Raw genomic sequence first — 56,187 nt, 5'->3', positions numbered from 1 at the left:
CCGATCGCCAGGTGGCCGGGCATGCGCTCCAGCACATCCTGATCGAACACCTGGCTCACCAGGCCCATGTCCTTGTGCAGACGCACCTGCTGGTCGTCATCGAACACGGCGATCCCCGCCGACTCCTGACCCCTGTGCTGCAGGGCATAGAGGCCGAAGTAGGTGAGGTTGGCCACCTGCTGACCGGGAGCCAGCACGGCGTACACACCGCAGGCCTCTTCGGGCTTGTCAGAGCGCTCGTCGGGGGACGCGATGGACGGGGCGGGCTCCGGATGCTTCACCGCCACAAGCCCACAGTCACAGATGTCGTGGTCGCATTCTGCACGACCACACCGCTCAACTGGTGGGGGGCAGATCCACACCCATGCGGCGGGGAATGGCCTGCTCGAACTGCTGCGCCAGGGCGCTGATCGGCAGCTCCAGCAGGAGCTGGCCTGCCTGCCTGATCTGCAGCTGAGGCCTGGCGTCGACCGTTCCAAGCTGTTGGGCGGGCAGGTGCTCACCAGCCTGGACAAGCGCCTGCTGCCAGGCTCCGGAGCGGCTGGACGGCACCCCCACCAGCACGCGGGCGCCGCCCTCGGCGAAGAGCAGCCGATCGATGCGGTCGCCGCTGGCAGGCAGCTCCAGCCCAGCACCGAGGTCGGAGGCGATGCAGCTCTCGGCCAGCGCCACCGCCAGGCCGCCATCGCTGAGGTCGTGGGCGGCCGTCACCAGTTGGGCAGCGATCGCCTGGCGCAGGAAGGCCTGCACCAGCTGCTCAAGGGGCAGATCCACCAGGGGCGGACGGCCGGTGATCTGGCCGTGGATCGTGGCCAGGTAGCTGCTGCCCGCCAGCCCGAAGCGCTCGTCGGCTCCCCCGCCACGCTCCTGCTGCCCGATCGGCAGGCCCAGCAGCCAGATGGCATCGCCGGGCTGGCGCCAGCCCAGGCCACAGATCCGGCTGAGGTCATGCACCAGGCCCACCATGCCCACCACGGGCGTGGGGTGGATGGGCTGCATGCGGCCGTCAGGGAGCCTGGTCTCGTTGTAGAGCGACACGTTGCCGCCGGTGACGGGCGTATCGAGGGCGCGGCAGGCCTCCGAGAGGCCGCGGCAGGCCATGGCCAGCTGCCAGTAGCCCGTGGCGGTGTCGGGGGAGGGGAAGTTGAGGTTGTCGGTGATGGCCAGGGGCTCGGCGCCCACGCAGCTGAGGTTGCGGGCGGCTTCGGCCACGGCTGCCATGGCACCGCGCTCGGGGTCGAGGGCCACCCAGCGGTTGGGGCAGTCCACCACGGCCGCCACGCCGCGGCTGGCCCGCTGCATGGCCCCCTGCCCCTGCTGGGGCCGCAGACGCACCACCGCCGCATCGGCGGCTCCAGGGGTGACCACCGTGTTGGCCTGCACCTGGTGGTCGTACTGGCGGTACACCCAGCGCTTGGAAGCGATGGTGGGGTCATCGAGCAGGGCCAGCAGCACCGCGTTCCAGCTCAGGCGGGTGGCTGCGTTGGGGCCGGCGGCAGGCGTGATGCCGGCGGCGCTGGCCTCGGGCAGCTGGTCCTCGCTCCAGCGCCAGTGGGTCTGGATCGGCTCAGGGGGTTCGGCCAGCAGGTCGTGCTGGTTGATCGGCGTGTCCTCCGCCAGGGCGCTGGCGGGCACCTCGGCGGCCACCCGGCCGTGCTGCAGCACCCGCACCACGTTCTCCTGCAGCACCCGGCCCACCACCGCCGCCTGCAGCCCCCAGCGGGTGAAGCGGGCCATCAGCGCCTGCTCGCGCTCGGGCTTCACCACGAACAGCATGCGCTCCTGGGATTCGCTGAGCAGAAACTCGTAGGCGCTCATGCCGCTCTCGCGGGCCGGCACGCGATCGAGATCGAGCTCGATGCCCAGGCCCCCCTTGGCCGCCATCTCCGAGCAGCTGCAGGTGAGGCCGGCGGCGCCCATGTCCTGGGCGGCCACCACATCCCCGCTCTGAAAGGCCTCCAGGCAGGCCTCGATCAACCCCTTCTCCAGGAAGGGATCGCCCACCTGCACGGCCGGGCGGTCGTCGAGGGAGGCCTCGGTGAGCTCGGCTGAGGCGAAGCTGGCGCCGCCCATGCCGTCGCGGCCGGTGGTGCTGCCCACGTAGACCACCGGGTAGCCCACCCCCTCAGCGCCGGAGCAGACGATCTCGTCGGTTTCCATCAGCCCCAGGGCCATGGCGTTCACCAGCGGGTTGCCGGAGTAGCTGGGGTCGAAGGCCACCTCGCCGCCCACGGTGGGCACGCCCACGCAGTTGCCGTAGTGGGCGATGCCGGCCACCACGCCCTCCATCAGGCCCACGTTGCGCTCGTCCTCGAGGGGCCCGAAGCGCAGGGCGTTGAGCAGGGCGATCGGCCGGGCGCCCATGGTGAAGATGTCGCGCAGGATGCCGCCCACACCGGTGGCGGCCCCCTGGAACGGCTCCACGGCCGAGGGGTGGTTGTGGCTCTCGATCTTGAAGGCCAGGCGCTGACCCTCGCCCAGGTCCACCACGCCGGCGTTCTCACCCGGGCCCACCAGGATGCGGGGGCCGCTGGTGGGGAAGCCCTGCAGCAGCGGCCGCGAGTTGCGGTAGCAGCAGTGCTCCGACCACATCACGCCGAACATGCCCAGCTCGGCGCGGTTGGGGGCGCGGCCGAGGCGGCGGCAGATCTCCTCGTAGTCGGCCTGGCTGAGGTTCTCCTTGCGCAGGGCCTCGGCGAGGGGGAAGTCGGGAGCCGCGTCGTGGAGGGCAGCAACCACAGCCAGAGAGGATCAGGGACTGCCAGTGTGGCTGAGCGGCTGGGGACGCCCCGGATCAGCCCCAGGGATCCTCTTGCTGGTCATCCTCGGCATCCCTTGGTGCAGGCGGGCGGCGCCGGGAAGACCGTGGCAGCGGCGGTCCGTCCTGCTCCTCCTCCATGGCCTCGCTGGGCTCCTCCTGCCAGGGCTCTTCCCAGGGCTCCAGGGGCTCTTCGGCGGGCTCGTCCTGGAACTCGAGCGGCTGCCGCCATGAAGACTCCATGGCCGGGTCCCAGTCGGCGTCCCAGTCGGGATCCCAGTCAGCGGCGCGTCGGAGATCCGGCGACTCCGGCTCTTCACCACGGGGCCCCTCCCGCTGAGATGCCTCCCAGGGAGGGCCATCCCAGGGGGGCTCCTCCAGCCAGCCCTCCACCCGCTGTTCGACGCGATCGCCCACCTGCTGGAACTGGTCGCGCAGGCGGGTGGTTTCCTCCTGCATCTGATCCCGCCAGCGCCTGGAGCGCCGCAGAAACTGCTGGCGCACGCTGGCCCTCGCCAGGGGCAGATCATCGAGACCCTCCAGGGCCGTGAACACCTGGCCGGGCTGCTGGTCCACGATCCGCTCCGGGCTGAGGCGCCAGCGGCTGCTGCCCGGCAGCCGCGGATCACTGCGGCTCACCAAATAGTGGAGGATCCGGCCGCTGGCCAGCTCGATGGCGGCATCGGCCAGGGTGCCGATCGGCTCACGCCTGGCATCCAGCAGGGAGGCATCGATCAGGGTGGGCAGCCGCTCCAGGGTCTCCTGGTCGGTCTCGGCGGGTTCCCCCTTCACCAACACCTCCAGCTCCAGCAGCCCCCTCAGCTGGTCGAGACGCCAGACCAGGCGGCGAGGGCCGAAGGCGGACGGACGGCTGACCCAACCCAGCACCCGGTGCACCGGCGGGTGCATCCACACCATCACGCCGGCGCCCCGCTCCAAACCCTCCTGGCAGCGCACCCGGCGCCGCAGCAGATCACTGAGCAGAAGCTGATCGGGGAGCCCCACGCTGCTCAGCTGCGGATCTGCACCGGCATCACCAGGTAGGTGAAGTCCGAAGCCTCGCGGGGCCGTAGCACCGCCGGGGTGGTGGGGGCGTTGCAGTGCAGGTCCACCTGATCGGAGCCAATCGCCTTGAGACCCTCCAGCAGGTAGCGCACGTTGAAGGCAATCTGCAGCCCCTCGCCCTCGATCGTGGCCGGCAAGGACTCCGAGCCCCGGCCCACGTCCTGGGCATCGGCCTGCACCTGCAGCGTGCCGCTGGTGGGATCGGCGCTGATCTTCACCACGTTGTTGTGCGGGTCGGCCAGCACGGCCACCCGCTCCAGGGCGGCGATCAGGGCGCGGCGATCGGTGCCGATGCGTCGCGTGAACGCCTCGGGGATCAACTGGGGGTAGTTGGGGTACGTGCCGTCGAGGCTGCGGCTGGTGAGCACCTGGTCAGCCCAGAGGAACACCACCTGGCCGTGCTCGCAGAACAGGCTGAGCGGATCCTGGGAGTGGCGGCTGGAGAGCAGACGCTCCAGCTCGCGCAGGGAGCGGGAGGGCACGGTGACCGCGAAGGGCTCACCGATGGCGGCGTGGGCCAGGCGCAGCACCGACAGCCGGTGACCATCCGTGGCAGCGCACTCCAGGCCCTGAGCATCGAGCCGCAGGTGCACGCCGGTGAGCATCTGCTTGGCCTCATCGCCACTGCTGGCGAACAGGGTGGCCCTGAGTCCCTGAGCCAGGGCCTCGGCCTCCAGGCGCAGCGGCTCGCCGCTCTGCACCAGTGGCAGGTCGGGGAAGTCATCGGCGGGCATGCCGCGCATCTGATAGGTGCCCGAGAGGCTGATCAGATCCACCAGATCGGCCTGGTCAGGGCAGGTGATCGTGATCGGGCCATCGGCCGAAAGGCGCGAGACGATCTCGGCGAACAGCCTGGCCGGCAGGGTGATGGCGCCGCTCGTTTCCACCTCGGCCGCCATGCTGGTCTGAATGCCGAGGCTGAGGTCGTAGCCGGTGAGGCTGAGGCGGCCGGTGCCGGCGTCTGCGGTGAGCAGCACGTTGGCCAGCACGGGATGGGTCGGCCGCGTAGCGACGGCGCGACTGACCAGCTGAAGGCTGCCGCTGAGTTCTGTCTGGGAGCAGACCAGCTTCATGGCGATGCGGTGCCGTGCCGGAGGACGGTCTGACGGGAGGCTCCACGGTTCCACAGCGCGGCTGATTGCGCAACGGCGGTGATCCGGCGTTGGTCTGTCGTCTTCTTTCAAAAGATCAGATCATTAGAAGAAAGAGCAACCCGTCGCCGTAGAGGCTGTGGAAACGGCGGAAAACCTTCTGATCAGCTTGCAACAGCTGCAGAGTCGCGCTCTCAGCAGGGAGGAGAACCAAGGTGGCCCTGCGGAACAGATCGGCTTTTCCACACTTTCCCGGACCTGGGGAAATCGACGCTCACGCGCCGCTGATTCCAGACCCCAGCCCATCCCCCTGGAACGGCAGGTATTCCGCTGGCTTTCCGCAGTCACTTTTCCGAATGGCTGCGGGTTGCGTCCTGTTGGCAGACCATCAAAAAACCCCCGCTGAGCAGGGGCTGAAGGGGGCCCCGCGGGGCACTCTTCGACAGCGGCCCTCAGAAGCCCATCACTTCGGCCACCTTCGCCGTATCGGCCTCCAGGCCCGTGTGGAAGGGGGCATCGTTGTTCTCGATCGCCGTGGCCGGATCCTTGAGGCCGTTGCCCGTGAGCACGCACACCACGGTGGCTCCCGCCGGCACCTCGTCGCGGCGCTTGAGCAGACCGGCCACCGAGGCGGCGCTGGCGGGCTCACAGAACACGCCCTCTTCGCTGCCCAGCAGTTTGTAGGCCTCGATGATCTCGGCGTCGGTGACGGCCATGAAGCCGCCACCGCTCTCCGCTTCCACCCGCAGGGCCTTGTCGCGGTTCACCGGATTGCCGATGCGGATCGCCGTGGCGATGGTGTCGGGCTGCTCCACCGTGTGGCCGAGCACCAACGGCGCCGATCCTGCGGCCTGAAAGCCGAGCATGCGCGGCAGCTTGCTGCTCAGGCCGGCTTGCCGATACTCGTTGAAGCCCATCCAGTAGGCGGTGATGTTGCCCGCATTGCCCACGGGGATGCACAGCCAGTCGGGGGCTTCGCCCAGGGCATCCACCACCTCGAAGGCGGCTGTCTTCTGGCCCTGCAACCGGTAGGGGTTGACCGAATTGACCAGGGTCACCGGGTACTGGTTGGCCACGTCCTGCACGATCGCCAGGGCCCGGTCGAAATTGCCCTGGATGGCGATCACCTGGGCGCCGTAGAGCAGGGCCTGGGCCAGCTTTCCCTGGGCCACGTAGCCATCGGGGATCAGCACGAAGGCGCGCATGCCGCCACGGCGCGCATAGGCCGCGGCGGCCGCCGAGGTGTTGCCGGTGCTGGCACAGATCACGGCCTCAGAGCCCGCCTCCTTCGCCTTGGAGATGGCCATCGTCATGCCCCGGTCCTTGAAGGAGCCGGTGGGGTTGAGGCCGTCGTATTTGAGAAACACGCGCACGCCCCGTCCGATGCGGCTGGCCAGGGCCTGGCTTGGAATCAGGGGGGTGGCCCCCTCCCGCAGGGTGATCACCGGTGTGGCGTCGCTCACCGGTAACCAGGAGCGATAGGCCTCGATCAGCCCTGGCCAGTCCTGCATCGACCGGCGGCCGGAGCCAGGCCCCCAGCCCAGGCGACGCAGCGATTGGAGCAGGGGCAAGGGGGCAGGGGGTGGCTGGGCTGAATCTACGGCTCAGATGTGGGTGCCGGAGCGCTGCCTTCGGCGGCTGGGGCGTTGTTGCGCAGGCCGTCCAGGGGGGATTCGGAGAAGAAGCGCACCAGGTCGGCGATCGAGCTGGCCTTCTCCATCACGGCCAGCAGGGCAGGAATGTCCACCTGCAGCTCCTGGGTGGGATAGGCCTCCAGGAAGGAGAGGGCGGAGATCGAGCCATTGCCGTTCACCAGCCCCAGAATCAGGGCGGACCGCAGCGCAGGAATGCCCTGGTTAGGGGCGCTCAGGGGGAACACCACCTGGGCCAGGCGCTCCAGCAGGGCCTCTCCGATGCGGGTGTTGAGCAGCCGGCTCACCAGGGTGATCGGCAGCGGCAGCGACTGGTTCAGCAGGGTCGCCACCTCTTCAGGGTTCTGGTTGCTGAAGCGCAGCACGTCGGCGAGCAGGCCCCTGGCCTCTCCGGTGCTGGCCAGGTGCTGCAGGTCGGCCACCGGCAGGGAGCGACGGAAGGCGCCACTCACAAAGACGATGTTCTCAGCCGCCAGCAGGGCTGGGGAAGACAGGCTCAGGCTCAGGCCCAACAGGGCACCCAGAAGCCTTTGGCGAAGTGCTCTTGATGGCATGGCGCCAGCCTAGGAGTCAGGGCAACTGCAGTCAGCTCAGGCCATTCGCAGGGGAGCGGTCTGGCGCTTGGCGCGGCCTGGCGGACCGGGAGGCACCAGCACGTCGCGCACCAGATGCACCAGGCCTCGCTCGGCCAGGCCCCGGGCCACATCCAGCCCCATGCGTCGCAGCTCCGGTTCGCCCAGCACCCTGGGCAGCCGTTTCAGCAGCAGCTGGGGTTCGAAGCCGGGAACCGATTGCAGGATCCCGGCCAGCTGGCGCACCGGCTCGATGTCGAGCAGAGGTTCATCGGCTGTCGAGCGGGGCCGCTCTCGCACTCCGGGGGGTTGAAACCGGGGGGGCAGCCGCTGGCCCAGTCGCAGGGTGGCCTGCCAGGCCAGACCATCGACGCGCTGCACCACGGCATCCACCAGTTGCTGGCGCAGCAGGCCCCCATGGGGGGAGAACAGAAAGTCGAGCACCTGGTCGATCAGGCCGTCGAGATCGAGGCTGGCTCCCCGCGAGGCGCTGGCGATGAGATTGTCGAGCCGTTGCCAGCGGAAGATCTCGCCATCGAAGAGCATCTCCTTGAGGCTGCTGCGCAGCTGGGGATCGGGATCCTCCATCAGCCGCCGGGCGAAATAGGGGTAGGCGGCACCGAGGATTTTGAAGTCAGGGTCCACACTCAGGGCGATGCCTTCAAGGGTGACCAGCGAGCGGATGATCAGGGCGTAGTAGGGAGGAACCCGGAACGGGAACTTGTACATCACCCCGGAGAGATCGTCGGTGACGGCCTTGAAGTCCATACGGCTGACTCCCATCTCAATCGCCTGGCCGAACACGCCCTCAAAGGCGGGCACAATGGGCTCGAGATTGACATCCTCAGCCAGAAAACCAAGGCTGACAAAATCCTTAGAAAGCTTGCCGAAGTTTCGATTCACAAGATGCACTACCGCCTGAATCAGGCCGGTTCGAGCTTCCCGGCTCACCGAGCTCATCATGCCGAAATCCAGGTAGGCGAGGCGCCCATCTGCCAGGGCCAACAGGTTGCCAGGATGGGGATCGGCGTGGAAGAAACCATGCTCCAACAGTTGCTGCAGGCTGCAGTTCACGCCCACCTCCACCATGTCATCGGGATCCATGCCGATGCTGCGCACTGCCTCCAGGTTGGTGAGTTTCACGCCGTCGATCCACTCCATCGTGAGCACCCTGCGGCTGGTGGCCTCGTGGTAGATGCGCGGTACGGCGATGCGAGGGTTGTGGCGATGCAGTTCAGCGAAACGCTCGGCGTTCTGGGCTTCGTTGCAGTAGTCCATCTCCTCAAACACCCGCTGGCCCAGCTCATCGATCAAGGCCACCAGATCGCTGCGAATCAGACCCACATTGCGGTTGATCCAAGCGGCGATGTTGCGCACGATGTACAGATCGAGCGTGATCTGCTCCCGCAGCCCAGGACGCTGCACTTTCACGGCCACGCGTTCACCGCTGTGCAGGGTGCCACGGTGCACCTGGCCAAGGGACGCCGCCGAGATCGGCTCCCGTTCCAGCTGGGCATAGATGGTCTGCACTGGAGCGCCGAGGTCTTCCTCGATGCAGGCCATGGCCAGGGCCGAGTCAAAGCCGGGCAGCTGATCCTGGAGCTGGGCCAGCTCCTCGAGCAGCAGCGGCGGCACGATGTCGGGGCGGGTGGAGAGGGCCTGGCCGGCCTTGATGAAGGCCGGCCCCAGGGAGGCGATCAGGTCGGCGGCTTCACTGGCCCGAGAGCGGGCCACCTCTTGGTTCCTCAGCCGTCCCAGCAGCCAGTCGATCCCTACTCCGCTCAGGAACAGACCGATGGGCACAAGCGTCTGCAGCAGGCGCCGGATCAGCCGCTGGGGATGGCCGGCATAGATGCGGCTGATCGTGGCCGGGTCGTAGGTGAGCAGCCCGGCGGCCTCAATGAAGTCACTGAGCTCGCCGGTGGATGCCGCCAGGCCGGCCTGGCCCGGATCCGGGCCGGCCTGAGCCGCCTGGCGGATGGCCGCTGCCGCCTGTTCGATGGCGGTGGGGGGTGGGGTGACCTCCGGGGCAGGGCTGACCTCCGGGGCAGGGCCCGGTGGATCCGGCCGCACGCTCACCGGCTCGGGAGGCCCTTGCACCGTGTCCGGGCGACTGCTCACCATGGCCGCCGACTGCCGCGAATTCTGTCCCCCTTCTAAAGCACTGAACCAGCCGCTACGGTCGGGGCCTTCACTGGGTGCCGGTTCTTCGGTGCCATTCACGGAGGCTGCGTGCTCACGGCCCTGCGCCTGGAGAACATCGCCCTGATTGAGCACCTCGAGCTCGGCTTCAGCTCCGGCCTCACCGTGCTCACCGGTGAGACCGGCGCCGGCAAGTCGATCCTGCTCGATGCCCTCGATGCCCTGCTCGGGGGGGCTCCTGGTGGCTCGGCCTCCCGCCTGCTGCGCTCCGGCAGCTCCCGGGCCCGCATCGAGGCCTGTTTTTCACTCTCGCCTCCCCTGGAGCTCTGGCTGGCGGCCCAGGAGCTGGAGGAGGCCGACGAGAGCGAGATCGTGCTGGCCCGGGAATGGCGCTGGAGCGAGGGGCGGCTCAGCAGCCGCCACCGGCTCAATGGTGTGGCCATCAACCGCTCCCAGCTGCAGGAGCTGCGCCCCCTGCTGCTCGATCTCACCGTTCAGGGCCAGACGCAGCAGCTGGCCCGTCCTGGCCAGCAACGGCGCTGGCTGGACCGTTTCGGCGGCCCGAGCCTGCAGCAGGCGCTGGTGCTGGCGACCACAGCCTGGCGTGACTGGAAGCAGGACCTCGCCGCCCTGGAGCAGGCGCGGCAGGCCGCCGAGCAGTTGCAGCTGCAGCGGGCGGGCCAGGAGGCGTGCCTGGCCGAGCTGGAGGCGGCCGGCCTCGAGGATCCGGCCGAGCGCCAGAGCCTGGAGAGGGAGCAGGACCGACTGGCCCATGGGGTGCGCTTGCAGGAGGGCGTGATGACCCTGCTGGGCCGTCTGCTGGAGGGGGCTGAGGGCGCCCCCTCCGTGCTGGATCACCTGGCGGCCTGTGAGCCGGAGTGGCAGGCGATGGAGCAGTGCGATGGCTCTCTCGCCGAGCTGCGCGGCCGGGCGGCGGAGCTGCTGCTGCTCACCCAGGAGCTGGTGCGTGACCTCGACCGCTATGGCGGTTTGCTGGAGAGCGATCCGGGCAGCCTGGCCACCCTCCAGAGCCGCATCCACGCGCTCAAGAGCCTCGAACGCCGCCATGGGCAGGACCTGGAGGGATTGATCGCCCTGCGCGATCGCCTGGGCGAACTGCTCTCCCCCTCGGGCCAGGGCAGCTCCCTGGAGGTGTTGGAGGCCCGGGAGCTGGAGGCGCGCCGCCGCCGCGATGCCGCCCAGCGGGTGCTGAGCGAGGAACGGCGCCGGGCTGCGGCCAGCCTCGATGGCGAGATGCTCGAGGCCCTGCGGCCGATGGGGCTGGCCAACGTGCGCTTCAGCGCGGCGATTGAGGCCGCCGAACCCGGTGAGGCCGGTGCCGACCGCGTGCAGTTTCTGTTCTCTGCCAACCCGGGCCAGCCTCTGGCACCCCTGGCGGAGGTGGCTTCCGGGGGGGAGATGAGCCGGTTTCTGCTGGCGCTCAAAACCTGCCTGGCGGCGGCCGATGCCCACGTCACCCTGCTGTTCGATGAGATCGACAGCGGCGTCAGCGGCCGGGTCAGCGGTGCCATGGCCTCCCTGCTGCGGCGCCTGGCCCGCCAGCGGCAGGTGTTCTGCGTCACCCACCAACCGCTGGTGGCAGCGGCTGCGGACCACCACTTCCAGGTGTCCAAGGAGGTGGTGGCCGGCATGACCCACACCCGGGTGTCCCCACTGCGGGACACCCAGGCTCGGCAGGTGGAACTGGCAGAACTGGCGGGCGGGGACGGTGGTGAGGCCCGCAGCTACGCGGCGAGCCTGCTGCAGCAGGGGGGTGCCGAGCAGCGCCGGGGTGATGGCTGAGGGCCCGCGCCGGTCTCTGGAAATTCTTTACATTTGTGCTTTGCCTCCTGGCCCCATGTCCTGGACCGCCACTGACATCCCGGACCAGTCGGGTCGCGTTGCCCTGGTGACCGGTGCCAGCAGTGGCCTTGGCCTCGAGACCGCCCGCGCTCTGGTGGCCAGGGGGGCCCTCGTGGTGCTCGGCTGCCGCTCCGCGGCCCGGGCCGAGCGCGCCCGCCAGGAGCTGCTGCCCGCGGTGGCCGAGGGCGGCGCTGTGGATGTGCTTGCCCTCGACCTCGCCGATCTGCGCGCCGTGGACGCCGCCGCCCAACAGCTGGGCGAGCGCTATGGACGCCTGGATCTGCTCATCAACAACGCCGGCGTGATGGGCCTGCCCCGGACCCTCAGCCGCGATGGTTTCGAGCTCCAGTTCGGCACCAACCACCTGGGCCACTTCGCCCTCACCCAGAGGCTGTTGCCGCTGATGCACGCCCAGCGCGACGCCCGCGTGGTCACCGTCACCTCGGGCGCCCAGTACTTCGGTCGCATCGCCTTCGACGACCTGCAGGGCGAGCAGCGCTACGACCGCTGGCAGGCCTATGGCCAGAGCAAGCTCGCCAATGTGATGTTTGCCCTCGAGCTGCAGCAGCGGCTTGAGGCCGAGGCCTCCGGCGTGATCTCCCTGGCGGCCCACCCCGGCGTGGCCCGCACCAACCTGCAGCCCGCCTCGGTGGCGGCCAGTGGCTCGCGCCTCGAACCGCTCGCCTACCGGCTGATGGGCCCCCTGTTCCAGAGTGCGGCCATGGGCGCCCTTCCCCAGCTCTATGCCGCCACGGCGGCCGACGCCAGCCCTGGCGGCCACTACGGCCCCGACCAGTGGGGCGGCATGCGGGGTTGGCCCACGGCGGTGCGGGTGGCCCCGGCGGCCCTCGACGCCAGCCAGCGGCAGCGGCTGTGGCAGCGCAGCGAGGAGCTGGTGGCGGAGGTGATGCAGCGCAGTCCCGCCGTGGCCGTCAGCTGAGGCGGAGCTCCCCCATGGCACGTCTCGATCTGCTGGCCCCGGCCCTGGCGGCGTTGAGCGTGTTGCTGCTGGCCGGCTGCGGCCACGATGCCCGCCAGGCCCTCAGCCTCCAGGGTCGCTATCAGAGCCTGCGCCTGATGCAGTTTGCCGACGTGGCCGACATCACCCCTGCCCAGGTGCAGGAGTGGCGCGCTGCAGGACGCCCTCTGGTGCTGGTGGATGTACGCGAACCGAGGGAGCGCCAGGTGTCGACCCTGCCCGGCGCCATCAGCCAGGAGCAGTTCGAGGCCGACCCGCAGCGCCACCGCTCCAGCCTGGTGGTGCCCTATTGCACGATCGGGCTGCGCAGTGGTCTGTACGGCCAGCAGCTGCAGCAGCAGGGCTTCCAGGTGCGCAACCTGGCCGGCAGTGCCCTGGCCTGGGCCCACGCCGAGCTGCTGTTCGAGCATCAGGGCCAGCCGACCCGGCGTCTGCACGTTTACAGCCCCGACTGGAACATGCTGCCCCGGGGCTATGAAGCGGTGGCTGACCGCTGAGGCTGCCACGGTGGCAGCGAGGGCGCCGCTTCTAGAATCCGACGTTCTCCAGGCTGCCGCATGCCCCGTGCCAAGAGTGCCGCTACGGCCACCAAGGTGAACGAGAAGGCCGCACTCCAGGCCCTGCAGGGCGGCAGCCTCGAGGATGTGATCCGGGTGAGGGGCGCCCGCCAGCACAACCTCCGCAACGTCGACCTCACCATCCCGCGCAACCGCCTGGTGGTGTTCACCGGGGTGAGCGGCAGCGGCAAGAGCTCCCTGGCCTTCGACACGATCTTCGCCGAGGGCCAGCGCCGCTACGTGGAGAGCCTCTCCGCCTACGCCCGCCAGTTCCTGGGCCAGGTGGACAAGCCCGATGTGGATGCCATCGAGGGCCTGTCACCGGCGATCTCGATCGACCAGAAATCCACCAGCCACAACCCCCGCTCCACGGTGGGCACGGTCACGGAGATCCAGGACTACCTGCGCCTGCTCTACGGCCGCGCCGGCGAACCCCACTGCCCGGAGTGCGACCGCTCGATCCGGCCCCAGTCGATCGACGAGATGGTGGATCAGATCCTGGCGCTGCCCGAGGGCACCCGCTACCAGCTGCTGGCGCCGGTGGTGCGGGGCAAGAAGGGCACCCACGTGAAGTTGCTGGGGGGCCTGGTGGCCGAGGGCTTTGCCCGGGTGCGCATCAACGGCGAAGTGCGCGAGCTGGCCGACAACATCGAGCTCGACAAGAACCACGCCCATCACATCGAAGTGGTGGTGGATCGCCTGGTGGCCCGCGAGGGCATCGAGGAGCGGCTCAACGACTCCCTGCGCACGGCCCTCAAGCGCGGCGATGGCCTGGCCCTGGTGGAGGTGGTGCCCAAGACCGGCGAAGAGCTGCCTGATGGGGTGGAGAGGGAACGGCTCTACTCGGAGAACTTCGCCTGCCCGGTGCACGGCGCCGTGATGGAGGAGCTCTCACCGCGGCTGTTCTCCTTCAACAGTCCCTACGGCGCCTGTGTCGACTGCCACGGCATCGGCCATCTGCGCACGTTCACGGCCCAGCGGGTGATTCCCGATCCCTCCCTGCCGGTGTATGCCGCGGTGGCCCCCTGGGCTGAAAAGGACAACGCCTATTACTTCTCCCTGCTCTACTCCGTGGGGGAGGCCTTTGGCTTCGAGATCAAGACCCCCTGGAACCAGCTCAGCGAGGAGCAGCAGACGGTGCTGCTGCACGGCTCAAAAGAGCCGATCGCCATCCAGGCGGACAGCCGCTACCGCAAGGCCCAGGCCTATGAGCGGCCGTTCGAGGGGATCCTGCCGATCCTGGAGCGCCAGCTGCGGGACGCCAGCGGTGAGGCGGTGCGCCAGAAGCTGGAGAAATTCCTGGAGCTGGTGCCCTGCGCCAGTTGCCATGGTCTGCGGCTGAAGCCCGAGGCCCTGGCGGTGAGGGTGGGTCCGTTCCGGATCCATGAGCTCACCAGCAGCAGCGTGGGGGAGAGCCTGCGCCGCATCGAGCAGCTGATGGGCGTTGGCGAGAGCGAGGGGGCGGAGCCGCTGCTCAGTCCGCGGCAGATCCAGATCGGTGACCTGGTGCTGCGGGAGATCCGCATGCGGCTGAAGTTCCTGCTCGATGTGGGGCTCGACTACCTCAGCCTCGATCGCCCGGCCATGACCCTCTCGGGGGGCGAGGCCCAGAGGATTCGCCTCGCCACCCAGATCGGTGCCGGTCTCACCGGTGTGCTCTACGTGCTGGATGAGCCGAGTATCGGCCTGCACCAGCGGGACAACGACCGCCTGCTGGCCACCCTGCTGAAGCTGCGCGACCTCGGCAACACCCTGATCGTGGTGGAGCACGACGAGGACACGATCCGTGCCGCTGACCACCTCGTGGACATCGGCCCCGGCGCCGGGGTTCACGGCGGCAGGATCGTGGCGGAAGGCCAGCTCCAGGACCTGCTGGAGGCTCCCGATTCCCTCACCGGGGCCTATCTCAGTGGGCGCCGCGCGATTCCCACACCTGCCGAGCGCCGCCAGGGGGGCTCCCGCCGCATCGCTCTGGTGGGCTGCGAGCGCAACAACCTCGATGGTTTTTCCGTGGATGTGCCCCTGGGCCGGCTGGTGTGCGTCACCGGCGTGAGTGGCAGCGGCAAGAGCACCCTGGTGAACGAGCTGTTGCACCCCGCCCTGGAGCACAAGCTGGGCCTCAAGGTGCCCTTCCCCGCCGGCCTGGCCGAGTTGCGGGGCATCAAGGCGATCGACAAGGTGATCGTGATCGACCAGAGCCCGATCGGCCGCACCCCCCGCTCCAACCCGGCCACGTACACGGGCGCCTTCGATCCGATCCGCCAGGTCTTCGCCGCCACGGTGGAGGCCAAGGCCCGGGGCTATCAGGTGGGTCAGTTCAGCTTCAACGTCAAGGGTGGCCGCTGCGAGGCCTGCAGCGGCCAGGGGGTGAACGTGATCGAGATGAACTTCCTGCCCGATGTCTATGTGCAGTGCGACGTGTGCAAGGGCGCCCGCTACAACCGCGAGACCCTGCAGGTGACCTACAAGGGCCACACCATCGCTGAGGTGCTGCAGATGACGGTGGAGCAGGCCGCCGAGGTGTTCAGTGCCATTCCCCAGGCCGCCGATCGGCTGCGCACCCTGGTGGATGTGGGCCTGGGCTACGTGAAGCTGGGCCAGCCGGCCCCCACCCTGTCCGGGGGCGAGGCCCAGCGGGTGAAGCTGGCCACCGAGCTCTCGCGGCGGGCCACCGGCAAGACCCTCTATCTGATCGACGAGCCCACCACGGGCCTCAGCTTCTACGACGTGCACAAGCTGATGGAGGTGATGCAGCGGCTGGTGGACAAGGGCAACTCGATCCTGGTGATCGAGCACAACCTCGATGTGATCCGCTGCGCCGACTGGGTGATCGACCTCGGCCCCGAAGGCGGCGACCGGGGCGGCTCCATCGTGGTCTGCGGCACCCCGGAGGAGGTGGCGGAGCACCCCACCAGCCATACCGGGCAGTACCTGCGCCATGTGCTGGCCCAGCATCCGGCCGAGGCGAGTGCGGCATGTGCCGGGGCCGCCTGAGTCAGCCCCGCCCCAGCCAGGCCAGCCGCCACCGCCAGATCTGTGGTGAGGACAGGCAGTTCACCCCACAGCTAGTGGTCTCCCCTAGGCTGCAGGGGACGTCCGGTCGAGTGGATCAGCCATGCGTGCTCTGGTCCGGTCCCTGGCCGACAGCCTGATTCTCGATGCCCAGGCGGAGCTGCAACCGGCCCCCTGGGTGTACACCGCAGCGATCCGCTCCTCCGCCGATCTGGTGGCCTCGCTCAGCGGCATTGCCTGCCTGGCCCGTGATCTCGGTTTCAGCAGGGATCCTGAAACGCTCTACGCCGACGACGGCCGCAGCGCCAGCTACCACGTGGACCACGCCCAGCTGGCGATCACCCTGGCGGTGACCTGCCATCCCCGTCGCCAGACGGTGGCCCTTGCCCTCAGCGGCCTCAGCCGCGACGACACCTATGCCTGCTTCCAGCAGGTGGAAGCGACCCTGTTCGGCGGCTGCTGAGCTGGGCCGATCCGGCCATCGCCCTCAGGTCAGAATCGGTACGGATCCCGCCTCCTGACCACACTCAGGGTTCCCCCCACCCCACGATGTCGCGCCGTTTTCTGCCAGCTCTGGCCGCCCTCCCCCTGCTGCTCGGGGCAGCCCCCGCCCGGGCCATCGACGAGGTGGTGCTGCAGCTGCCCGTGATCGACTTCGGCTTCACGGTGCGGCTGAGCGAACTCGAGAATCCGGCGCGCTTCTGGGCCGGCACCAGCGATCTGGCCGAGCTGAACCGCGCCTCCAACGGGGCGGTGGGCCGGCAGCTGCGGGCCATCTTCGACACGCCGCTGCCGCTGCAGACCCGCGACGTGGTGAGCCAGGCCGCCGGATCACCGCTGCTTCAGCAGGCGTTGCTGGCAGCCTCGGCCCTCGGTCAGGTGGACGGACTGCCGCTCGACGCCTCCGGGCAGGAGCTCACCGACGTGCTGAATCGGGCCACCAGCGACGGCCAGATCACGCTCTACACATTGCTCCGGGCCATCCCGGGCGAGTCGGTCACCGTGGATCTCCCCGGCGCCGTCGCCAGTCTGCAGCGACTGACCCTGCAGCAGAGCCAGGCCCGGGCGCTGGTCGCCAGGGTTCCCCCAGCCACCGTGGCGCCGGTACGCAGCAACCCTGGATCCCGCCCGGTACGGCGCAGCCTGCGCACCATGGCCGCTGCGCACCGTGACACGCCGCTGGAGGTAGTGATCGTGGAGCCCACCACGGGGGCCAATGGCCGAGTGGTGGTGATCTCCCATGGCCTCTGGGACAGCCCGGAGGCCTTCAATGGCTGGGCCGTCCACCTCGCCAGCCATGGCTACACCGTGGCCCTGCCGGTACACCCCGGCAGCGACGCCACGCAGCAGAAGGCGATGCTCTCGGGCCAGACTCCCCCTCCGGGTCCAGAAGAGCTACGGCTGCGGCCCCTGGATGTGTCTGCGGTGATCGATGGCATGAAGGCCTCCAGGGTGGTGGTGCTGGGCCATTCCTGGGGGGCCACCACGGCCCTTCAGCTCGCCGGAGCTCAGCCCAGTTCCAGGTTGCTGTTGGAGCGCTGTGCCGACCTTGGCGATCCGGAGCGCAACATCAGCTGGGTGTTGCAGTGCAGCTTTCTCACCTCCGCCGACCAGGCGAGCCTCGCCGATCCGCGGGTGATCGCTGTGATGGCGGTGAGCGCCCCTTCCAGCCTGCTCTTTGACTATGGCGCCGGGGCCCGGATGCAGGCCAGGGCCCTGATGGTGACCGGCAGCCGTGACTGGGTGGTGCCGCCGGATCCGGAAGCGCTGGAGCTGGTCCCCCCAGTCCTGCGCTTCGGCCATCAGCTCGTGGTGGCCGACGGCGGCGATCACTTCAACCTCAGGGCGGAGGCTGGCGGCAACGGTGGCCCGCTGCGCGGCCTGGTGCTGGCCTGGAGCGAAGCTGCCTTTGCGGCCGGGCCTGCTGCCAAACCTGCGCTTGAGGCGCCGCCCCTGCTCGGCCCTGCAGGCTGGGGCAATGCCGACATCCCCCTGGTCCAGATGCCAGCCCCCTGAGGCAGATCTCCCTGGCGCCTACAGGGTGGAGTCGTCTTGCGTGCGCTGCTCACCGCCGCTGCCCTGGCCTGACAGGGCCTGGGAGGGGAGATCGTCAACCGGGGCCGGATAGTGCAGGTTGCTGTCGGGCATCCAGTAGCTCAGGTCGTTGTGCCAGAACAGCCGACCCGGCACCTGGGCAGAGGTCAGGCGTGGGGTGGAGGCCATGGCGGACACCAGCTGACCGATCTCGATCAGGGAGAGGTCGGTCTGGATGTCATCGCCGGCGATCTGCACCAGTTCCGGCACCCGGGAAAAACCACTCGGTTGAACCAACTTGCGAAACACCTCGGCGAGCACCAGCTTCTGCCGCTCCATCCGGCCCAGGTCACCCAGCTCATCGTTCCGATAGCGCAGGAAGCCCTCCAGGCTCTCGCCCCTGAGCAGCTGGGGGCCGGGGTAGAGGTCGATGTAGAGCCCTTGGGCGTTGTCGATGTAGTACATCCGATTGGGCACATCCACCTCGATGCCGCCAAGGGCCTCTGCCAGACGTTCCACGGCCCTCAGGTTCACCCGCAGGTAGCGCTCCACCGGGCGATCAAGCAGCCGCCCCAGCTCCTGTTTGGTGGTGTCGATGCCACCGAAGGCGAAGAGAGCATTGGCCTTGACCACCCCCAGGTCCTGGGACTCCACGAAGGTGTCGCGAGGCACCTGGGTCAGCTGGGTGCTGCCATCCTTCACCTGAAGGATGAACATCACATCGGTGTTGTCGGCCACCCGGTCGGTGCCCAGCACCAACACCTGCCGCTGGCCATTGGCAAACGGGTTCACGATTGTGGCCAGCTGCTGCTTCGGAGCGTTCAGCCAGGGGGCAAGGGCCTGGCTCAGCAGACCCGGCAGCGGACCGGCCATGGCCACCCCACAGGCGAGACCCAGACCGAAGGGAATCAGCGGCAGCCTGCGGCGGCGGCCAGGGGAACCCTCCACCGGCATGGCCCCGCCGCGACGCTGCTGACCCAGCACTGTGACCTGGCCGCCCTGAGGGGTGCCGCCCTGAGGGGTGCCGCTCTGGGGCGGTGGGCTCTGGGCCGCCGAAGCGCTCCGGGAGCCCTTGCCCCGCTCGCGTCGGAGGGGAGTCCAGCGGCCTGGTTCCCTGGGTTCGCGGTGGGGAGGAACCGGTTGGGCCTGGCTCATGGCGCTCCTGTCGGGCGCACCATAAGGGCCAGAAGCCCTTTGCACCAGGGTCAGCCGGCCACAACGTTCACCTGGCTGGCGGCCCGGTCCGCGCGTAGGCGGGCCGCCTCCACACTGCTGCCACGGGCCAGGGCCACCCCCATGCGGCGATGGGGGCGCGCCGTGGGCTTGCCGAACAGCAGCACCTGGGTGCCTGGCTCCGCCAGGGCTTCCGCCACTCCGGTGTAGGCCACGGTTTCCAGCTCCCGGTCGGCCAGGATCACCCGGCTGGCGGCGGGCCCCAGGCCCTCGATGGCCGGGATCGGCAGCCCCAGCACGGCGCGCAGGTGCAGTTCGAATTCACTCAGGTTCTGCCCCATCAGGGTCACCAGGCCGGTGTCGTGGGGGCGGGGGGACAGCTCGGAGAAGACCACCTCCAGCTCCCCGTCGCCGTTCGCGCCCGGCCGGCGGCAGAGAAAGAACTCCACCCCGAACAGCCCCGCTCCCCCCAGGTTGTCGGTGACCCGCTGGGCCATGGCCGTCGCCTGGGCCAGGGCGCCCGGGCCGATGGCCGCCGGTTGCCAGCTGCACTGGTAGTCGCCCCGTTCCTGGATGTGGCCGATCGGGGGACAGAACAGGGTGGGACCCTGCCACTGCTTCACGGTGAGCAGGGTGATCTCCAGCTCGAAGTGGAGAAACTCCTCCACGATCACCCGGCTGCCCGTGCCGCGGGCGCCCGCCTGGGCGGCGTCCCATGCCGCCGCGATCTGCTGCGGCTGCCGCACCACGCTCTGCCCCTTGCCGGAGGAGCTCATCACCGGCTTCACCACCACCGGCCAGCCGAGCGGCTCGGCCGCGGCGGCCAGCTCCTCGGCACTCTCGGCGTAGGCGAAGCGGGCTGTGCGCAGCCCCAGCTGCGTGGCGGCCAGATCGCGGATCCGGTCACGGTTCATGGTCACGGCCGTGGCCCTGGCCGTGGGAATCACGGTGATGCCCTCGGCCTCCAGCTCCGCCAGGGCGTCCACCGCCAGGGCCTCGATTTCCGGGATCACCAGATCGGGCCGGTGGGCACGCACCACCCGGCGCAGGGCATCGGCGTCAGTCATCGCCACCACCTCGGCGTGGTCCGCCACCTGCATCGCCGGGGCCCCGGGGTAGCGGTCCACCGCCACCACGCGGCAGCCCAGGCGCTGGGCCGCGATCGCCACCTCCTTGCCCAGTTCACCGCTGCCGAGCAGCAGCACCGTGCGGGGGAAAGGGCTGGTCATGATCCTGAGTCGTGGGCTGGTGCCGATCCTCCCTTACCCGCCTGCCACTCCCCGCCTGCTAAGAGAGAGCACCAACTGCGGCAGGGAGCCATGGGCAGCCTGATCGGGTTCAGCACGGCGGCCGACACGGCTGATGGTCTGGTGTTCGGCTGGGACATCACCACCTTCCAGAACGGTGCCCTGCTCTATCTGGGCCTGTCCTCCCTGGCCTTTGTGGTGGTGTGGGTGCTGGGCTACCTGCGCAGCCGCTGAACGGCTGTTGCTCAGGCGTCGTCCCCGGCGGAGTTGTCACCACTCCAGAGACCAAGCTGGCGCACGGCCGGCTCCTCGCTCACGAAGCCGTAGGCCTCAAACACGGCCGGATCGCTGTGGGTGATCCTCTGGCCTTCCGGCCCCAGCTGGAGGCAGAAGCCCTCGCGGGCCATGCGTCGCATCAACAGGGCGGCCTCCTCGAAGCGGGCGGCCATCGCTTCGAGGCTGGCGCAGTCCGCCGTGAGACCACTCTCGTTCCAGATGAAATAGGCCATGCGACGGACGCCCAGGAAACAGCGGCATTCAGCTGGGTCAGGGCAGCAGCACCAGGCCCAGCACCACCAGTAGCAGGCTTGCACCCCAGAAACGGATCACCACCTGCTCTTCTGCCAGCCCGCCCAGCTCAAAGTGGTGGTGCAGGGGAGCCATGCGCAACAGGCGCCGACCCTGCCCGTCGGCGCCCTTGGTGGCCTTGAACACCCATACCTGGGTGATCACCGAGAGCGATTCGGCCAGAAACACTCCTCCCATCAGCAGCAGGGGCCAGAGGCTGTTGCTGAGCAGGGCGACGGCACTGAGGGCCGCCCCCATCGCCAGGGAGCCGGTGTCGCCCATGAACAGCCGGGCCGGGTGGCGGTTGTGGGCGAGGAAACCGAGCCAGCAGCCTGCCATGGCCACGCAGAAGGCCGCCAGCGCTGGATCGCCCTCGTGACCCCGCAGCATCAGCTGCAGACCCAGGCCGGTGAACACCACCGCACCGCAGCCGGCGGCCAGGCCGTCGAGGCCATCGGTGAGGTTCGTGGCGTTGCTCTCAGCCAGGAACACGAACAGGCCCAGGGGCCAGATCAGCAGCCCCACGGGCAACAGCCAGCCCAGGGGCAGGGCCACGCTCACCAGTTCAGCCCCACCGAGCCACTGGCCCTGCCAGGTCCAGAGCAAAAACAGCACGGCGGCCCCCGCCTGGAGCAGCAGCTTCCCCCAGGGCTTCAGGCCGGTGTTGGTGCGGCGGGTGAGGCTGCGCCAGTCATCGATCGCGCCGATCGCCATGTAGGCCAGGGTGATCGCTGCCACGGCCAGCAGGCGCGGATCGGCGGGGCTGATCAGCCCCCCCACGATCACCCCCACCGGCACCACCAGCAGGCCGCCCATGGTGGGTGTGCCCGCCTTGTTCAGGTGGGCCTGGGGGCCGTCCTCCCGGATCACCTGCCCCATCTTGAGGCGCTTCAGCCTGGGCACCCCCCATGCCGTGACAAGTGCCGCAACCAGGGCCGCCAGCAGCAGCGGAGCCGTGAGCATCGAGTTGGCGATGAAGCGGTCGCTCGCCAGGCAGGCGCCAAGCAACAGCAGGCCGAGCAGCACAGCCGCCCGTTGGCTGCTGCCGGAGCGGGGAGGTGCGGTAGGGGTCACTGTCTCCGGCAACGGTGGCCCCAGTGTCCCTGACGGCCTGTCGGTCAGTCTTCCCAGGCTTCGTCCTGCTGCTCGTCGGCCTGGTTGTAATCCTCCTTCTCGCCCATCAGAGCCGAGAGCTCCTCCTCCTCCACGGTGCTCACATCGGTGGAGGCGGTTTCCTCGTCGGCCACCAGGCGACCACTGGCTTCCAGCCAGCTCAGCAGATCGGGCTCATCGCGCAGGGGCAGCACCGGGGCCAGCTCCTGGCGGCCGTAGCGGGTGAGGGAGGGGTTGATGCTGTCGAGACGGCTGAGGCTGGAAGGGGAGAGCGTGCTCATGCAATCAGGCGTCCGGAGGATGGCGGCGGCCCTGGAGCTGCCGCAGGCCTGCAGCAGGCCAATCCATTACCTTAACCGCTGGCCTCGCCAGCAGCACTCCATGCCAGTCCCGGCCCCTGTCGCCGCCGGCCCGTTCCGCTCGGTGCTGCGCCTGTGGGCCCTGGCCCTGGCCGTGAGTGCGGGCCTGAGTGCTGCCGGCGACCGCTGGCCCCGTCCCCTGCCGGTGGATCCCGCCCTGGTCACCCTGCTGCTGCTGGGCCTGCCGCTGCTGGTGGGGCTCTGGCTGTTGCTGCGCTGGCGCCTCCCCGCTGAACCAGCGGTGGGCCCCCGGGGAGACCACGGTGGAGAATCGGGCGACTGAGCACATGGAGCACTGTTGATGGGCCGGGCCAAGAAGGCTGTACTGGCGTATTCCGGCGGCGTGGACACCAGCGTCTGCATCCCCTACCTGATCAAGGAGTGGGGCGTGGAGGAGGTGATCACCTTCGCCGCCGACCTGGGCCAGGGTGACGAGCTGGAGCCGATCCGCCGCAAGGCCCTCGCTGCCGGCGCGGCCCAGTCGCTGGTGGGGGATCTGATTGAGCCCTTCATCCGCGAGTTCGCCTTTCCAGCGATTCGGGCCAATGCCCTCTACGAAGGCCGTTACCCGCTGTCCACGGCGTTGGCGCGGCCGCTGATCGCCCGCCGGCTGGTGGAGATCGCCCGGGAGCTGGGCGCTGACGCGGTGGCCCACGGCTGCACCGGCAAGGGCAACGACCAGGTGCGCTTCGATGTGGCCATCGGTGCCCTGGCCCCCGACCTCAAGGTGCTCACCCCGGCGCGGGAGTGGGGCATGAGCCGCGAGCAGACCATTGCCTACGGCGAGCGCTGTGGCATCCCCTCGCCGGTGAGCAAGGGCTCCCCCTACTCGATCGATCTCAACCTGCTGGGCCGCTCGATCGAGGCGGGCCCCCTTGAAGATCCGGCCGTGGAGCCCCCCGAGGAGGTGTTCGCCATGACCCGCTCGGTGCAGGACGCCCCAGCGCAGCCCCAGACGATCACGCTGGACTTCGAGCACGGTGACGCCGTGGCGATCGACGGCGAGCGGCTCGACCCGGTGAGCCTGATCCGCCGCGCCAATGCCCTGGCCGGCCTGCATGGCTTCGGGCGGCTGGACATCATGGAGAACCGGGTGGTGGGCATCAAGAGCCGCGAGATCTACGAAACCCCTGGACTGCTGCTGCTGATCCGCGCCCACCAGGAGCTCGAGAGCCTCACCCTGGCGGCAGACGTGCTGCGCACCAAGCGGCAACTGGAGCAGCAGTGGGCCGATCTGGTGTACCAGGGCCTCTGGTTCGGCCCGCTCAAGGACGCCCTCGACGGCTTCTTCGAGCGCACCCAGCAGAGGGTGAACGGCTCCGTGCGGGTGAGGCTGCACAAGGGCAATGCCACCGTCGTGGGCCGCAGCAGCACCAATGACAGCCTCTACGTGCCGGACATGGCCACCTATGGCGCCGACGACCTGTTCGATCACCGGGCTGCCGAGGGGTTCATCTACGTGTGGGGCCTGCCCACCAGGCTCTGGGCCGCCCGTCAGAGGACGAGTCCCTAGACGGGCACTGCCCTGGCTGGCGGTCAGCCGCCGCAGAGCTCAGGGGGTGGTAGGGCCTAGCCCGAGGGCGTGGCGCAAAGCCTGGCCCAGACCCTCTCGAGCGGGCGGCGCGGCCGCAACCGGTGGAAGAGCCGGCGCTTCGCCATCGGCCCCAGGCCCCTGCAGCAGTTGCTGCCGCAGAACCACATTCTCAGCCGCCAGCCGCTCACGGTGGCCCAGCATCGGCGTCAGCCGCTGCTCAAACCGCTGCTCGAAGATTTCGGGCAGGCTCTCGAGCAGGCCTCGATGGGTCTCGAGCTGCTCGCGGATGGCGTCGAGCTGCTGCTGCAGGGAGCTCAACCTCTGGTTGAGATGGTCAGCCGACGAACGCAGGTCGTCGGGCTGAGGGGATTTTCCCTTACCCATGGTCGCGCCATCCGGTCAACCGTTGGCTAGGGCCTGGTTGCCCTGCTGGCTGCATCGACCTGGATGACAAGGTGATGCAGCGAAACTAGCCGCCTCTGGCGGCGCGGGCAACCCATGCGTGGGTGCGCTCTGACAGCGCCGAGGGCTGGAGGGGACAGTGGTCTGCTGGTCAGGCCGGGACAGGCTGAGGGGCGCCTTCGCTGGCGGCACCAGGCGCGACCCGGGGAGCTGGCATCGGGCCATCCTGCTTGACCGTGAGGTAACGGATCACATCCTCGGAGAGGCGCATGGCCCGCTCCAGCAGGGCGACCTGCTTGCCGTCACCGTCGTGGTTCAGCTGGACGTAGATGCCTTCGCGATGCTTGTTGATCGTGTAGGCCAGGCGACGCTTGCCACGCATCTGGCAGTCGAGCACCTCAGCGCCGGCCTCCACGACCAGATCGCGGTATTTGGTGATGTGGCTCTCCACCTCTTCCTCCGGGATGTCCGGACGAAGGATGTACATCGTTTCGTAGTAAGGCTGCGTCATGGGATCGCCGTGTCGGGAAAGCCGCGCGGGGCAGAAGGAGGGCGGTGGCCGATGGCAAGACGCCATCAGCGACGGACTGCCCAAGCTATCAGCGCAGCCGCAGGGCCAACTCAGTAGAGCTGCATGCGCACGGCGGCGGACACGGCGGGAAGGTCGGCCTCCTCGCCCCGCAGGCTCTGCACCATCCCGAAGGCCACCAGCACCAGGGCCCCCAGGAACACCGTGTTGCTGAGGGTGCGCAGGGCGAAGCCTGCTCCCAGGGGCGCCAGCAGGATGCTGAACACCAGCGACACCAGCACCAGCACGATGTCGATCAGAATCGCCTGGAGCACGCTGAAGCGGATCAGGTAGGGCACCCGCTGGTTGCGCACCACCGCCAGGAACAGCACCAGGAACAGCAGGAAGCCGCCGAAGGGCACCGCCTGCTGCAGCAGGGCCACCGGCAGGGCCGGCGCAGCGAGCCACTGCAGCAGCGGAAACATGGCGAACAGGCTGCGCCCGAATGGCAAGGCATCTGCCCAGGGCAGGAGATAGGCCAGGGCGGCCAGCAGTCGCTGCCACAGCGGGGCACCTTGCATGGCGGTATGCACAACGGTTCCCTGCAGGCTAGGGAGTGCCGGCCAGGGCGCGTTCCGCCGCGGCGCGCATCGCCTCCACCGGCACCGCCTCGCGGCCGGTCCACAGCCGCAGTGCGGCAGCCCCCTGCTGCACCAGCATCTCCAGGCCATCAATTCCGTGGCAGCCGCGCTCGGCGGCGGCCCGCAGCAGGGCGCTGGGGCGGGGCGTGTAGATCAGGTCGTAGACGCTGCAGCCGGGACTCAGGGCTGCGAGGGCGGCGGCCGCCAGCGGGCTGGCCAGGGCGGCGGCCGGCTGGCCGGGCGAGGCCATGCCCACCGGCGTGGTGTTCACCAGCAGCTGGCTGGCCGGCAGCAGGGCCGGCAGTTGCTCCCAGCTGCTCCCCCTGAGCTGGGGCGCCCAGCTGCGGCAGGCCGTCAGCAAGGCCTGCAGCCCGGCGGGACGGCGGCCCACCACCTGGATCGAGGCGCAGCCGAGCTCCACCAGACCCGCCACCACGGCCCGGGCGCTGCCGCCGCAGCCCAGCACCAGCGCCGCGCTGCCCTGCCAGCTGCCGGCCTGCCGCAGCGGCGCCAGGAAGCCCTCCACATCGGTGTTGGTGCCCAGCCAGCCCCCCTGGCTGCGGCGCACCAGGGTGTTCACGGCCCCCACCCTGGCGGCCAGGGGGCTGAGTTCGGCGCAGAGCGGTGCCACGGCCTGCTTGTGGGGCAGGGTCACGTTGAGGCCGCGGCAGTCGAGGGCCTCCAGGGCGCCGACCACGGCGGCCAGGCTCTCGGCCGGCGTGGGCAGGGCCAGGTAGATCCAGTCGAGCCCCAGGGCGGCCAGGGCGGCGTTGTGCATCGCCGGCGAGAGCGAGTGCCGCACCGGATCGCCCAGCACCCCCACCAGGGCCGTGGACGCGGAGATCGGCGGGGCCATCACGGGCTCGGGCGGCAGGGGCGGCCCCAAAACCGTAAGCGCCTGTTCGGGAACCACACCTCGCCTGTCACCGTCCCCTCTGATGAGGATGCATGAACGCACAACGAACCACTGAGGAGGTGGACATTCATGGGAAAGGTTGTTGGTATTGACCTCGGCACCACAAACAGCTGCGTCGCCGTGATGGAGGGCGGCAAGCCCACGGTGATCGCCAATGCGGAGGGCTTCCGCACCACCCCTTCGGTGGTGGCGTACACCAAGAACCAGGACCAGCTGGTGGGGCAGATCGCCAAGCGCCAGGCGGTGATGAACCCTGAAAACACCTTCTATTCGGTGAAGCGCTTCATCGGCCGCCGGGTGGATGAGGTGAATGAAGAGTCGAAGGAAGTGAGCTATGGCGTGGAGAAGGCCGGCTCCAACGTGAAGGTGAAGTGCCCTGTGCTCAACAAGCAGTTCGCCCCGGAGGAGGTGAGCGCCCAGGTGCTGCGCAAGCTGGCAGAAGACGCCGGCAAGTACCTCGGTGAAACGGTCACCCAGGCGGTGATCACCGTGCCCGCCTACTTCAACGATTCCCAGCGCCAGGCCACCAAGGATGCCGGCAAGATCGCCGGCCTGGAAGTGCTGCGGATCATCAACGAGCCCACGGCGGCGGCGCTGGCCTACGGCCTCGACAAGAAGAGCAATGAGCGCATCCTGGTGTTCGACCTCGGTGGCGGCACCTTTGACGTGTCGGTGCTGGAGGTGGGTGATGGCGTGTTTGAGGTGCTCTCCACCAGCGGTGACACCCACCTGGGCGGCGATGACTTCGACAAGGTGATCGTCGATTACCTGGCTTCCAGCTTCAAGGGCAACGAAGGCATCGATCTGCGCCAGGACAAACAGGCGCTGCAGCGTCTGACCGAAGCGGCCGAGAAGGCCAAGATCGAGCTCTCCAGCGCCACCCAGAGCGAGATCAATCTGCCGTTCATCACGGCCACTCCCGAGGGGCCCAAGCACCTCGATCTCACTCTCACCCGGGCCAAGTTCGAGGAGCTGGCCTCCAAGCTGATCGACCGTTGCCGCGTGCCGGTGGAGCAGGCCCTCAAGGACGCCAAGCTCTCCAGCAGCGAGCTGGACGAGGTGGTGATGGTGGGGGGCTCCACCCGCATCCCCGCTGTACTGGAGCTCGTCAAGCGCGTCACCGGCAAGGACCCCAACCAGACGGTGAACCCCGATGAGGTGGTGGCCGTGGGTGCCGCCATCCAGGGCGGGGTGCTCGCCGGTGAGGTCAAGGACATCCTGCTGCTCGATGTCACCCCGCTGTCCCTGGGCGTGGAGACCCTCGGCGGGGTGATGACCAAGATGATCACCCGCAACACCACCGTTCCCACCAAGAAGTCGGAGGTGTACTCCACCGCGGTGGACGGCCAGACCAACGTGGAGATCCACGTGTTGCAGGGTGAGCGCGAGATGGCCAGCGACAACAAGTCGCTCGGCACCTTCCGTCTCGACGGCATCCCCCCCGCCCCCCGCGGCGTGCCCCAGATCGAAGTGACCTTCGATATCGACGCCAACGGCATCCTCAGCGTGACCGCCAAGGACAAGGGCAGCGGCAAGGAGCAGAGCATCTCGATCACCGGTGCCTCCACCCTCAGCGACAACGAGGTGGACAAGATGGTGAAGGATGCGGAATCCAATGCCGCCGCCGACAAGGAGAAGCGCGAGCGCATCGACCTCAAGAACCAGGCCGAAACCCTGGTGTATCAGGCCGAGAAGCAGCTCGGCGAACTCGGCGACAAGGTGGGCGCCGAGGACAAGAGCAAGGTGGAGGCCTCCTCCGCCAAGCTCAAGGAGGCCCTGGAGAAGGAAGACTTCGACACCATCAAGTCTGAGCTTGAGGTTCTGCAGCAGGCCCTCTATGCGGCCGGTGCCGCTGTGTACCAGCAGGCCGCAGGAGCCGAGGCGGCTGCGGCTGGCGCCAACGGCAACGGCACATCCGCTGATGCCGGTGCCGGTGCCTCCAGCGACGACGTGATCGACGCCGAGTTCACCGAGAGCAAGTGAGCTGGCCGGGGGGGGGGGGGGGGGGGGGGGGGGGGGGGGGGGGGGGGGGGGGGGGGGGGGGTAGGGGGTGTTTGAGGAGGGGGGGGGGAGGTAGAGTTGGGCAGGAGAAAGGGGGGGGGGTTGGGAGGGGCTTCCCCCCCCCCCCCCCCCCCCCCCCGCGACTCATCTCCCAACTCCCCATGAAAAAACTCCCCCAGCTGGGGGAGTTTTGTTGTTAGCGGGACTGTGTGAGAGAGGACCAGGTGTGAGCGAGAGGACCAGGCTCACCCGCCGGTTCACCTGGTCGAGGGGCTCACTCCGAGATCATGGCCACCGCCGCCTTGGCTTTCTCCACAACGGAGGGAGGCAGGGTGACGTAGCCCAGCTCCGGTGCCAGGGACTGGAACGGCTCGGAGAGCGTGGTGTTGAACACCTTCTGCAGCAGGGCGGTCTTGTCGCCGTTGCCGCTCTTGTAGGCCAGGATCCAGGTGAAGGTGACGATCGGGTATCCCTTGGCCGGGTTGGGGTTGCTGCCGGTGAGATCCTCACCCAGATCGATCGAGGCGAGGGCTTCGCTCTCGGTGGCATTGGTGGGCATCACAATCTCGCCGGAGCCGTTTTCCAGCGCCGCGGACTGGAGGGGATCCTTGACGAAGGCCACTTCCACGTAGCCGATGCCCCCGTCCAGCTGGGTGAGCTGGGCAGCCACGCCCTCATTGCCCTTGGCACCCACGCCGGTGGGCCAGTTCACGGCCTTGTCGGCGCCGGGGCCGGCCTTCCATTCCGGGCTCACGGCAGCCAGGTGGTTGGTGAAGTTGAACGTGGTGCCCGAGCCGTCGGAGCGGTGCACGATGGTGATCGTCTTGTCGTCGCAGCCCAGCTCCTTGAAGTTGGTGATCTTGCCGAGGAAGATGTCGCCGAGCTGTTTCTGGGTGAGCTTGAGCTCGCAGCCGGGGTTGTTGTAGGCCACGGCAATGGCTCCGGCGGTCATCGGGATCTGGAGCACGCCGCGGGGCATCTTGGCGATCTCCTCCTCATCCATCGGCGCATCGGAGGCGCCGAAATCCACGGTTTCAGCCAGGAACTGACGCACCCCGGCCCCGGAACCCACGGACTGGTAGTTGACGTTGACGCCATCGGCGCTCATGTCCTTGAACCAGCGCTGGTAGATGGCCGAAGGGAAGGAGGCCCCGGCTCCGTTGAGGGTGCCGGTGATGTCGCCCCCGCCTCCGCCGGTGCCGCCGCAGGCAGCGACCGAGAGGGTGAGGCCCGAGAGGGCAAGGGCGGCGGTGGAGCGGCGCAACAGGCCGGGAAGCATCGTCATGACTGCGGTGGCGGTGAAGAGAGGGAACGACGTCACCGTTTTGACCGTACGCAAGCCGGGCCCCCTTCGCGTTAACGCCTTCTTAAGGGCGGAGCGTCGACTGCTCGATCTGCTCCAGCAGCCAGGCGGCCGAGGCCGGTGCCAGCAGCACCCCGTTGCGGTAATGGCCGCTCACCAGCCACAGGCCGGGTTCCAGCTGTTCGTGCAGCGGAGCTGGCCGGCCCACGGGCCTGGCCCGGCAGCCCTGCCAGGCCTCCACCACGGTGGCCTGCTGCAGCCAGTCGAGGCCGGCGTCACCCCAGTGGTGCAGGCTCGCCTGCTGGTTGGGGTCGGCCCGACTGCCCGCCTCCAGGGTGGCGCCCAGCCAGAACTGCCCTTCCCCCGCCAGGTCGGGCCGGGGCACCAGGTTGAGCCCGCGCCACACGGCCACCCCGGGCCAGGTCCAGGGTCCTGGGGCGGAGCGCCGCAGGGCGAGGGCCTGGCCGAGCACCGGCTCCATCGCCAGGCTGCATCCCAGCGGCTGCAGCAGTGCCGGGCTGGCCAAACCGGCCGCCACCGCCACCTGGGCCAGCCCAGCCACCACCTCGCCGCCCTCCAGCAGCAGCCGCCAGCGCCCCGGACCGTCGCGCTCGATGGCGCTCACCCTCTGCCCCACCGTTGTCAGGCCGCTGCCACGGCCATCGGCGAGCAGGGCGGCCATGGCGGCAGCGGGATCGATCTGGCCATCCTGGGGGGAGTGGAGCGCCCCGATGGCCGCGGGCGGCAGGGCCGGCTGCAGCGTGGCCAGCCGGTCGCGATCCCACAGCTCCAGCGCCAGGCCCAGCTGCCGCCGCTCGGCCACCAGCGCCTGCTGCCGCTGCCATTCCCTGGGCTCGGCGGCCAGCCACAGCAGTCCCTGCCGCCGGGGCACCCGGTGGCCCCGCTGCTCCAGCTCCTGCAGCCAGCTGGGCCAGAGGGCCAGGCTCTGCTGACGCAGCTGCCAGGCGCGGCCGCGGCTGCGGTGGAACAGCTGGGCCATCAGCACCCCGAGGGCGGCGCCACTGCCACTCCGCTGGCTGGTGCTGGCCTGGCCCCGGCCAGCGAGCTCAAGCGATGGGTCGAACAGCAGCACCCGGTGACCCCGGCGCTGCAGCAGCCAGGCGCAGCACAGACCCACGATGCCTGCTCCCACCACAGCTATGGAGGGCGAGATCCGGCTGGGGACGGGTGTGGCGGCGTCGGCCAGGAGTGTATTCAGGCCTGCTTGAGGTCGGCCTGCACCTGCTCGGGCAGGATCTGGGCGTAGCGGCCGAAGCCACTGGCCACTTTGATGTAGGACTTGCGCAGCTGTTCGCCGTCCTGGAGTCGGGCGGCCTCATCGAGCTGGGCCATGGACTGCTTGAGCTGGGAGGCCAGTTTGTCGGCCTCGGGCCGATCCGCCGGCAGCAGGCGCTGGTTGATGTAGCTCATCTGGCGCCCCACCTCCTGCATGGGACCGCGCAGCAGGTTCCGGGTGAAGGTCCAGTCGCGTTCCCCCACCAACGTGGCCAGCTCGGGCAGGCGATCGCGGGCTGCCAGGAAGCCTTCGGCCTGGCGCTCGATCACGGCGATGTCCTCGGCGCTGAGGCTGGGGGGCTTGGCCTGGCTGCCGCTACAGGCGGTGAGACCGAAGGCGAGCACTCCCACCAGGGCAACCAGCGCCACACGTTTCAGCAGGGCACGCAGCAAGGAGACCATCTGGGCGGCCATGGGCGAGCAGCTCGGGCAGGCCAGACTGTACGTCGGTCCCCCCACGCAGACCCAGTACCGCAGCGGATCCGGCTGGGTCCGGCGTCACAATGCCCCCTGTGCCAGGCCCAGGGCCGATGAGCGTGCCGAGCGCGATCCTGCAGCTGATCTGCCCTGACCGGCCGGGGTTGGTGAGTGAGCTCTCCGGTTGGGTGGCCGCCAACGGCGGCAACATTCGCCATGCAGATCACCACACCGATCTCGGCGCCGGGCTGTTTCTGAGCCGGATCGAGTGGGCCCTGGAGGGTTTCGGTCTGCCGCGGCAGAGCATCGCCCCGGCGGTCGCAGCCCTGGCCGGGCGACTCGACGGCGAGGGTCTGCTGCATTTCTCCGATGCCATCCCCCGCGCGGCCATCTTCGTGAGCCGCCAGGAGCACTGTCTGGTGGACCTGCTCTGGCGGGTGCGCGCCGGTGAGCTGCCCATGCAGGTGCCCCTGGTGGTGTCCAACCATCCAGACCTGCGGGAGCTGGCCGAGGGCTTCGGGGCGACCTACGCGCAGGTGCCGGTGACCGCCGCCGACAAGGGAGCCGCCGAAGCGGCCCAGCTGGCGCTGCTGCGCCAGCACGGCATCGAGCTGGTGGTGCTGGCCAAGTACATGCAGGTGCTCAGCCCCGGCTTTCTGGAGGCCCTGGGCCGGGAGCCTGGCGGGGCGGATGCCGGCACGGGCGGTCCCGCCCAGGTGATCAACATCCACCACTCCTTTCTGCCCGCCTTCCAGGGGGCCCAGCCCTACCAGCGCGCCTGGCAGCGGGGGGTGAAGCTGATCGGCGCCACGGCCCACTACGTGACCGAGGAGCTGGACGGCGGTCCGATCATCGAGCAGGCCACCGTGCACGTGAGCCACCGCGATGAGGTGGAGGATCTGATCCGCAAGGGGCGGGATACGGAGCGCCTTGCTCTGGCGAGGGCCGTACGCCTGCACCTGCGCCGCCAGGTGATGGTCTACCGGGGCAGAACGGCGGTGTTCGACTGAGCCGGCATGGGCTGCTCAGCTTCTGGCGGCTGGGGCAGGCTGCGGCGCCCATGCTCCGCCAGCACGGCCTCGCTCAGGGGCCCATCCAGGTGAGCCCAGGGCAGCACCCGCCCAGGCTTCCAGGTGGCGTGGACCACGGCGTCCCAGGCGGGCGGCAGGGGCAGGCCGGCGGGCCGTTGCACCGTTTCTGCCAGCACGGCCCGGTAGGCCCGCTTCCAGCCCCCGAGGCTCTCGTGGCTGCCCCGGGCCGCCGCGATCACCGGCGCCAGACGCCTGTCGCTGCGGGAGAGCAGGGCCTGGATCACGCTCCAGCCATAGCTCTCGGGGCGCAGCTCCACCCCCTTGGGCCGCAGCCGCTTGGCCAGCAGCTTGAGGTGCTGTTCGGCCTCAGGCCGCACCCCCTGCCACTGGAAGGGGGTGTGGGCCTTGGGCACGAAGGTGCTCACCCCGAGGCTGAGCCTCAGGCCGGGGGTGGCCTTCTTGAGCTGGAGCAGCAGATCGGCGGTGGCCTCGATGTCGGCTGCCGTTTCCGTGGGCAAGCCCGCCATGCCGTAGAGCTTCAGGCCGCTGAGGCCACCCTCGCGGGCATAGCGGGCCGCGGCGAAGATCTCTTCGGTGGCGAGTTTCTTGTTCACCAGCTCGCGCATGCGTTCGCTGCCGCTCTCGATGGCGATCGTGAGCGATTTGCTGCCCCGCTTGGCCAGGATCCGGCCCAGTTGCGGCGTCACCGTGGCGGCCCGCACGGAGCTCACGCTGACGCGGGTGCCCTCGAAGCGATCGCCATCCAGCCACTGCAGCAGCTCGGAGAACTGGGGGTGCTGGGTCACCGAGGCGCCGAGCAGACCAAGCCGCTGGGTCACGGCCAGGCCGGCCTCCACGGCAGGGATCAGGCCGTCGTCGAGGGAGGGGGTGCGGAAGGGAAGGGTGAGGTAGCTCGCCAGGCAGAAGCGGCACAGCTCCGGGCAGCTGCGCACCACCTCCACCATGTGGATCGAGGGCCAGGCCGCCTCGGGGGTGACCACCATGGAGTGGCTCAGGGTGTTCCCCTGCCAGGTCTGTTTGGCCACGCGCGCGGGCAGGCCCGGCGCCAGCGGCCTCACCCCCAGCAACGTGCCGTCCGGGGCGTAATCCGGCTGGTAGAGCGACGGCACATAGATCCCGGGCACCTGGGCCAGCCGGGCCAGCCGTTCGGCCCTGGGAGCCTGGCGGCAGGCCTGCACGGCCTCGATGAACGCCGGCAGCAGCAGTTCGCCGTCGCCCAGCAGCACGGCATCGAAGAAGGGGGCGAGGGGCTCGGGGTTGGCCGTGAGCACCGGCCCGCCGCCGAACACGATCGGATCGTTGTCGCCCCGCTCGCTGGCCCAGATCGGAATCCGCTGCTGCTCCAGCAGATCCAGCAACACCGGTCCGTCCAGCTCCCAGCTCAGCGACAGACCGAACAGGTCGAGGGCCGCTCCGCGGCCGCGGCTGCGGCCATGGGGTGGATCGCCCTGGTCGGTGAACAGGCGGCGCACGTCCACGTCGGCGCGGCGGGCCAGGCTGGCCCACACCACCTGATAGCCCAGGCTGGTGATCCCCACGCTGTAGCTGCTGGGGAAGGCCAGCACGGCCCGCAGGGCCCCCGCCTCGGGCTGGGCCGGCTCAAACAGCAGGGTTTCCTGGTGCAGGGGAGTGAGAGATCTTGGGTCTCCCTAGCGTCTCACCCTGAGCAGGGGGGCGGTGGCCCCGCCTGCCTCACTTGCCGATCAGGGCTGAGAGCGGACCCATCAGCCCGGAGATGGCGGAGGCGGTTTCGCCCTCGGTCGGGTTGCCCTTGTCCACCGTGCTGATCAGCAGCTGCGCTCCCTGATCGATCATGGGCCACTTGTCCCCGGCCAGCGGCTGGATCACTGGGCCGGCCTTCTGCCACAGGGCCGAGAAACCGCCCAGGGTGGCCAGGGCCGACTGCAGGTTGCCGCTGTTGAGCTGGGTGCTGCCCTTGCCGAGCAGATCCAGCACCGGGTTCACCGCCGGGGTCAGGGCGGCCTGCCCGGTGGCGGTGGCGGCGTCCTTGACGGCGTCCGGCATGGTCTGGCTCACCTGCTGGCAGCCGCTCAGCAGCAGGCCCCCGGCCAGGGCGGCGGCGGCGAATCTCGGCAGGGCTGAAGGGCGGGACATCGGCAGATTGCAAGGTTTCCTATGAACGTATTGGCGCCGGAACGACCTGGCCAGCTCAGTCCGGCTTCGGTTGCACGTCGTGATCTCCCTTGGCCCTGGGCTGGGGGCGCGGGCGCAGGGGCACCGTGTTGAGCCGCAGGCTCTCGGGGCCGGTACCCCTGTCGCCAGCGCCGGGCGGCACCGGCACCATCAGCCGCTTGAACAGCGACTGGGGATGCAGCAGCTGTGCCATCACCAGGCTGCCCAGACAGGCGATCAGCACAGGGCGCAGGATCAGCAGGTTTTTGGTCACGGCGAAGGTGAGAAAGGTGGCGCTGATCGGCGCCCGGGCGCAGGCGGCCATGAAGGCCCCCATGCCGGCGAACACGGCGGTGCTGGGGGCATCCGGGCCCAGCTGTTCCACCAGCGCCGCCCCCGCCAGCCCCAGGGCGCCGCCCAGGGTGAGCATCGGCGCGAACAGGCCGCCCGGGGTGCCGGCTGCGGCGGCGATGCCGGTGGTGAGGAACACCACCAGAAAGATGGCCAGGGCCTTGGTGAGATCCACGTCGCCTTCGGCGATCGCCTGACGGATCCCGGCCCGGTTGATGAAGTCGGCTGGCAGCCAGGCATCGGCCACCCCCAGCAGGCAGCCGGTGACGCCCATGGCGGCCGGCAGGGGCACCTGCCAGCGCAGCCGCAGCCGCTGCAGCCCCACCACGTAGCGGCAGTAGAGCTCCGCCGCCAGCGCCACCACCACCCCGAGGGCGAACAGCCAGAGCAGGTCGATCGGCCGCACCACCACGAAGGTGTTCACCTGGCGGGAGAGCTGGAAGATCGTGGTGGACGGGCTGGAGACGGAATCCGGATCGAGGTTCACCAGCCGGGCCAGGCCGAGCAGGTCGGCCCAGGTGTCGGCCCAGAACGTGGTGACCAGCACCAGCAGCATCACCACCGGTCTGGCGCCCTGCAGCAGCTCCTCAATGGCATAGAGGAAGCCCCCGATCGGGGCCCGGAACACCGCCGCCACCCCGGCGCCGCCGCCGGCGGCCACGATCATGCGCCGGAAGGCGTTGGGGGCCCGTAGCAGCCGGGCCATCTCAAAGCCCACCGAGCTGCCCATCTGCACGGAGGGGCCGGAGGGCCCTAGGGGAAAGCCGCAGCCGATCGCCACGATCCCGGCCACCAGCTTCACCGCCGCCACCTGGAACCCCATCGGCACTGACTGGCGGCGCAGAAATTGCATCACCTGGGGGATGCCCGATCCCTGGGCCGCTGGTGCCAGGGTCTGCACCAGCAGTCCGGCCAGCAACCCCCCACCGCCGCCGATGGCGGGAAGCACCACCCAGTTGGGCCCCAGCTCCTGCATCTGAATGCGCCAGCGCCCCAGACCTTCAAGACCGCTGCTGAACAGCACCGCCGCGCTGGTGGCACCCAGGCCCGTGATGATCAGCGCCAGCACCACCACGAACCAGCGGTGCTGCAGCAGCCGCAGGATCGAGGAGCTGGCCACAGGCTTCAGCTGGGGCAGGCCAAGGCCCCTCGTTGGACTCTGCCTGCGCCAGAGGCGACCCAGCATCGGGTCGCCCCCCCTACACCCCTGCCAGCACCTGGGCCTCCTGCTCGGCGCTCACCACCCGGCCGGAGTCGCCGAAGCCCTCGATCTGATCGAAATTGAGGTAGCGGTAGAGCTCAGCGCCGTAGGGATCGATCTTCTCGGCGGCGATGGCCAGATACTCCTGCTTGCTGGGGATGCGGCCCAGCTGGGCGCACACCGCCGCCAGCTCGGCGCTGCCCAGATACACCTGGGCGCCGTTGCCGAGGCGGTTGTTGAAGTTGCGGGTGCTGGTGGAGAACACGGTGGTGTTGTCCTCCACCCGGGCCTGGTTGCCCATGCACAGGGAGCAGCCCGGCATCTCCATGCGCGACCCGGCCGCCTCGAAGGTGGCGTAGTAGCCCTCCTGCTTGAGCTTTTCCTCGTCCATGCGGGTGGGGGGGCAGACCCAGAGGCGGGCGGTGATCTGACCCTGGCCCTCCAGCACGTTGGCGGCGGCGCGGTAGTGGCCGATGTTGGTCATGCAGGAGCCGATGAACACCTCGTCCACGGCGGCGCCGGCCACCTCCGAGAGCGGTTTGACGTTGTCGGGGTCGTTGGGGCAGGCCAGGATCGGCTCGGTGATGGCGTCGAGATCGATCTCGATCACGGCGGCGTACTCGGCGTCGGCGTCGGCCTCCATCAGCACCGGATCGGCCAGCCAGGCCTCCATCGCCCTGATCCGCCGCGCCAGGGTGCGGGCATCGCCGTAGCCCCGGGCGATCATGTTCTTGAGCAGTGCCACGTTGCTGCGCAGATACTCACTCACGGTGTCCACCGAGAGCTTGATGGTGCTGCCGGCGCAGGAGCGCTCCGCGGTGGCATCGGTGAGCTCAAAGGCCTGCTCCAGCTTCAGATCCGGCAGCCCCTCGATCTCCATGATGCGGCCGTTGAACACGTTCTGCTTGCCCTCCTTGGCCACGGTGAGCAGCCCCTGCTGAATGGCCACGTAGGGGATCGCGTTCACCACATCGCGCAGGGTCACCCCGGGCTGGAGTGAGCCGGAGAAGCGCACCAGCACCGATTCAGGCATGTCGAGCGGCATGGCACCGATGGCGGCGGCGAAGGCCACCAGGCCCGAGCCGGCCGGGAAGGAGATGCCGAGGGGGAAGCGGGTGTGGCTGTCACCGCCGGTGCCCACGGTGTCGGGCAGGAGCATGCGGTTCAGCCAGCTGTGGATGATGCCGTCGCCCGGCTGCAGGGCCACGCCACCGCGGGAGGCCATGAAGTCGGGCAGCTCGGCGTGGGTCTGGAGGTCCACCGGCTTGGGATAGGCGGCGGTGTGGCAGAAGCTCTGCATCACCAGATCGGCGCTGAAGCCCAGGCAGGCCAGCTCCTTCATCTCATCGCGGGTCATCGGCCCGGTGGTGTCCTGACTGCCCACGGTGGTCATCAGCGGCTCGCAGGCGGTGCCGGGGCGCAGGCCGCTGAGGCCGCAGGCCTTGCCCACCATCTTCTGGGCCAGGGTGAAGCCCTTGCCGGTGTCGGCGGGGGCACTGGGGCGGATGAACAGCTCGGAGGCGGGCAGCCCCAGCTGGGTGCGCACCTTGTCGGTGAGCGAGCGGCCGATCATCAGGGGGATGCGGCCGCCGGCGCGCACTTCGTCGGTGATCGTGCTGGGCTTGAGTTCGAAGCGGGCCACGATGCTGCCGGCGTCGGCTTCGCCGGCGGCCCGCTCGATGGTGCCTTCAAAAGGACGAATCGTGATCACGTCACCGGAGGCCAGGGCGCTGACGTCGCATTCGATCGGCAGGGCGCCGGAATCCTCGGCGGTGTTGAAGAAGATCGGTGCGATCTTGCCGCCCAGCAGCACGCCGCCGCCGCGCTTGTTCGGCACGTGGGGAATGGCGGTGCCGGTGTGCCAGAGCACCGAGTTGATCGCCGACTTGCGGGAGCTGCCGGTGCCCACCACGTCGCCCACGTAGGCCACCGGGTGGCCCTTGGCCTGGAGCTGCTCGATCAGCTCCAGGCCTCCCGGCATCCGGGTTTCCAGCATCGCCATGGCGTGCAGGGGGATGTCGGGGCGGGTGGTGGCGTGGGTGGCCGGGGAGAGGTCGTCGGTGTTGGTCTCGCCCTCCACCTTGAACACCGTCACCGTGATCGCCTCAGGCAGGGGAGGCTTGGCGGTGAACCACTCCGCGGCGGCCCAGCTCTCCACCACCCGGCGGGCCTGGGGGTTGGTCTCGGCCAGCTCCAGCACGTCGTGGAAGGAGTCGTAGACGAGCAGGGTGCGGCTCAGGCCCGTGGCTGCGGCCTCGGCGATCGCCCCGTCGCTGCTGCTGAGCAGCTCGATCAGGGAGCCCACGTTGTAGCCGCCGATCATGGTGGCCAGCAGCTCCACCGCCCGCACCGGGCTCACCAGGGGGCTGCTGGCCGTGCCCTTGGCCACAGCCGTCAGCCAGCTGGCCTTCACGTAGGCGGCCTCATCCACGCCCGGTGGAATGCGTTCGGTGAGCAGGTGCAGCAGCGTCTCCTCCTCGCCCTGGGGTGGGGCCTGCAGCAGCTCGGTGAGGGCCTGGGCCTGGTCGGCCGTGAGTGGCAGGGCGGGCACGCCGAGGGCCTGCCGCTCAGCGGCGGCGGCGCGATAACTGGTGAGGAAGGTGTCTGCTGCCATGCCCGGTACTGTCGTTCTGACCTCCATTGTTCAGCGCGGAGCCGCCGGTTGTTGGTGTGCGCTGCTGCAAATGGGCGCTGACTAGGGTGGAGGGCGGTCAACGGCCCTCCGCTGCAGCTTCGTCCCATGCACGCCACCACCAGTGATCTCCATGTGGTGGAGACCCGCCCCCTGGTGGCTCCTGCCCTGCTCCACCGCGAGCTGCCCATGGGAGAGAGCGCTGCCGCCACCGTGCAGGGGGCGCGGGAGCGGATCAAGGCGATCCTGCATGGCCACGACAGCCGCTTGCTGGTGATCGTGGGCCCCTGCTCGGTCCACGACATCAGCGCGGCCAAGGAGTATGCGGCCCTGATTGCGGAGGCCCGCCAGCGCCACGCCGCCGAGCTGGAGCTGGTGATGCGGGTGTACTTCGAGAAGCCCCGCACCACCGTGGGCTGGAAGGGCCTGATCAACGACCCCCACCTCGACGGCAGCTACGACATCAACACCGGCCTGCGCCTGGCTCGCGAGCTGCTGCTGCATGTCACCGAGCTGGGCCTTCCGGCCGCCACTGAGCTGCTGGATCCGGTGGTGCCCCAGTACATCGCCGACCTGATCAGCTGGACCGCCATTGGTGCCCGCACCACCGAGAGCCAGACCCACCGCGAGATGGCGTCGGGCTTGTCGATGCCGATCGGCTTCAAGAACGGCACGGACGGCACCATCGCCACGGCCATCAATGCCGTCGAGGCCGCCGCCCGGCCGCACCATTTCCTGGGCATCAATCAGGAGGGGTACGCCTCGATCGTCACCACCACGGGCAATCCCGATGGCCACCTGGTGCTGCGCGGCGGCAAGGGGGGCAGCAACTACCACCCGGAGGCCATTCAGGCGGCCGCCAGGGCACTGGAGACGGTCGGCCTGCCCCCTCGGCTGCTGGTGGACTGCAGCCATGGCAACTCCAACAAGGACTACCGCCGCCAGGCCGATGTGGCCGCCCAGTTGGCCGAGCAGGTGGCGAGCGGCAGCCTTCACCTGATGGGGGTGATGCTGGAGAGCCACCTGGTGCCGGGCCAGCAGAAGATCCCCGCCGACCTGAGCAAGCTCACCTACGGCCAGAGCATCACCGATGCCTGCATCGATCTCGACACCACGGAGCAGGTGCTGGATGGGCTGGCCGCGGCCGTGCGGTCGGCGGCCTCAGAGCGCAGGCCCCTGGCCATCGCCTGAGGCAGCAGGTGTTGTCATTGAGGCCTCACTCATCCAGGCAGTAGTGATCCAGCACTCAACACTTGAGAGTGCTAATTGTTGCCAATGCAATGAATTGTTCGTGCTGGACAGATTGTCATCGAACTCTTCATAGGGTTGGCTGGCTGTTGTTGGGGCCATCATGATTTACCTCCTCCAGTTCTGTGGCCTCAGCGATCCGCTGCAGGTGTTCTATCTGGAGCAATCGGGCGGCCCTGCCGTGGCAGGCTTTCGGCCGTTCCAGCTCGATGAGCTGCTCAATTGGGCCCAGGGCATCGGCCAACAGCGCCAATGGGATGCCGCCCTGATCCACCGCACCGTGATGCAGGCCTGGATGGAGCGGGCTGACCTGATCCGCCAGTGGCAGCTGCGGCTGAAGGAGGAGTCCAGCGACCGGCTGGTGGTGGCGGCTCTCGGCACCTCCGCCGATTGGGAGCGGCGCTGCGAGGATCTGTTCCTGGCCTGATCCCCGGCCGATCGGCTCAGCTGCCGCCCAGGGCTTGCCACAGCCAGGCCACCCCCAGCGGCACGGTGAGGTTGTCGACTCCAGCCACGCCCACCTGTTCCAGGGCGGTGGCCGCCAGGGCGATCGGCAGCACCCAGGCCAGGGCCGGTCCTGTGGTGAGGCCGGTCAGCACGGCCAGCACGGCGCCGCTGGCGAGGGCCATCACCGCCGTGCCCAGCAGGGAGCGCCGCTGGCCCAGCACCTGCCAGCTCGGCGACGGCCGCAGCGGCCCGATCAACCCGGCCAGGCCGTCACCGACGGCCATCACCAGCACGCCTGCGGCCACCGTGGCAGGGTGCTGGGGCCAACAGCACCACAGCAGAAGGGCAATGGAGGCCCCGTAGGCCACCGTGCCGTAGCTGCGGCGCCCCACATCCTCCACCGCCGGCAGCAGGCGCAGGCGGTGATTCAGGGCCGCCAGCAGGGTGACAAGCGCCGCGGCCGGCACCGCGATCTCCCGCGCAATCCCCAGCCCCCAGGCGATCGGCACCACGGCCCCCGTGCCGATGTGCACCAGCTTGCGGCTCCATTCCCGTGATCCTTCGCCAGCCCCCTGGCCCCAGCGACGCCGCACCAGGGTGGCCCCGGCAGCCAACGCGGCCAGCCAGGCCAGCACCGCCAGCACCCCGGCCAGCTGCTGCTGCCAGTCCTGCACGCTCAGGGTCGCCCCATCGGCATGGGGGTCAGGCCGCCTGGTGGTAGTTGCTCATCAGCCGCAGCTTCATGATCGCCTTGGCTTCGAGCTGGCGCACCCGCTCGCGGGACACGTTGATCAGTCGCCCGATTTCAGCCAGAGTGAGGGGTTCGGAACCCTCCAGGCCGAAGCGCAACCGGATGATCTTCTGCTCTCGCTCGTTGAGCTGGGAGAGCCAGGCTCCGAGGTGCTCCTTCTGGATGTGGCGATCCATCGAATCGAAGTGCTCGTTGCTGGCCGGATCGGCGATCAGCTCTCCCAGGGTGCTGCGATCCTCTTCGCCGCGGGCGTGGGCGTCGAGGGAGGCGCAGGGGGCGCTCTGGGCCATCAGCTCCTCGAGATCCTGGGGCCGCATGTCCATGGCATGGGCCAGCTCCAGGCGGTTGGGCTGCCGCCCGAGCCGATGGGAGAGCTCCCTGGTGATGCGCCGCATCTTCGAGAGCTTCTCGCTGATGTGGATCGGCAGGCGGATCGTGCGGGCGCTGTTGTCGATCGCCCGCGTCATGCCCTGACGAATCCACCAGTAGGCATAGGTGGAAAACTTGTAGCCCATGGCCGGATCGAACTTGTCGACGGCGCGCTCCAGGCCTATGGCTCCTTCCTGGACCAGATCCAGCAGCTCCAGGCCCTGGTTCTGGTACTTCTTGGCCACGCTCACCACCAGGCGCAGGTTGGCGGCCATCATGCGATCGCGGGCCCTCTGGGCCATGCGGATCTGGCGCTTGTGCTTGGGCGTCAGCTCCTCGAGCGTAACTTGCTGGAGACGCTTGCCGGCCTGAACATGATGGGCCAGTTCAATTTCTTCAGCCGGCGTGAGAAGTGGCACACGACCGATGTTGCTGAGATACCAACCGATGGAATCGGCGCTCAACCGACCCGAGGGCCGCGAGCCTGTGGTGCGCGATTTTGAAGCTGCCGCCGGCTTTTTAACGCCAATCAAGTTGACGTCTGAACCGGATTGCAATGGTGTCCCCACACCCATGCCTCCGAATTTGAATGTGGCCGGAATGTAGCACTGCTGGCCTCAAGGCAAGCGTGGGATTGCGAAGACTTTCTGAATTGCCATCCATCCAGGGCTTGTTTTGTGTCTACCGATGCATTTCATCGACTCAATCAAGCCCTCTGGCTGTGCCAAGCCTTCGGGCTGTGTCGCCCTCTTGGTGCTTAACCTCACCGGAGGCTACCTCTTGGTCCGCTCCGGTCAAGCCCTGCGAGTCAGGCCGAGCGCGCCGGGGTGAGGCCGCCTCGCCAGCGCTCCATCAGGCTGACCTGAGCCCGCTTGCCCTCGCCATCGCTGGGAGGCTGCTCAAAGCTGCCATCCGAGCGCATGTGCCAGCCACCGGCGTCGTTGAGGTAGAGATCAAGCACCCCTTCCAGCTGGTGGCGCAGGGCCGGATCCTCGATTGGGGCCACGGCTTCCACCCGGCGGTCCAGGTTGCGGCTCATCCAGTCGGCACTGCCTAAATACACCTCAGGTTCACCGGCGTTGCCAAACCAGAACACACGCGAGTGCTCCAAGAACCGGCCGATCACACTCACCACCCGGATGTTGTCACTGATCCCTTCCAGGCCCGGGCGCAGGCTGCACATGCCGCGAATCACCAGCTCGATCGACACGCCGGCCTGGGAGGCCTCATAGAGCAGGGCAATGATGAGCGGATCCACCAGCGAGTTCATCTTCGCCCTGACATGGCCACCTCGGCCGGCCCTGGCATGCTCGATCTCGCGCTGGATCAACCCCAGCTTGCGCTTGCGCAGCGTCACCGGGGCCACCAGCAAGCGGCGGAAGCTCTGCTGCTTGGAGAAGCCGGTGAGGTAGTTGAACAGCTCCACCAGATCGGCACCGAATTCGGGCCTCGCCGTGAGCAGGCCGAAGTCGGTGTAGAGGCTGGAGGTCTTGGCGTTGTAGTTGCCGGTGCCGATGTGCACGTAGCTGTTCAGTCGCTCCTTTTCCTTGCGCACCACGAGCAGGATCTTGGTGTGGGTCTTCAGACCCAGCACGCCGTACACCACATGCACGCCGGAGCTCTCCAGGCGCTTGGCCCACTGAATGTTGTTGTCCTCATCGAAGCGGGCCTTCAGCTCCACCAGGGCCATCACCTGTTTGCCGTTCTCGGCGGCCCGGATCAGGGCAGCGATCACGGCCGAGTCCCTGGAGGTGCGGTAGAGCGTCATCTTGATCGCCAGCACCAGCGGATCGTCCGCCGCCTGATTCAGAAACTCCTCCACGGAGGTGGAGAACAGGTCGTAGGGATGCTGCAGCAGCACATCCCCCCGGCGGATCACCGAGAAGATGCTCTCGAACTCTTCCGCCTTGAGGGAACCGTCCTCCAGCAGGCCCTTCTGGGCGCGGGCCAGCACCGGGCTGGTGCGGCCCTTGTGGGGCCGGTCCTTGAGCTGGGGCAGGGGCACGGCCAGCAGGCTCATCAGATCGTCGAGCCCCAGGGGGCCGCTGATCCGGTAGACGTCCTCGGCTTCCACGTCGGTGCCTTGCATCAGCAGCTGCAGCACAGATTCAGGCACCTCGTCGGCCACCTCCAGCCGCACCACCTCGCCGCCGCGGCGACGCTTGCGCAGGCCTTCTTCAAGGGCCTCCATCAGGTCGTCGGCCTCCAGATCGCGCAGCTCCAGATCCGCATCGCGGGTGACACGGAAGAAGTAGTGGCCCTCCACGCTCATCCCGGGAAACAGAAGCTGCAGGTTGAAGGCCACCACCTGCTCCAGCGGCACGGCGCTGAACACTGGGGCGGGATGGCGCCCACTGAGCTCGGTGGGGATCTGCACGAAGCGGGGCAGGTTCTTCTGGGGCACCTTCACCCGGGCGAACTCCTGCTGACCGGTGTCGGGGTCGCGCACCAGCACCGCCACGTTGAGGCTGAGGTTGCTGATGAAGGGGAAGGGGTGGGAGGGGTCCACCGCCAGGGGGGTCAGCACCGGGAAGATGGCGGAGCGGAAGTAGTCGTCCACCCAGTGGCGCTGGGCCTCATTGAGATTGGCGTAGTCGATCATCAGCAGGCCGTACTCCGCCAGATGGCTCTTGAGCGAGTGGCGGTAGTGCTGCTGCTGCAGCTCCAGCAGGGGGCGGAGCTTGGTCTGGATCGCCTCGAGCTGCTGCTGGGGCGTGAGGCCGTCATCGCTGAGGGTGGCCACCCCGGCGTCCACCTGTGACTTCAGCGAAGCCACCCGCACCATGAAGAACTCGTCGAGGTTGTTGCTGAAGATCGCGCTGAACTTGGCCTGCTCCAGCAGCGGCGTGCGTTCATCGAGGGCCTGGGCCAGCACCCTGTAGTTGAACTCGATCCAGCTCAGCTCCCGGTTGATGTAGAGCTCGGGAGCGACGATTGGGGCTGGCTGGGCTGAAGGCATGGCTGAAAGGTAGCAATCGGTTCGGGCCGGCTCGGGTATCAGCCTGACTTGACGGAGCGGCCCGGCAGTCCTCCAGCCACCAGCGCCACGACCCCCAGCATCAGGGCGATGCCGAGCCACAGCGGGCTTCTCCAGCTGATCGTCTCGAAGGCCAGGCCCCCCAGGGGCGGGCCGATGAAGCCCGCCAGACTCTGCAGTCCCTGCAGGCTGCCCAGGGCGGCCCCCTGGCCGGAATCGTCGAGCCGGCGGGACACCAGGGAGCGCAGGCAGGGCGTCACCAGTCCGGTGCCCAGGGCCAGCAGGCCCACGCCGTTGAACACCAGCGTCGTGGCGTTGCTGCGGTCTGCCAGGGCCACCAGCAGGCAGCCTGCGATCACGAAACCGAGGCCGGCCAGGCTCAGCCGCCACTCACCGAAGCGCTTCACCAGCGGACCGATCAGGCCCCCCTGCACCACGGTGGCGACCAGGCCCACCACCAGGAAGGCGGCACCGGCCAGGCCCGGGCCCCAGTCGAAGGCCTGCTTGAAATAGAGCACCAGCACGGCGGTGAAGCCGCTGAAGCCGAGAAAGAACAGAAAGAAGGCGGCACAGAGGCGGCGCACCTGGGGGTTGCTGAACACCCGCGCCAGCTGGCTGAAGGGTTGCAGGTCGCGGCGCCGCGGCAGGGGCAGGCGCGCCTCGGGGGGATGGGTCTCCGGCAGCACCGCCAGCACCAGCACCAGGTTGAGCACCGCAATGCCCACGGCGATCATCAGCGGCAGGATCACGTTGATGCGGCCCAGCAGTCCGCCCATGGCCGGCCCCAGGATGAAACCGAGTCCGAAGGCCACCCCGATCAGGCCGAAGGCCTTGGCCCGCTTCTCCGGCGGGGTGATGTCCGCCAGGGCGGCGCTGGCGGTGGCGGCGGTGCCGCCGCTGACGCCGTCCACCAGCCGTCCCAGGAAGAGCAGGCCCAGGGGCAGGGCACTGCCGGCCGCCCAGGGAATCGAGCTCCAGTCGATCGAGAGGGTGAGGGCGAACAGGCCCAGGCCGAGCACCGATCCGCCCACGCAACCCGCGATCACGGGGCGGCGGCCCAGGTGGTCGCTGAGGGCGCCGATCAGCGGCGTGAAGCTGAACTGGGCCAGGGCATAGCTGCCGGCCAGCAGTCCGAGAATGCGGCCATCACTGCTGAACCCCGCCAGCAGAAAGGGCAGCAGTGGAAAGATCAGCGACTCGCTCAGGCGGTCGTTGAGCAGCGTGAGGAAGGCGCAGGCCAGGGTGGAATTGCGCGAACGCTGCAAAGGGGCCACGGGCACGCAGAGACGTGATCTCACCCTCCCATGGCCCCTTGCCGCCGGCGCTTCCTTGCCCCCTGGCTCTTCTTCCATCAGGCTTGAGCCGCTCCCCGCTGCCTGTCGCCATCCCGTTGCCAGCCCAGTCCGAGTCTGAGCCCGGCGGTTCCGCAGCGCCGCTGCGCCTGCTGCTGATCAGCCTGCATGGCCTCATCCGCGGCCACGAGCTGGAACTGGGCCGCGATGCTGACACGGGCGGCCAGAGCAAATATGTGGTGGAGCTCACCCGGGCGCTGGCTCGCCACCCCCAGGTGGCGGGGGTGGATCTGGTCACCCGGCTGGTGGCCGATCCGGCTGTGAGCGCCGACTACGCCGTGCCGCTGGAGCCGCTCGGGCCCGGGGCCCGGATCGTGCGCATCGAGGCCGGTCCGGCGGAGTACCTGCGCAAGGAGGAGCTCTGGGACCACCTCGACAGCTTCACCGACAACCTGCTGGCCTGGATCCAGGCCCAGCCCCAGCGGCCCGATGTGCTGCACAGCCACTACGCCGATGCCGGCTATGTGGGAGTGAGGCTGGCCCACCGCACCGGCCTGCCCCTGGTGCACACCGGCCACTCCCTGGGGCGGGACAAGTACCGGCGGCTGCTCTCCATGGGGCTGTCGCTGGAGCAGATCGAGAGCCGATACAACATCTCGCGCCGCATCGATGCCGAGGAAGAGGTGATCACCCAGGCCTCCCTGGTGATCACCAGCACCCGCAATGAGATCGAGGATCAATACGGGCTCTATGACGGCTACATCCCCGCCAAGATGGTGGTGATTCCGCCGGGCACCGATCTCGAGCAGTTCCATCGGCCAGAGGCCGCGCCGGCTGCGGTCTCAGACCACGAGCTCGCTGTCGCCGAGGCGTTCAAGACCAGTCTCGACGCGTTTCTGAAACAGCCGCAGAAGCCGATCATCCTGGCCCTGTCTCGGCCTGATCTGCGCAAGAACCTGATCACCCTGGTGGAGGCCTATGGCGCCAGCCTGGCCCTGCAGGAGCTGGCCAACCTGGTGATCGTGGCCGGCAACCGCGATGACATCCGCGACCTCGACGAGGGTCCCCAGGCTGTGTTCATCGAGCTGTTGCTGGCGATCGACAGCCACGGGCTCCAGGGCCGGGTGGCCCTGCCCAAGCACCACAGCGCCGAGCAGGTGCCGATGATCTACCGCCTCGCGGCGGCCTCGCGGGGGGTGTTCATCAACCCGGCCCTCACCGAGCCGTTCGGGCTGACGCTGCTCGAGGCTGCCGCCAGCGGGTTGCCCGTGGTGGCCACCGAAAACGGCGGTCCGGTGGACATCATCGCCAACTGCCGCAATGGCCTGCTGGTGGATCCACTCAACACCGAGGCCATTGCCGAGGCCCTGCTGGCGATCCTGGCCGACTCCCGCCGCTGGCAGACCTTCTCTCGCAACGGTGCCCGCCTGGTGGCTTGCCATTACTCCTGGGACGCCCACGCCGAGACCTACCTGCACAAACTGCACCACCTGGTGGAGGGCAGCCTCGACGTGCCGGCACCACCGATGGTGCGCAGCACCCGGGGCCATACCAAGGCCCTGTTCACCGCGGTGGACAACACCCTGCTGGGCGACCGGGCCGGCCTCGACCAGCTCAGTGCCGTGCTCAGGGGGCGGGGCAACGACTGGCTGTTCGGCATCGCCAGCGGCCGCCGCCTCGATTCGTTGCTGGGCATCATCCGTGAGTACGGCATCCCCCTGCCGGACATCCTGATCACCAGCCTGGGCACGGAGATCTACTACTCGCCGAACTGGTTGCCCGACCTGGCCTGGGCCTCCCACATCAACCATCTGTGGACACCGTGGATGATCCGGCGGCTGCTGCGGGAACTGCCGGGGCTGCAGCTGCAGGCGCGCAACGAACAGAGCACCTTCAAGTTGTCGTATCACTACGACGCCGCTCTGGCGCCGCCGATGGAAGAGGTGCGGGCCCTGCTGCGGCAGCATGAGCTCTCGGTGAATCTCACCCTGTCCTTCGGGCAGTATCTCGATCTGGTGCCGGCCAGGGCCTCCAAGGGCCAGGCCCTGCGCTTCGCGGCCCAGCGCTGGCGGATTCCCCTGGAGCGCATCCTGGTCACGGGCGGTTCCGGGGGCGATGAAGACATGCTGCGCGGCAACACCCTCGGCGTGGTGGTGGCCAACCGCCATTGCGAGGAACTCTCCAACCTGGGCGAGACGGAACACATCTACCTGGCCTCCCAGTCCCACGCCCGGGGCATTCTCGAGGCCATCGACCACTACGACTTCCTCAGCCTCTAGCGCCTGGACCGGCACCCCTCCGCGCCAGACTTGGCGGGTGCAGACGTGTGGGGAGGGTCCCCTCGGCTGATGGCCTCCGATCCCCACTCGGCTTTGCAACCCCTACTTCAGGCTGGCCAAGGGCCGCTGCCCCCCTCGCAGTTGCTGCTCTGCAGTGATCTCGACCGCACCCTGGTGCCGAACGGCCACCAGAGCGAATCCAGCGAGGCCCGGAGCCTGTTCGCCCGCCTGGTGCAGCGGCCCCAGGTCACCCTGGCCTATGTGTCGGGCCGGGATCCGGCCCTGGTGGCCGAGGCGATCGAGCGCTACTCCCTGCCCGTGCCGGCCTGGGTGGTCGCCGACGTGGGCACCACCATCCTGGAGGTGGCGCCGTCTGGCTGGATCCGGCAGCGGGGCTGGGATGGGGCGATCGCCGCCGACTGGGGCGGCCGCAGCGGCGAGGCCCTGTGGCCGCTGCTGGAGGACCTGCCGCAGCTGCGGCTGCAGGAGCCCAGCCGCCAGAGCCTCCACAAGCTGAGCTTCTATGTGGATCCGGCCCTGGAGGTGGCACCGCTGCGGGCCCTGATCGAGGCGCGGCTGGCGCAGGAGGGGGTGGCGGCCAGCGTGATCCACAGCCTGGACGGGGCCGCCGGCGTGGGTCTGCTGGATGTGCTGCCCGCCTCGGCCACGAAGCTGCACGCCGTGCGCTTCCTGATGGACCAGCTGGGCTTTGGCCTTGACGACACCCTCTTCGCCGGCGACAGCGGCAATGACCTGCCGGTGCTCCAGAGCGAGCTGCGCTCGATCCTGGTGGCCAATGCCGACCCGGCGGTGAAGCAGGCCCTGGGCCTGCCCGCTCCCGCCCGGCAGCAGCTCTATCTGGCCCAGGGGGAGTTCATGGGCATGAACGGCAACTACGCCGCGGGGGTGGTGGAGGGGGTGGTGCACCACTGCCCCGGCGCCGCGGCCTGGTTGGACGTGCCAGCGCTCACCCACCTGAACAGCCGCGGCGAGGCCCGCATGGTGGAGGTGGGGGAGCGGCCCCCCAGCCTGCGCAGCGCCGTGGCGGAGGGCTTCATCAGCATGGATCCGGCGCTGCTGGCGGCTGTGCTGGAGGGCCGCACCGCCAAGGGGGATGTGCTCGCCGTGGCCCGGGTGGCGGCGATTCAGGCGGCCAAGCGCACCTCGGAGCTGATTCCTCTCTGCCACCCCCTGGCCCTGACCGGCCTGGACGTGACGATCGAGCCCGCGGCACGGCGCTCCGGCCTCAGGGTGGAGGTGGCGGCCCGCACCACCGGCCCCACCGGGGTGGAGATGGAAGCGCTCACGGCGGTTCAGGTGGGTCTGCTCACCCTCTACGACATGGTGAAGTCCCAGGATCCCGCCATGACCATCGGGCCGGTGCGGCTGGTGCGCAAGGACGGAGGTCGCCACGGGCTCTGGGTCCGCCCCGAAGCAGAGGTCTGAGACGTCATGGCCGAACCGTTCCCCGCCGAGGGCCTGCCGCTGGACGTCGCTCGCCGCCAGGTGTTGGAGGCCCTGCAACCGCTCTCCGGCTCGCAAGAGGCGCCCCTGGCCGCGGCGCTGGGCCGGGTCACGGCCGCGGCGGTGGTGGCGGCCCAGGCCGTGCCGGGGTTCAGGGCCTCGATCATGGATGGCTATGCCCTGGCAGGCTCGGCCGCGCCGCCACCGCTCGGCAGCCGCTGGCGGCTGGTGGGCCGCTCCGCTCCCGGCGCTCCGTTCGAGCGCCCGCTGCAGAGCGGCGAGGCCCTGCGCATTCTCACGGGGGCGCCGCTGCCTGAGGGCTCGCAGCGGGTGCTGCCCCAGGAGCTGGTGGGGGTCGATCCGGCCGGCACCGAGCTGGTGTTGCAGCGCGAGGCTGGAGCCAACCCCTGGATCCGGGCGGCCGACGAGGAGGCTGCCCCCGGCCAGGTGCTGATCGAGGCCGGCCAGCGCCTGGGGCCCGCCGACCTGGCGCGGCTGGCCAGCTGCGGCGTGGCCTCCCTGCCGCTGCGGCCGCAGCCGCGGCTGGGTCTGCTGATCAGCGGTGATGAGCTCACGCCGGTGGGGCAGCCGCGGCCAGCGGGGGCGATCTGGGAGAGCAACGGCACCCTGCTGGAGGCTCTGCTGGCGCGGCTGGGCTACGGCGTTCAGGCCCGCCTGGTGGTGGCCGATGACCCGCAGAGTCTGCGGCGGTCCCTTGAGCAGCTCGCGGCCAGCTGCGATGTGGTGGTGAGCACCGGTGGGGTGTCGGCGGGCGACAGCGACTGGATCCGTCCCCTGGTGGAGGAGCTGGGCGCCGTGGCGTTCTGGAAGCTGTTCCTCAGGCCGGGCCGCCCCTTTGCCTTCGGGGCGGTGCTGGGCCGGCCGTTCTTCGGGCTGCCGGGCAACCCGGTGGCGGCGGCGATCACGGCGCTGCAGCTGCTCTGGCCGGCCCTGCAGCGGCTGGAGGGCGCCGAGGTGGCGCTGCTGCCGCGCCTGCAGGTGCAGCTGGCCACGCCCCTGCGGCGTTCCCCGGGCCGGCCTGAGCTGGCCCGGGCCCGCCTGGAGGTGGGGCCTGGGGGCCAGCTCCTGGCCCGGTTGGAAGGCAGCCAGGCCTCCTCCCGGATCGGCTCGCTGCAGGGGGCAGACCTGCTGCTGGAACTCCCCGCCGACTGCGCTGGCCTCGAGGCGGGGGCCAGCGTCTGGGCCCAGCTGCTGCGGCTGCCGATCTTCTAGGGCGGCGGCCCCTTGGGGCCTCAGAAGGCGGTGTTGCCCTCCACCCAGCGGCTCTCGCCACTGCGCAGCCACTCCCGTTTCCAGAACGGCGCGTCGTGCTTGAGGGCCTCCAGCAGGGCCTGGCAGCAGCGCTGGGCGGGGCCGCGCCGGTCAGCGGCCACGGCCACCAGCACGATCGCCTCGCCCGGCCGCACCCGCCCCACCCGGTGCTGCACCAGCAGGGCGCTGGCGCCATGGTGCCGGCCCAGCTGCTCGGCCTGGCTGCGCAGGCAGTGCTCCGTCATGCCGGGATAGTGCTCCAGCTCCAGGGCCTCCAGGGGCTCCCCCCGGCCGTCGTGGCCCCGCACCCGGCCGATGAACCAGGCTTCAGCGGCGCTGGCTCCGCGTGGCCCATCGGCCTGCGCCCGCTGCCAGCCCTCGAGGTGATGCAGCGGATCGAATGGCTGGGGCTGGAGCGCGAGGGTCAGCTCCACGCTCAACCTCCGCTGATCGGCGGCAGGAAGGCCAGCTCGTCGCCCGCCTGCAGGGGCTGCTCCGCCGCGGCGAAGCGCTGGTTGATGGCCACGCGCAGGCCGGCCGGCCAGCCCCGGCGGACAGGGGTGGAGGTGCTGGAGGCTGGTTCTTCCGGCTCAGCGAGTCCCAGCTGCTCCCAGATCTCCAGGGCCGTGACCGGCTCCCGTGCCGGCAGGGCCAGTTGCCGTTCGCTCCAGCCGGCCCGCTCCCGCAGGGAGGCGAACAGCAGCACCCGCAGCTCGCCGCCGCTGCCGGCGCCAGTGACGCCACCACCGCCACACAGCGGTTGCTCCGCGTTGCTCTGACCCAGGGCTGGCTTCGGCATGGCTGGCGGCTGAGGGCCCTGCAGCGCAGGGGCCTGAAGCCGGGTTCAATGGACCCACAATGGCGCTTTGGATCCGATTCGGGTGGGTCTTGCCATTGCCTTGCTCACCGTGTCGGACAGCCGCACCCTGGCGGAAGACCACTCCGGTGACGCCCTGCTGGAGCGCCTGCAGGCGGCGGGCCACCGGCTGGCGGATCGGCAGCTGGTGCCCGACAACCGCTACCGCATCCGCGCGGTTCTGAGCAGCTGGATCGCCGACCCCGCCGTGCAGGTGGTGATCAGTTCCGGCGGCACAGGCCTCACCGGCCGGGATGGCACCCCCGAGGCCGTGGCGCCGCTGCTGGACAAGACGATCGACGGCTTCGGCGAACTGTTCCGGGTGCTCTCCTTCGAGACCATCGGCACCAGCTCCCTGCAGAGCCGCTGCCTGGCCGGGGTGGCCAACAGCACCGTGGTGTTCGTGTTGCCAGGGTCCCTCGATGCAGTTCAGACCGCCTGGGACCGGCTGATCCAGGCCCAGCTCAGCGCCGGGACCCGTCCCTGCAACCTGGTGCAGCTGCTGCCCCGCCTGGGGGAACCCAGCGGCGCCTAGCCGCCCAGGTAGGCCATCTCGGCGTGGGGAAGAGCGGCTCCCGCCTCCAGGCTGGCCCGCTCTTCGCTGTAGCGATCGCGCCGCTGGCTCCACAGCGCCTGCAGCCTGGTGCGCAGTCCGGCCGCATCGGGCCGCGGCCGCAGCCAGGGCTTGAGGTCAGTGCCGGCGGTGCCGAACAGGCAGGTGTAGGCCTGGCCATCGGCCGTCACCCGCAGCCGGTTGCAGTCGCCGCAGAACGGCGCCGAGATCGACGCCACCACGGCCAGGTGCAGGTCGTCATCGCGGTCCAGGTAGCGCCAGCGGCTGGCGGTGCCGTGATGGGCCCGGCCCTGGGGCTGCAGTGGCCAGCGGGCGCCGATCCGCTGCACCATCTCAGCGGCGGTGAGCACCTGGTCTGGGCTCCAGCCGTTGCGGTTGCCCACATCCATGAACTCGATCAGGCGCAGCTCCACCCCCAGCCGCCTGGCCAGGGCGGCCAGGGGAAGCAGCTGGTCGGCGTTGCGGCGCCGATCGATCACCGCATTCAGCTTGAGCTCACCGCGCCCAGGATCGAAGCCCGCCTCGCGGGCGTGGCTGACGGCGGCCAGCACCCGGGCCAGCAGCAGCTCGCCCTGGGTGGCCCGGCCGCTCATGAGCGCCACGCTGGCCCCATCGGCCCCGTCGAGGCTGATCGTGATCCGGTCGAGGCCGGCCTGCCGCAGGGCCCTGGCCCGCTCGGCCGTGAGCAGCACGCCGTTGGTGGTGAGCGCGATCTCCCGCAGCCCAGAGGGTTGGCGCAGCTCCTGCACCGCGCTGATCAGGGCCTCCAGGCCGTGATGCAGCAGGGGTTCGCCACCGGTGAGCCGCAGGCTCGAGAAGCCCAGGCCGGCGGCCACGGCAATCAGGCTGCGCCGCTCCTCCAGCTGCAGCAACTCCGGAGGGTCCCGGTCGTCGGGGCAGCAGTAGGGGCAGGCCAGATTGCAGCGCGCCGTCAGGGACAGCCGCAGCACCCCGGGGCGCCGGCCCAGCTGGTCCAGAGCGGCAACAACCACGGCGGCGGAACGCGAAGGCAACGGTGCTGTCAGCCTGTCGCCCGGGGCGCCGGACTGACGAGCCCGGCGGGCCCAGCCCCCGGCCAGTCTTCGGGGCGGTTGCAGTTGTGCAGGGCGGTGGCGGGGAGCGGCACGGGGTGGATGGTGTGGCGGGCCAGCCAGCTGTGCATGCTGCGCTCCCCACCGGCCAGCCAGGCGTGCAGATCGCTGCGCAGGACTTCGGTGGCGGGGTAGATCCCGAGCAGGGGGTGCAGGCGCGTGCCATCGGTGGCCACGCACAGCTGCTGGGGCCGCTGCTCGGCGCTGCGCAGCAGCTGGTCGAGGCTGGGCCGATCCAGCCAGGGCATGTCGACCGGGCAGAGCAGCAGGCGCTCGCCGGGGTGGCACTGCATCAGATGGCCCAGGGCCTGCAGGGGGCCCTGGGGGGGGACGGGTTCCTCGATCAGGTCCAGGGGTACCGCCAGTGGCAGGCCATGGCTTAGCCCCCTGCACCCCCGCAGGCGCTCTGCCAGCTGCCGATGGCTCTGGTGATTGCTGCAGAGGCTGATCGGGGCCTCCAGTTCGGCCAGCAGCTCCAGGGTGTGGCTGAGCCAGCTGCCCCCGGCGGGATGGCCCAGCAGGGCCTTGTCCTGGCCCATGCGTCGGCTGCCGCCGCCACTCAGCAGGCAGCAACGCAGGGGGGCCGGGGTCGGGTTCGGCATGGGCGCCCTGACAAGGATGTGGGAGTCATCAGCTCGAAGCGCGTGAAGGGGCATCCGCTGATCTCGGTAGCGTCAACCACAGAAAAGAATCAGACTGTCTGGTGTACTTGCCGGGCGGCTTGCATGATGCGCCGCTCATCAGGTCTGGCTCAGCGTTCGGAAGCTTCGATCATAATTCCACTTTGATATGCTCGGTGAACTCTGGTCTCTCCAGGGGAGATACAAGACACTTCATCTCACCTGGTTTGCATTCTTTCTTACTTTCGTCGTCTGGTTCAACCTGGCGCCGCTGGCGACCACCGTCAAGGCTGATCTTGGCCTCACCGTTCCCCAGATTCGCACCGTTGCGATCTGCAACGTGGCCCTCACCGTTCCGGCACGCATCCTGATCGGGATGCTGCTCGACAAATACGGGCCCCGCCTTACCTACTCGGCGCTACTGATTTTTTCGGCCTTCCCCTGTCTGCTGTTCGCCTTTGCCCAGGATTTCAACCAGCTGGTGGTGGCTCGCCTCATGCTTTCGATCGTGGGTGCCGGCTTTGTGATCGGCATTCGCATGGTGGCCGAATGGTTCCCGCCCAAGGAGATCGGCCTGGCTGAAGGCATCTACGGGGGCTGGGGCAACTTCGGCTCCGCCTTCTCGGCGCTCACCATGGTGACCCTGGCCGGCTGGCTGTCATTCGGTGGTGGTTTCGCCGTTGATGGCATCGTGCTGAACTGGCGCGGAGCGATTGCCCTCTCCGGCATCATTGCCGCCATCTACGGCGTCTTCTACTACCTCAACGTTGAGGACACGCCGCCTGGCCGGACCTACCAGCGCCCCGCCAAGACCGCTGGCCTGGAGGTAACTTCCATGCGGGACTTCTGGGGCCTGATCGGCATGAACGTGCCCTTCGGCGTGATTCTGGCCGTGCTCGCCTGGCGTCTTCAGAAGGTGAAGTTCCTCGATGACACCGGCTTTGCCATCGCTATTGTGCTGGTGCTGCTGTTCTTCGGTTTCCAGACCTGGGGCATCATCCGCACCAACAAGGAGTTGATCGCCGGGACCAAGGTGTATCCCAAGCAGGATCGCTATGAGTTCAAGCAGGTGGCCATCCTGGAGCTCACCTACATCGTGAACTTCGGCTCGGAGCTGGCCGTGGTGTCGATGCTTCCCACCTTCTTCGAAACCACCTTTGACCTGCCCAAGGCCACAGCGGGAATCCTGGCCTCGGCCTTCGCATTCGTGAACCTGGTGGCGCGTCCAGGCGGTGGACTGCTCTCCGACAAGCTCGGATCGCGCAAGTCCACGATGGGCTTCCTCACCGTTGGCCTTGGATTCGGCTATCTGCTGATGAGCATGATCCAGCCGGGAACGTTCGTCGGTTCCGCCGGCATCGTGCTGGCTCTGGTGATCACCATGGTCTGCTCCTTCTTTGTGCAGGCTGGGGAGGGATCCACCTTCGCCATCGTTCCCCTGGTCAAGCGTCGGGTCACCGGCCAGATCGCCGGCATGGTGGGTGCCTACGGCAACGTGGGCGCCGTGGCCTATCTCACCATCTACAGCCTGCTGCCGCTGTGGTTGTCCGGTGCCGCCGATGCCGAACCCACCCCCGCCGTGGTGGCGGCCTCCAACAGTGCCTTCTTCCAGGTGCTGGGCGTGGCTGGTCTGATCGTTGGCTTCCTCTGCTACTTCGTGCTGAAGGAGCCCAAGGGATCCTTCGCTGATCTCCACGAAGGAGAAACAGCTGAGGCTGCCGCGACGGGGGTCTGATCCGCGACATCAACCGCATCGCTGCTGTGGGGCAGGCCCTGGGTCTGCCCTGCTTTTTCGTCCGCCTGTTCCGTGAGCTCCATGGCTGCTTCCCCACCCGGTTCGGCGCGCTCCCAGTGCCCCTACTGCGGCGTGGGCTGCGGCCTTGAGTTGCTGCCCCCTGCCGCCAAGAATCAGCCCACCCGGCGGGATGCCGACGGCCTTCCCCTCTGGGGTACCAGGGGGGACCGGCGCCATCCCTCCAGCCTGGGACAGGTCTGCATCAAGGGGGCGACCGTCTGCGACACCCTGCGCCACGGTCGGCTCAGCCAGCCCCTGGCTCGCGCCAGCCTGGAGGAGCCCTTCCAGCCGATCAGCTGGGACGCGGCCCTCGATCGCATCGTGGCCCGGATCCGCAGCTCCCTGGCCAGCAAGGGCCCCGGAACGATCGCCATGTATGGCTCCGGCCAGTTTCACATCGAGGACTACTACGTCGCCCAGAAGTTGCTCAAGGGCGCGATCGGCACCAACAACTTCGATGCCAACTCGCGCCTGTGCATGAGTTCGGCCGTGGCGGGCTATGCCCGCAGCCTCGGCTCCGATGGCCCCCCCTGCTGCTACGAGGATCTCGACCACTGCGGCGTGGCCTTCCTGATCGGCAC

The 56,187-nt window shown here is 69.1% G+C and carries 50 protein-coding genes and 1 pseudogene (2 of these 51 only partly in view); 20 read left to right on the top strand and 31 right to left on the bottom strand.

All coding sequences use genetic code 11. From position 1 onward, the window contains the following. From purF to ACWJIO_RS11520, 7 genes are all read right to left on the bottom strand, one after another. Positions 1–281, bottom strand: partial view of an amidophosphoribosyltransferase gene (gene purF, locus ACWJIO_RS11550; protein WP_480313491.1) — the beginning only. It extends 1,216 nt beyond the left edge of the window; only the first 281 of its 1,497 coding nucleotides appear in the window; it begins with the start codon at positions 279–281; its stop codon lies off the left edge, out of view. A 55-nt stretch (positions 282–336) separates the two neighbouring features. After that, complete coding sequence (gene purL, locus ACWJIO_RS11545; RefSeq protein WP_480313490.1) at positions 337–2,739, bottom strand: phosphoribosylformylglycinamidine synthase subunit PurL; 2,403 nt, start codon at positions 2,737–2,739, stop codon at positions 337–339. Positions 2,740–2,794: 55 nt separating this feature from the next. Then, a complete protein-coding gene (locus ACWJIO_RS11540; protein WP_480313489.1) occupies positions 2,795–3,763 on the bottom strand; it encodes an RNA methyltransferase in 969 nt (322 codons plus the stop codon). Positions 3,764–3,768: 5 nt separating this feature from the next. Further along, a complete protein-coding gene (gene dnaN / locus ACWJIO_RS11535) occupies positions 3,769–4,896 on the bottom strand; it encodes a DNA polymerase III subunit beta (RefSeq protein WP_480313488.1) in 1,128 nt (375 codons plus the stop codon). A 470-nt stretch (positions 4,897–5,366) separates the two neighbouring features. Beyond that, a complete protein-coding gene (gene thrC, locus ACWJIO_RS11530) occupies positions 5,367–6,425 on the bottom strand; it encodes a threonine synthase (protein WP_480313698.1) in 1,059 nt (352 codons plus the stop codon). 86 nt (positions 6,426–6,511) lie between these two features. After that, a complete protein-coding gene (locus ACWJIO_RS11525; RefSeq protein ID WP_480313487.1) occupies positions 6,512–7,078 on the bottom strand; it encodes an alpha/beta hydrolase in 567 nt (188 codons plus the stop codon). 78 nt (positions 7,079–7,156) lie between these two features. After that, positions 7,157–9,262, bottom strand: coding sequence for an ABC1 kinase family protein (locus ACWJIO_RS11520; protein ID WP_480313486.1), 2,106 nt, complete (start codon positions 9,260–9,262; stop codon positions 7,157–7,159). Between the two features lie 108 nt (positions 9,263–9,370). Here ACWJIO_RS11520 and recN point away from each other — a divergent pair, with 108 nt between their 5' ends. The 6 genes from recN to ACWJIO_RS11490 all read left to right on the top strand — a co-directional run bounded on the left by recN (position 9,371) and on the right by ACWJIO_RS11490 (position 17,707). Beyond that, positions 9,371–11,083 carry a DNA repair protein RecN gene (gene recN, locus ACWJIO_RS11515; protein ID WP_480313485.1) on the top strand — a complete coding sequence of 571 codons (1,713 nt, stop codon included), beginning with the start codon at positions 9,371–9,373 and terminating at the stop codon, positions 11,081–11,083. Positions 11,084–11,138: 55 nt separating this feature from the next. Beyond that, a complete protein-coding gene (locus tag ACWJIO_RS11510; RefSeq protein ID WP_480313484.1) occupies positions 11,139–12,083 on the top strand; it encodes an oxidoreductase in 945 nt (314 codons plus the stop codon). Positions 12,084–12,097: 14 nt separating this feature from the next. Continuing rightward, the gene (locus ACWJIO_RS11505) at positions 12,098–12,619 is read left to right on the top strand and encodes a rhodanese-like domain-containing protein (protein WP_480313483.1); all 522 of its coding nucleotides are present in this window, start codon (positions 12,098–12,100) and stop codon (positions 12,617–12,619) included. A gap of 60 nt (positions 12,620–12,679) precedes the next feature. Continuing rightward, a complete protein-coding gene (gene uvrA / locus ACWJIO_RS11500; RefSeq protein ID WP_480313482.1) occupies positions 12,680–15,673 on the top strand; it encodes an excinuclease ABC subunit UvrA in 2,994 nt (997 codons plus the stop codon). Between the two features lie 121 nt (positions 15,674–15,794). Further along, the gene (locus tag ACWJIO_RS11495) at positions 15,795–16,154 is read left to right on the top strand and encodes a hypothetical protein (RefSeq protein WP_480313481.1); all 360 of its coding nucleotides are present in this window, start codon (positions 15,795–15,797) and stop codon (positions 16,152–16,154) included. An 86-nt stretch (positions 16,155–16,240) separates the two neighbouring features. Then, positions 16,241–17,707 carry an alpha/beta fold hydrolase gene (locus ACWJIO_RS11490; RefSeq protein ID WP_480313480.1) on the top strand — a complete coding sequence of 489 codons (1,467 nt, stop codon included), beginning with the start codon at positions 16,241–16,243 and terminating at the stop codon, positions 17,705–17,707. An 18-nt stretch (positions 17,708–17,725) separates the two neighbouring features. On the opposite strand, the gene ACWJIO_RS11485 is transcribed toward ACWJIO_RS11490, so the two are convergent. Next, the gene (locus ACWJIO_RS11485; protein ID WP_480313479.1) at positions 17,726–18,880 is read right to left on the bottom strand and encodes an LCP family protein; all 1,155 of its coding nucleotides are present in this window, start codon (positions 18,878–18,880) and stop codon (positions 17,726–17,728) included. 50 nt (positions 18,881–18,930) lie between these two features. Further along, a complete protein-coding gene (purT, locus tag ACWJIO_RS11480; protein WP_480313478.1) occupies positions 18,931–20,127 on the bottom strand; it encodes a formate-dependent phosphoribosylglycinamide formyltransferase in 1,197 nt (398 codons plus the stop codon). A gap of 90 nt (positions 20,128–20,217) precedes the next feature. Here purT and ACWJIO_RS11475 point away from each other — a divergent pair, with 90 nt between their 5' ends. Continuing rightward, positions 20,218–20,379, top strand: coding sequence for a cytochrome B6 (locus ACWJIO_RS11475; protein WP_186697835.1), 162 nt, complete (start codon positions 20,218–20,220; stop codon positions 20,377–20,379). 11 nt (positions 20,380–20,390) lie between these two features. Here ACWJIO_RS11475 and ACWJIO_RS11470 read toward each other — a convergent pair whose 3' ends face one another. From ACWJIO_RS11470 to ACWJIO_RS11460, 3 genes are read right to left on the bottom strand one after another with little or no spacing between them, the layout of a single operon-like run. Beyond that, complete coding sequence (locus ACWJIO_RS11470; protein ID WP_480313477.1) at positions 20,391–20,654, bottom strand: hypothetical protein; 264 nt, start codon at positions 20,652–20,654, stop codon at positions 20,391–20,393. Positions 20,655–20,691: 37 nt separating this feature from the next. Beyond that, the gene (gene mraY / locus ACWJIO_RS11465) at positions 20,692–21,786 is read right to left on the bottom strand and encodes a phospho-N-acetylmuramoyl-pentapeptide-transferase (RefSeq protein ID WP_480313476.1); all 1,095 of its coding nucleotides are present in this window, start codon (positions 21,784–21,786) and stop codon (positions 20,692–20,694) included. Between the two features lie 44 nt (positions 21,787–21,830). After that, entirely contained in the window at positions 21,831–22,106 is a 276-nt protein-coding gene (locus tag ACWJIO_RS11460; RefSeq protein WP_480313475.1) for a DUF3134 domain-containing protein, read from the bottom strand. 100 nt (positions 22,107–22,206) lie between these two features. On the opposite strand from ACWJIO_RS11460, the gene ACWJIO_RS11455 reads away from it, so the two are divergent. Further along, a complete protein-coding gene (locus ACWJIO_RS11455; RefSeq protein WP_480313474.1) occupies positions 22,207–22,467 on the top strand; it encodes a hypothetical protein in 261 nt (86 codons plus the stop codon). Positions 22,468–22,485: 18 nt separating this feature from the next. Continuing rightward, positions 22,486–23,697, top strand: coding sequence for an argininosuccinate synthase (locus ACWJIO_RS11450; protein WP_480313473.1), 1,212 nt, complete (start codon positions 22,486–22,488; stop codon positions 23,695–23,697). A gap of 39 nt (positions 23,698–23,736) precedes the next feature. On the opposite strand, the gene ACWJIO_RS11445 is transcribed toward ACWJIO_RS11450, so the two are convergent. The 4 genes from ACWJIO_RS11445 to ACWJIO_RS11430 form a co-directional block, all read right to left on the bottom strand. Continuing rightward, positions 23,737–24,036, bottom strand: coding sequence for a hypothetical protein (locus ACWJIO_RS11445; protein ID WP_480313472.1), 300 nt, complete (start codon positions 24,034–24,036; stop codon positions 23,737–23,739). Positions 24,037–24,271: 235 nt separating this feature from the next. Then, entirely contained in the window at positions 24,272–24,631 is a 360-nt protein-coding gene (gene rpsF / locus ACWJIO_RS11440) for a 30S ribosomal protein S6 (RefSeq protein ID WP_480313471.1), read from the bottom strand. Positions 24,632–24,741: 110 nt separating this feature from the next. Then, positions 24,742–25,209, bottom strand: coding sequence for a Tic20 family protein (locus ACWJIO_RS11435; protein WP_480313470.1), 468 nt, complete (start codon positions 25,207–25,209; stop codon positions 24,742–24,744). A 28-nt stretch (positions 25,210–25,237) separates the two neighbouring features. Then, positions 25,238–26,125: a shikimate dehydrogenase gene (locus ACWJIO_RS11430; protein ID WP_480313469.1), complete on the bottom strand. Its 888-nt coding sequence runs from the start codon at positions 26,123–26,125 to the stop codon at positions 25,238–25,240. A gap of 129 nt (positions 26,126–26,254) precedes the next feature. Here ACWJIO_RS11430 and dnaK point away from each other — a divergent pair, with 129 nt between their 5' ends. Next, positions 26,255–28,168 carry a molecular chaperone DnaK gene (dnaK, locus tag ACWJIO_RS11425; protein ID WP_480313468.1) on the top strand — a complete coding sequence of 638 codons (1,914 nt, stop codon included), beginning with the start codon at positions 26,255–26,257 and terminating at the stop codon, positions 28,166–28,168. A 292-nt stretch (positions 28,169–28,460) separates the two neighbouring features. On the opposite strand, the gene pstS is transcribed toward dnaK, so the two are convergent. The 3 genes from pstS to psbQ all read right to left on the bottom strand — a co-directional run bounded on the left by pstS (position 28,461) and on the right by psbQ (position 31,187). Further along, positions 28,461–29,471: a phosphate ABC transporter substrate-binding protein PstS gene (pstS, locus tag ACWJIO_RS11420; protein WP_480313467.1), complete on the bottom strand. Its 1,011-nt coding sequence runs from the start codon at positions 29,469–29,471 to the stop codon at positions 28,461–28,463. A gap of 82 nt (positions 29,472–29,553) precedes the next feature. Next, complete coding sequence (locus ACWJIO_RS11415) at positions 29,554–30,642, bottom strand: NAD(P)/FAD-dependent oxidoreductase (RefSeq protein ID WP_480313466.1); 1,089 nt, start codon at positions 30,640–30,642, stop codon at positions 29,554–29,556. A 62-nt stretch (positions 30,643–30,704) separates the two neighbouring features. Then, complete coding sequence (gene psbQ, locus ACWJIO_RS11410; protein WP_480313465.1) at positions 30,705–31,187, bottom strand: photosystem II protein PsbQ; 483 nt, start codon at positions 31,185–31,187, stop codon at positions 30,705–30,707. A gap of 128 nt (positions 31,188–31,315) precedes the next feature. Between psbQ and purU the strand changes: the two genes are divergently transcribed. Then, the gene (gene purU / locus ACWJIO_RS11405; protein ID WP_480313464.1) at positions 31,316–32,212 is read left to right on the top strand and encodes a formyltetrahydrofolate deformylase; all 897 of its coding nucleotides are present in this window, start codon (positions 31,316–31,318) and stop codon (positions 32,210–32,212) included. On the opposite strand, the gene ACWJIO_RS11400 is transcribed toward purU, so the two are convergent. From ACWJIO_RS11400 to acnB, 4 genes are all read right to left on the bottom strand, one after another. Continuing rightward, positions 32,182–33,819, bottom strand: coding sequence for a B12-binding domain-containing radical SAM protein (locus ACWJIO_RS11400; RefSeq protein WP_480313463.1), 1,638 nt, complete (start codon positions 33,817–33,819; stop codon positions 32,182–32,184). The two genes, purU and ACWJIO_RS11400, sit on opposite strands and share 31 nt — an antisense overlap. Positions 33,820–33,946: 127 nt before the next feature. Further along, positions 33,947–34,369 carry a hypothetical protein gene (locus tag ACWJIO_RS11395; RefSeq protein WP_480313462.1) on the bottom strand — a complete coding sequence of 141 codons (423 nt, stop codon included), beginning with the start codon at positions 34,367–34,369 and terminating at the stop codon, positions 33,947–33,949. 55 nt (positions 34,370–34,424) lie between these two features. Then, a complete protein-coding gene (locus ACWJIO_RS11390; RefSeq protein WP_480313461.1) occupies positions 34,425–35,858 on the bottom strand; it encodes a ClC family H(+)/Cl(-) exchange transporter in 1,434 nt (477 codons plus the stop codon). A 79-nt stretch (positions 35,859–35,937) separates the two neighbouring features. Beyond that, positions 35,938–38,553, bottom strand: coding sequence for a bifunctional aconitate hydratase 2/2-methylisocitrate dehydratase (gene acnB / locus ACWJIO_RS11385; RefSeq protein WP_480313460.1), 2,616 nt, complete (start codon positions 38,551–38,553; stop codon positions 35,938–35,940). A 126-nt stretch (positions 38,554–38,679) separates the two neighbouring features. Here acnB and ACWJIO_RS11380 point away from each other — a divergent pair, with 126 nt between their 5' ends. Continuing rightward, positions 38,680–39,762 carry a 3-deoxy-7-phosphoheptulonate synthase gene (locus tag ACWJIO_RS11380; RefSeq protein ID WP_480313459.1) on the top strand — a complete coding sequence of 361 codons (1,083 nt, stop codon included), beginning with the start codon at positions 38,680–38,682 and terminating at the stop codon, positions 39,760–39,762. 160 nt (positions 39,763–39,922) lie between these two features. Further along, positions 39,923–40,246 carry a hypothetical protein gene (locus tag ACWJIO_RS11375; RefSeq protein WP_480313458.1) on the top strand — a complete coding sequence of 108 codons (324 nt, stop codon included), beginning with the start codon at positions 39,923–39,925 and terminating at the stop codon, positions 40,244–40,246. Between the two features lie 16 nt (positions 40,247–40,262). On the opposite strand, the gene ACWJIO_RS11370 is transcribed toward ACWJIO_RS11375, so the two are convergent. The 4 genes from ACWJIO_RS11370 to ACWJIO_RS11355 form a co-directional block, all read right to left on the bottom strand. After that, positions 40,263–40,940 (bottom strand): diacylglycerol/polyprenol kinase family protein, encoded by a 678-nt coding sequence (locus ACWJIO_RS11370; protein WP_480313457.1) that lies wholly within the window; start codon positions 40,938–40,940, stop codon positions 40,263–40,265. A gap of 28 nt (positions 40,941–40,968) precedes the next feature. Further along, positions 40,969–41,961 (bottom strand): sigma-70 family RNA polymerase sigma factor, encoded by a 993-nt coding sequence (locus ACWJIO_RS11365; RefSeq protein WP_480313456.1) that lies wholly within the window; start codon positions 41,959–41,961, stop codon positions 40,969–40,971. A gap of 233 nt (positions 41,962–42,194) precedes the next feature. Continuing rightward, on the bottom strand, positions 42,195–44,345 hold the full coding sequence (ppk1, locus tag ACWJIO_RS11360; RefSeq protein WP_480313455.1) for a polyphosphate kinase 1: 2,151 nt from the start codon (positions 44,343–44,345) through the stop codon (positions 42,195–42,197). Positions 44,346–44,383: 38 nt separating this feature from the next. Further along, entirely contained in the window at positions 44,384–45,628 is a 1,245-nt protein-coding gene (locus tag ACWJIO_RS11355) for an MFS transporter (RefSeq protein ID WP_480313696.1), read from the bottom strand. 125 nt (positions 45,629–45,753) lie between these two features. Between ACWJIO_RS11355 and ACWJIO_RS11350 the strand changes: the two genes are divergently transcribed. The 4 genes and pseudogenes from ACWJIO_RS11350 to ACWJIO_RS11335 all read left to right on the top strand — a co-directional run bounded on the left by ACWJIO_RS11350 (position 45,754) and on the right by ACWJIO_RS11335 (position 50,631). Then, complete coding sequence (locus tag ACWJIO_RS11350) at positions 45,754–47,934, top strand: HAD-IIB family hydrolase (RefSeq protein ID WP_480313454.1); 2,181 nt, start codon at positions 45,754–45,756, stop codon at positions 47,932–47,934. 69 nt (positions 47,935–48,003) lie between these two features. Next, positions 48,004–48,849: pseudogene (locus ACWJIO_RS11345) on the top strand (HAD family hydrolase); the annotation flags it as partial. 36 nt (positions 48,850–48,885) lie between these two features. Next, on the top strand, positions 48,886–49,380 hold the full coding sequence (gene moaC / locus ACWJIO_RS11340) for a cyclic pyranopterin monophosphate synthase MoaC (protein ID WP_480313694.1): 495 nt from the start codon (positions 48,886–48,888) through the stop codon (positions 49,378–49,380). Between the two features lie 6 nt (positions 49,381–49,386). Continuing rightward, positions 49,387–50,631, top strand: a complete 1,245-nt coding sequence (locus tag ACWJIO_RS11335; RefSeq protein ID WP_480313453.1) for a molybdopterin molybdotransferase MoeA — start codon at positions 49,387–49,389, stop codon at positions 50,629–50,631. Positions 50,632–50,651: 20 nt separating this feature from the next. Here the strand turns inward: ACWJIO_RS11335 and ACWJIO_RS11330 are convergent, their stop codons facing one another. After that, entirely contained in the window at positions 50,652–51,104 is a 453-nt protein-coding gene (locus tag ACWJIO_RS11330; RefSeq protein ID WP_480313452.1) for a molybdopterin synthase catalytic subunit, read from the bottom strand. Between the two features lie 2 nt (positions 51,105–51,106). Further along, positions 51,107–51,469, bottom strand: a complete 363-nt coding sequence (locus tag ACWJIO_RS11325) for a MoaD/ThiS family protein (protein WP_480313451.1) — start codon at positions 51,467–51,469, stop codon at positions 51,107–51,109. 82 nt (positions 51,470–51,551) lie between these two features. On the opposite strand from ACWJIO_RS11325, the gene moaB reads away from it, so the two are divergent. Continuing rightward, positions 51,552–52,061, top strand: a complete 510-nt coding sequence (gene moaB / locus ACWJIO_RS11320) for a molybdenum cofactor biosynthesis protein B (protein ID WP_480313450.1) — start codon at positions 51,552–51,554, stop codon at positions 52,059–52,061. On the opposite strand, the gene ACWJIO_RS11315 is transcribed toward moaB, so the two are convergent. Further along, positions 52,058–53,092 (bottom strand): GTP 3',8-cyclase MoaA, encoded by a 1,035-nt coding sequence (locus ACWJIO_RS11315; RefSeq protein ID WP_480313449.1) that lies wholly within the window; start codon positions 53,090–53,092, stop codon positions 52,058–52,060. The genes moaB and ACWJIO_RS11315 overlap by 4 nt on opposite strands. Positions 53,093–53,121: 29 nt before the next feature. Further along, positions 53,122–53,793 (bottom strand): molybdenum cofactor guanylyltransferase, encoded by a 672-nt coding sequence (locus tag ACWJIO_RS11310; protein WP_480313448.1) that lies wholly within the window; start codon positions 53,791–53,793, stop codon positions 53,122–53,124. 187 nt (positions 53,794–53,980) lie between these two features. On the opposite strand from ACWJIO_RS11310, the gene ACWJIO_RS11305 reads away from it, so the two are divergent. Then, positions 53,981–55,546 (top strand): NarK family nitrate/nitrite MFS transporter, encoded by a 1,566-nt coding sequence (locus ACWJIO_RS11305; protein ID WP_480313447.1) that lies wholly within the window; start codon positions 53,981–53,983, stop codon positions 55,544–55,546. 81 nt (positions 55,547–55,627) lie between these two features. Beyond that, on the top strand, positions 55,628–56,187 hold the 5' end (the start) of the coding sequence (locus tag ACWJIO_RS11300; protein WP_480313446.1) for a molybdopterin oxidoreductase family protein. 1,648 nt of this gene lie beyond the right edge of the window; 560 of the gene's 2,208 nt are visible here — the first part of the coding sequence; it begins with the start codon at positions 55,628–55,630; its stop codon lies off the right edge, out of view.

This window comes from Paraciimarium castrense LEGE 11436 (genome assembly GCF_056633055.1).
Note: the sequence above shows the minus strand (reverse complement) of the source record. Positions and strands in the feature narration are given on the sequence as shown.

Excerpts from the sequence above, each read along its gene's own strand:
- ACWJIO_RS11520 (WP_480313486.1), bottom strand. The coding sequence starts at position 9,262 with ATGGTGAGCAGTCGCCCGGACACGGTGCAAGGGCCTCCCGAGCCGGTG.
- purT (WP_480313478.1), bottom strand. The coding sequence starts at position 20,127 with ATGACCAGCCCTTTCCCCCGCACGGTGCTGCTGCTCGGCAGCGGTGAA.
- dnaN (WP_480313488.1), bottom strand. The coding sequence starts at position 4,896 with ATGAAGCTGGTCTGCTCCCAGACAGAACTCAGCGGCAGCCTTCAGCTG.
- ACWJIO_RS11305 (WP_480313447.1), top strand. The coding sequence starts at position 53,981 with ATGCTCGGTGAACTCTGGTCTCTCCAGGGGAGATACAAGACACTTCAT.
- purU (WP_480313464.1), top strand. The coding sequence starts at position 31,316 with ATGAGCGTGCCGAGCGCGATCCTGCAGCTGATCTGCCCTGACCGGCCG.
- ACWJIO_RS11435 (WP_480313470.1), bottom strand. The coding sequence starts at position 25,209 with ATGCAAGGTGCCCCGCTGTGGCAGCGACTGCTGGCCGCCCTGGCCTAT.
- ACWJIO_RS11325 (WP_480313451.1), bottom strand. The coding sequence starts at position 51,469 with ATGCCGAAGCCAGCCCTGGGTCAGAGCAACGCGGAGCAACCGCTGTGT.
- ACWJIO_RS11490 (WP_480313480.1), top strand. The coding sequence starts at position 16,241 with ATGTCGCGCCGTTTTCTGCCAGCTCTGGCCGCCCTCCCCCTGCTGCTC.
- psbQ (WP_480313465.1), bottom strand. The coding sequence starts at position 31,187 with ATGGTCTCCTTGCTGCGTGCCCTGCTGAAACGTGTGGCGCTGGTTGCC.
- ACWJIO_RS11510 (WP_480313484.1), top strand. The coding sequence starts at position 11,139 with ATGTCCTGGACCGCCACTGACATCCCGGACCAGTCGGGTCGCGTTGCC.
- ACWJIO_RS11475 (WP_186697835.1), top strand. The coding sequence starts at position 20,218 with ATGGGCAGCCTGATCGGGTTCAGCACGGCGGCCGACACGGCTGATGGT.
- ACWJIO_RS11310 (WP_480313448.1), bottom strand. The coding sequence starts at position 53,793 with ATGCCGAACCCGACCCCGGCCCCCCTGCGTTGCTGCCTGCTGAGTGGC.
- pstS (WP_480313467.1), bottom strand. The coding sequence starts at position 29,471 with ATGACGATGCTTCCCGGCCTGTTGCGCCGCTCCACCGCCGCCCTTGCC.
- ACWJIO_RS11450 (WP_480313473.1), top strand. The coding sequence starts at position 22,486 with ATGGGCCGGGCCAAGAAGGCTGTACTGGCGTATTCCGGCGGCGTGGAC.
- ACWJIO_RS11505 (WP_480313483.1), top strand. The coding sequence starts at position 12,098 with ATGGCACGTCTCGATCTGCTGGCCCCGGCCCTGGCGGCGTTGAGCGTG.
- dnaK (WP_480313468.1), top strand. The coding sequence starts at position 26,255 with ATGGGAAAGGTTGTTGGTATTGACCTCGGCACCACAAACAGCTGCGTC.
- rpsF (WP_480313471.1), bottom strand. The coding sequence starts at position 24,631 with ATGACGCAGCCTTACTACGAAACGATGTACATCCTTCGTCCGGACATC.
- ACWJIO_RS11375 (WP_480313458.1), top strand. The coding sequence starts at position 39,923 with ATGATTTACCTCCTCCAGTTCTGTGGCCTCAGCGATCCGCTGCAGGTG.
- ACWJIO_RS11430 (WP_480313469.1), bottom strand. The coding sequence starts at position 26,125 with ATGGCCCCGCCGATCTCCGCGTCCACGGCCCTGGTGGGGGTGCTGGGC.
- ACWJIO_RS11485 (WP_480313479.1), bottom strand. The coding sequence starts at position 18,880 with ATGAGCCAGGCCCAACCGGTTCCTCCCCACCGCGAACCCAGGGAACCA.
- ACWJIO_RS11470 (WP_480313477.1), bottom strand. The coding sequence starts at position 20,654 with ATGGCCTATTTCATCTGGAACGAGAGTGGTCTCACGGCGGACTGCGCC.
- ACWJIO_RS11495 (WP_480313481.1), top strand. The coding sequence starts at position 15,795 with ATGCGTGCTCTGGTCCGGTCCCTGGCCGACAGCCTGATTCTCGATGCC.
- ACWJIO_RS11460 (WP_480313475.1), bottom strand. The coding sequence starts at position 22,106 with ATGAGCACGCTCTCCCCTTCCAGCCTCAGCCGTCTCGACAGCATCAAC.
- ACWJIO_RS11365 (WP_480313456.1), bottom strand. The coding sequence starts at position 41,961 with ATGGGTGTGGGGACACCATTGCAATCCGGTTCAGACGTCAACTTGATT.
- thrC (WP_480313698.1), bottom strand. The coding sequence starts at position 6,425 with ATGCAGGACTGGCCAGGGCTGATCGAGGCCTATCGCTCCTGGTTACCG.
- ACWJIO_RS11455 (WP_480313474.1), top strand. The coding sequence starts at position 22,207 with ATGCCAGTCCCGGCCCCTGTCGCCGCCGGCCCGTTCCGCTCGGTGCTG.
- uvrA (WP_480313482.1), top strand. The coding sequence starts at position 12,680 with ATGCCCCGTGCCAAGAGTGCCGCTACGGCCACCAAGGTGAACGAGAAG.
- ACWJIO_RS11380 (WP_480313459.1), top strand. The coding sequence starts at position 38,680 with ATGCACGCCACCACCAGTGATCTCCATGTGGTGGAGACCCGCCCCCTG.
- ACWJIO_RS11395 (WP_480313462.1), bottom strand. The coding sequence starts at position 34,369 with ATGTCCCGCCCTTCAGCCCTGCCGAGATTCGCCGCCGCCGCCCTGGCC.
- ppk1 (WP_480313455.1), bottom strand. The coding sequence starts at position 44,345 with ATGCCTTCAGCCCAGCCAGCCCCAATCGTCGCTCCCGAGCTCTACATC.
- acnB (WP_480313460.1), bottom strand. The coding sequence starts at position 38,553 with ATGGCAGCAGACACCTTCCTCACCAGTTATCGCGCCGCCGCCGCTGAG.
- ACWJIO_RS11335 (WP_480313453.1), top strand. The coding sequence starts at position 49,387 with ATGGCCGAACCGTTCCCCGCCGAGGGCCTGCCGCTGGACGTCGCTCGC.